A 57,671-nucleotide genomic window follows, 5' to 3' on the forward strand; every position below is an offset into this window, starting at 1 on the left:
CCCTGGTGAACATCTTGCCTACTCCGCCACCTGATGTCTGCATCTGCATATTCGGAGACATCCATACCATTGCACCTTTTTCGCAGTTTATAGATTCCCCTGCCTCCAAAATGATTTCTACCACAGGCATCATGCCGCCTTTGATCTCGTATCTCATATAATCTGACCTCCCTGTATTCTTCATATTTAAATATGAGTTTCATTTTTTTAATGATACAAATGTATTATATAGTAAATACTATTCATATAACAATGTTTATTTATAAATCATGAATAAAATCCTGTTTTTATTAGGAATCTCACTTTTTCTCACTTTTATAACGAGTTTTTTCATATATTAATTGCTTTTTTTGAAACACAATGGTATATTTATTCAGATAAAATATGAAAGGAAGATGTAAAAATGAAACTCAAAAAATTATTAGCAATTTCAATGTCAGCAGTTCTGGCTATGACAGCTCTTACTGCATGTGGAAGCAAGGATGATTCTTCGGAGGCAGCTTCAGAGAGTGCTTCATCATCAAAGAAGACTGCAAAGGTCATAGAGATTGACCTTACAGACGAGCAGTATGCTTTCGGTGTTGATAAGGATCAGCCTGAGCTCTTAACACAGGTCAATGATTTCATCAAGTCAATGAACGAGGATGGATCATTTGAGGAGATCTGCAATCACTATTTCGGTGACGGCGAGCCAGTTGCCGTTGAGTCGGCAACACTCGATGCAAACAAGGATCAGCTTGTAGTTGCAACAAATGCTGCATTCGAGCCATTTGAGTATACAAAGGGTGAGAACTACTATGGTGTCGATATGGAGATAGCTAAGGCTCTCGCAGACAAGCTTGGCAAGGAGCTCGTTATCCAGAACATGGATTTCGATGCTGTTTGTCTCTCAGTTGGTCAGCACAAGTGTGATATCGCTATGGCAGGTCTTACTATAAAGCCAGACCGTGAGGAGTATGTAAGCTTCTCAGATTCATACTACAAGGCTTCTCAGAAGCTTATCGTTACATCAGACAATACAGAGTTTGATGATTGCAAGACAGCTGATGATGTCAACAAGATCCTTCAGGCTAAAGGCTCAGACATGAAGATTGGTTTCCAGACAGGTACTACCGGACAGTTCTACTGCGAGGGTGACGCAGACTGGGGATTCACAAAACTTGCTATGACTTCAACCGGCTACAAGAGCGGTTCACTTGCAGTTCAGGATCTTTTAAATGGTAACCTCAACTATGTTATCATCGATGCCGCTCCAGCAGCCAGCATCACTGCTGCTCTTAACGCAATGCAGTAAATTTTAATTCGGATTTAGTAATTTTAGTATTAACGCCAATTATGTTTGAAAGGATATTTCATGGGAGACATTTCTACAAAAATACAAAAGTTCATAGAAATATTCATCGACAACAACGGGTATGTTAAGGTAGTCGAGGGTCTGAAGAATACTGTGATAATAGCCATTGCCGGTCTTATCATCGGTATAATAATCGGTACCCTCATTGCTACCGTCAGGGTAATTCCAAAGTACAAGCGTCTGCCTAGAGTTCTGGATGCGATCTGCAGTGTATATGTAGGTTTCTTCCGTGGAACACCTATGGTTGTACAGCTTCTTCTCTTCTACTATGTTCTTCTTCCTATAGTGGGAGGACACATGACAGGGGTTCAGGTGGCTATGCTTGTATTTGGACTCAACAGCGGTGCCTACATCTCAGAGATCATGCGTGGTGGTATACTCTCCGTTGATCCAGGTCAGATGGAAGGTGGACGTGCCATGGGACTCAGTTTTTCGACTACCATGCTCAAAATCGTTATACCTCAGGCAGTCAAGAATATTCTGCCAACCCTTGGAAATGAATTTATTTCTTTAATAAAGGAGACTTCAGTTGTAAGTTTTGTCGGAGCAACTGATCTCTACGTTGCATTCAACTACATCGGAAGTAACAGCTACGAATTCATGGTCCCTTATCTGGTCATGGCACTTATCTACATCGTGATGGTGCTTCTCATCAGCCTGGGAATCAAATTAATGGAAAGGAGCCTGAGAAAGAGTGATAGACGTCATTAATCTTGAAAAAAGCTTCGGTGATAACAAAGTCTTAAACGGCATCAATATCACCATAGACAAAGGCGATATAATGGTTGTTATCGGTCCTTCAGGTTCTGGTAAAAGTACATTTCTTCGCTGTTTGAACTGTATGGAAGATCCCACCGGCGGCCAGATTATATTCAATGGTGTTGATATAGCAGACCCTAAGGTTGATATCAACATACACCGCCGTCATATGGGTATGGTTTTCCAGCATTTCAATCTGTATAACAACAAGACTGTTATACAGAATATCATGCTTGCTCCTGTCTATGTCAGATGTCAGGATCTGAAAAAGGCAAAGCGGCATAATCTTCTGCTTCCTGTCACCAATCTCTTCCGCAAGGAAAAGCAGACAAAGCAGGAAATAACAACAACAAAATCAGAGATCATTGCCGAGGCACATGCAAAAGCGGAGGAACTCCTGAAGAGGATCGGTCTGGAGGACAAGGCGGATGTATATCCATCTACTCTCTCAGGCGGTCAGAAACAGCGTGTTGCCATCGTCCGTGCGCTTGCCATGAATCCTGATGTCATTCTGTTTGATGAGCCAACCTCCGCTCTTGACCCTGAGATGGTCGGTGAGGTTCTTGATCTCATGAAGGCTCTTGCAGATGAAGGCATGACAATGATTATTGTTACCCATGAGATGGGATTTGCCAGGGAGGTTGCCAATAAGGTCGTATTTATTGACGACGGACAGATTCTTGAATCCGGTACACCGGAGGAATTCTTCGGCAACCCTAAGAATCCTAGACTTAAGGATTTTCTTTCAAAGGTGTTATAAGACATTTTATCTGTGTTTTTTAAGACAGATTGTAATATCGCAGTTTATCCGGCATGTATGGCATTTCATACTTGCCGGTTTTTTTAGACCGTTATCTGCTGTTCCCTGTTTCTTTTTAATATAATTCTCTTTAATTTAATTCTTGATCCATTTCATATTTAAGTTCATTTTTTCAATTTATTTCCTTATTAGCTATGTACTTTTGGGCTCTTATACTTTATAATAACAATAATTTGGGCATTTTTATAAAAGAAAATAAACGATGTCCGGCAATGTTTAAAATCACATTAAAATACTTCTTTATTTTGTGTGATTTCATGTAGTTTTCAGTGCTCTCGCTCTGAACAAGAATCATTTTACAATAAGGAGAAAGATATGCCAAAAAGAGAAGACATTAACAAAGTTCTGATAATAGGATCTGGTCCAATCATCATCGGTCAGGCATGTGAGTTCGACTACTCAGGTACTCAGGCGTGCAAGGCCCTTAAGAAGCTTGGTTACGAGATCGTATTGGTCAATTCCAACCCTGCTACCATCATGACAGATCCTGAGACAGCTGATGTCACATACATTGAGCCGCTCAATGTCAAGAGACTTGAGCAGATAATTGCAAAAGAGAGACCTGACGCTCTTCTTCCAAATCTCGGAGGACAGTCAGGACTTAACCTTTGTGCTGAACTTGCAAAAGAAGGCATCTTAGACAAATACAATGTCAAGGTCATCGGTGTTCAGGTAGATGCCATTGAGCGCGGTGAGGACAGAATCGAATTCAAGAAATCCATGAACGCAATCGGAATAGAAATGGCAAGAAGCGAGGTTGCCTACTCTGTAGATGAGGCTCTCGCCATCGCAGATCAGCTCGGATACCCTGTTGTTCTTCGTCCTGCATACACCATGGGCGGTGCCGGCGGCGGACTCGTATACAACAAGGAGGAGCTCAAGACTGTCTGTGCAAGAGGTCTCCAGGCCAGCCTTGTAGGTCAGGTTCTCGTTGAGGAGTCAATCCTCGGATGGGAGGAGCTTGAGCTTGAAGTTGTACGTGACTGCGAAGGCAATATGATCACTGTATGTTTCATCGAGAACATCGATCCTCTCGGCGTACACACAGGTGATTCATTCTGCTCCGCTCCTATGCTTACAATCTCTGAGGACGTTCAGAAGAGACTTCAGGAGCAGGCATACAAGATCGTTGACTCTGTTGAGGTCATCGGTGGAACAAATGTACAGTTCGCACATGACCCTGTATCTGACAGAATCATCGTAATCGAGATCAACCCTAGAACATCCCGTTCTTCTGCTCTGGCATCAAAGGCTACAGGATTCCCTATTGCCCTTGTGTCAGCCATGCTGGCAACAGGACTTACCCTCAAGGATATCGAGTGCGGTAAGTACGGCACACTGGATAAATACGTTCCGGACGGTGACTATGTGGTTATCAAGTTCGCACGTTGGGCATTCGAGAAGTTCAAGGGTGTTGAGGACAAGCTCGGAACCCAGATGCGTGCCGTAGGTGAGGTTATGAGTATCGGTAAGACCTACAAGGAGGCATTCCAGAAGGCTATCCGAAGCCTTGAGACAGGAAGATACGGTCTCGGCTACGCCAAGGACTACAATACAAAGAGCAAGGATGAACTATTGCGCATGCTTGCACATCCATCAAGCGACAGACATTTCATCATGTACGAGGCGCTCAGAAAGGGTGCTACAGTAGATGAGATTTTCGATATAACAAAGGTTAAGCACTACTTCGCCCAGCAGATGAAGGAACTCGTTGAGGAAGAGGAAGCACTCGCAGCACACAAGGGCACTCTCCCATCTGACGAGGCACTCACCACTGCAAAGAAAGACGGTTTCTCAGACAGATACCTCAGCCAGATTCTTGAGATTCCTGAGGAGGACATCAGAAATAAGAGAATCGAGCTCGGAGTTACTGAGGCATGGGAAGGCGTACACGTAAGTGGAACAAAGGACAGCGCTTACTACTACTCCACATACAATGCACCTGACAGCAATCCGATAAATGAGGACAAGCCAAAGGTTATGATCCTCGGCGGAGGTCCTAACAGAATCGGTCAGGGTATCGAGTTTGACTACTGCTGCGTACATGCATCACTGGCACTTAAGAAGCTCGGATTTGAGACTATCATAGTAAACTGTAATCCAGAAACTGTTTCAACTGACTATGATACATCAGATAAGCTCTACTTTGAGCCACTTACACTTGAGGATGTTCTCAGCATTTACAACAAGGAAAAGCCAGTGGGCGTCATCGCACAGTTCGGCGGTCAGACACCTCTTAACCTTGCTTCTGACCTTGAGAAGAACGGCGTAAAGATCCTCGGTACATCTCCTGCTGTCATCGATCTTGCAGAGGACAGAGATCTCTTCCGTGAGATGATGGATAAGCTTGATATCCCTATGCCAGAATCTGGTATGGCTACTACTGTTGACGAGGCACTTGAGATTGCTCACAAGATTGGCTATCCAGTCATGGTCCGTCCATCATACGTTCTCGGTGGACGTGGTATGGAGGTCGTATACGATGACGAGAGCCTTGACGGATATATGAGAGCTGCCGTTGGTGTCACACCTGACAGACCTATACTTATAGACAGATTCCTGAATCACGCCCTTGAGTGTGAGGCTGATGCCATAAGCGACGGAACTCACGCATTTGTTCCTGCCGTTATGGAGCACATCGAGCTTGCCGGAATTCACTCAGGTGATTCAGCCTGCATCATTCCTTCAGTACACATCACTGCTGAGAATGTTGCTACTATCAAGGAATATACAAAGAAGATCGCTGAGGAAATGCATGTCGTAGGTCTTATGAACATGCAGTACGCTATTGAGAAAGGCAAGGTATATGTTCTCGAGGCAAATCCTAGAGCATCCCGTACAGTACCTCTCGTATCAAAGGTATGTAACGTGCGCATGGTTCCTATCGCTACTGATATCATCACATCAGAGCTCACAGGAAGACCATCTCCTGTTCCAGCTCTCAAGGAGCAGCACATACCATATTACGGAGTTAAGGAGGCTGTATTCCCATTCAACATGTTCCCAGAGGTTGACCCGATCTTAGGACCTGAGATGAGATCTACAGGTGAGGTTCTCGGACTTTCAACCTACTACGGAGAGGCATTCTACAAGGCTCAGGAGGCTACACAGACTCTCCTTCCTACAAGCGGAACTGTCCTGATCTCTGTAAACAGAAAGGACAAGGATGAGGTTATCGAGATCGCTCAGCTCTTCGAGAAAGCTGGTTTCAAGATCCTTGCTACAAGCGGAACATATGCCATAATTACGGCTGCCGGAGTTAAAGCTGAGAAAGTCAAAAAGCTCCAGGAGGGCAGGCCAAACATCAATGACCTTATAACAAATGGCTCTATAGACCTGATAATCAATTCTCCGAGCGGTAAGGAAAGTGCCCACGACGATAGTTACCTCAGAAAGGCTGCCATCAAGGCAAAGATTCCTTATGTGACTACAATTGCAGGCGCAAGAGCAACCGCAAAGGGTATCCTGTACGTTCAGGCACATGGCGACAGCGATGTGAAGTCACTGCAGGAGCTTCACAGTGAGATAAAGGACGCTGAGTAATATCGGGCGCGGGCGGCTTTGCCGCTCAGGTAGCCCTGCTGATTGATGGCAGAAGCTGCTTCTTGGCGGCATGGCTGTTTATTTAGCCTGCTGTTTGCCGGTTCGTGGATTAGCAAGCTTGCTCAGCATTCAAAAGTGCATAAATTTTTCGCTAGAATGATAAAAGCCGGGAAAAAGATACAATTTCTAATAATTTTGTATCTTTTTCCTGGTTTTCTTTTGATTTGCGAAAATATTATGCACTTTTTATTGATTGTCTTTCTCGTCAAACTGCACTTCTCGATTAGTTTTAAACTATAAATCTGCTACACTCCACGAACTGAGTGTCTTCAATATAATCGCAAGTGTATCTTCCCTCGCCTTCTGACATTCCTGCGGGAATTTCTTCTCTCTAGGCAGTGCGCCATTGTTCACCGGGAAATATCCCAGATTGTGACTGCCTGTCTCCGAATTTATATGCCTGTAACCGTGCGTAAAGTTCTCACGCTTAAGTCTCTCCATAAGCAGCTCCGAGTCATGCTTTGACGGCACAGATTCATCGTGGGTCGATGTGAGGAAAAGAATGTCACCGCATATCTTTTCAACCGGGATCTCATTCTCTATCGTTCCATTTTTCTCCCACTCTTCAAAGAAGTACAGCACGCGCATATGATGTTCCTTTATGCATCTTTTCAGGAAATTGGAAAACATATGTGCATTTGACACATACGGAAAGTCTTTTCCACGATAGGAAACCATCGCCTTGCAAGGATCAAGATCAGCCTTGCCGCTGCCCTGCATGATATGTCCAAATGTTGATGCTGCTATAACCAGACTTATATCCGGCACGACCGAAGCAGCAAGCAGCGCCATTCCCGCGCCCTTAGAATTGCCATATATCCCGAACCTTCTGTATTTCCCGGATCCATACTCCTTCATGTGGTCGACAGCAGTCTGGAACATCTCCAATGGAATCGCCCTCATGGTATCTGGAAGTCCCGGTGCACCATAATATGTCATGGCAAGAACAGAGTATCCCTTCTTTGCAAATAGCCCGGCATATTTCTCAGGAAGTTCCAGTCCTTTTAGTCCCTGGATGACGATAAGCAGTCTGTCATCCTCACTTTCTGTGTCATACAAAATCCCCTCAAATCCATCCTTCAGATATGTATATTTTGATTTCTTCATAAAGCCCCTTCTCCTATTGGACTATAGTCCATTTTAACGTCCTTGTATCCGTGTGACATGGAAATTACAGCACTCATCCCCCTGTCCAAGAGTCTTGGTACGATGAAGCTGGCCTCCTTCATTCCTGTATCCATTCCTTAAGTGCGGCTGAGAGTCTTCTGTCTATATCCTTTCTCGTCGCCTCGCACTCATTTGGATAATCCTTTGCAGCCTTGAATATAAACTTCATGACGAATTTCAGTCCAACCGGAAGTGCCATACGAAGCATCGATTCCGGCAGCACAAAATGGGTTCCGTGCTCATACACAAGCGGCACATACTCACATGTATGCGGACGTTCCTTCAGTCGCTGATCCATTCTGCGGATGTATTTGCCCGCCTCCCAGAATGAGTCGTCATCTGCGCCAATAAGAAACAGCTTTCCCTTTATATTCTCAACCTTGATCATTTCCTCTTCTGTGTGTTCCCTGACTTTTTCCGAATCAATAAACAGACAGGTACTGCGCTCAATGTCGCCGGAGCCCTTTGTCTCCTCCTCGATTTTCTGCCAGTACACAGGATGCTCATACACAAATGGCATGTAAGCAAGAGGCTCTCCTCTCCACGAAAGAGTCGATGCATCCGGTATCGGCCATTCCTTACATCCGTCTTTGTTGCCCTGTTCAAATCCCTGCCATACAAAGTCACTTGCCGTAAGTCCAAATGTCAATGTGATATCAGGAAAATACGACGCCGCAACCAGGGAATCCATGCCAGCCGTACTCATTCCCATGATTCCTATTTTCCGGTTTCCATGACTTTTCAGCCATGCAATAGCCGTCTCTATTCTCTCAAGCGGGTTATTTGCATGGCTGTAATTCTTCTTTCCGGGAGATATGCAGAGTGCGTTCACACCATTTTTGTGCAGCCACTTTGCTCCGCACTTCGCCATAAAATCATTCGGATCGTCTCCAAACAGTCCTATGAATGCACAGTCAGCCCCATTTGGATTCTCGTAATATGTTCCATAGAATCCGTCCTTCTCGATCTCAAAAAACTGTTTTTTCACAACTTTTCCCTCCATTTTCCTGTATGCTCCAGACCGCCCTCGCTGCCTGATAACACAATGACAACTTTATCTCTTCTGTCAGCAACCAGATATAAGACACAATCCGCCTTGTGCAGTGTTTCTTTTATAGTCTCAGAACCTTTCATTTGTTACATCCCCCTGATCCAATTCTCTTAATAGCCATAATGTTAGTCGCTACTAACTTTATTGTCAACTGTTATTGCTTTATAAATCAAAAAAACTCCCGCAAATAAAAAAGCACCCGCAAACACATCTTCTAAGACCTGATGATGTGTTTGCGGATGCCATTTGCATCGTATTATTCTTCTATATAAAAGACAGCCTTGCCACTTCCTGCGTTTTCTCTTGCTGATGCAAAAATCGAAGAATATGTATCATGCTTTCTGAAAAATTCACTACCAGCAGCACAACATAGCCATCATCATATACGGGATAGCCAAGATATTGACCGTCTATCGGTAGCACCTTTTGATATTATATTAGCATCAAGCCTCACTCATGCCAAACATATATCGATGGGAAGACACCTTATAGCAAACAATAATATTCAATACTTAATTGATATATCCAATTTCATTCATTTGTTTTGAAATTTTTTACCGCCATTGCAATCATTGCCACACTATATATCAATACAATTATCAACATAAATCGTGAAATCATAAAACCAACAGTGAATTGTATCGGAATACAAATCAGCGGTATTAGTATAATCGAAAATATGATTGAAAATATTGGATGTTTCCTCTTGATATTGAAATATAGAGCAAGTATTGCCATAGCAATGCCACTCAAGAACATAATTCCCAATACTATAAGTAAAAATGTTATTGTATTTCCCATAATAAACTCCTCCATTAAATATTACAATACAGAGTTTCCCTATCATCTATCGCAAAACTTACTTTCTAGAACCAGCTCCATATTGGTCATTTCTACTGTAAGCAAAAAAGCAGCCAGACAAAATTTAGCCTGACTGCTGATAGGTGCTTCCCCAATTATTACATATAAATATTTACTTCTATTGAACCCTACAGTTCCTTGTGGCGTGCAAAGTAATCCTTTGTCTCTGCCACAACCACACTGCTGAGTGCAAGCAGTGCTATGATATTCGGAATCGCCATAAGTCCGTTAAATATATCAGCGATAGTCCATACAGCCTTAACTGTCATGTATGGTCCGATAAATACGCAAAGTATGTATAACCAACGATAGATCTGAACTGAAACCTTGCTGCCATTTGTGAGGTACTCAAGACACCTCTCACCATAGTAATCCCAGCCAAGGATAGTTGTAAATGCAAAGAATACAAGGCAGATCATAAGGATGAATGCTGCAACCTGACCTGGCATAAAGAAAAGTCCCTTCTGGAATGCATCAGTTGTGACTGCGATTCCCTCAAGGCTGCCATCCTGCCAGCTTCCCATCATAACGATTGAAAGACCTGTCATTGTACATACGATGATAGTATCAATAAATGTACCTGTCATTGTTACAAGTCCCTGACGAACAGGCTCCTTTGTCTGAGCGGCTGCTGCTGCGATAGGTGCAGAACCAAGACCAGCCTCATTCGAGAAGATACCACGTGCAACACCCTTCTGCATGGCAATTGCAAGACTTGCTGTAACACCACCTGCAAATGACATAGGCTTAAATGCGCACTTGACTATTGTTGCAAATGCAGCTGGAACTTTATTTATATTAACTATGATAAGAACCAGACACACCACAATGTAGAGAACTGCCATGAATGGCACTATAACCTGAGAAACCTTTGATATTCTCTGGATTCCACCGATTACGACAAGTCCTACAAGGATTGCAAGTATAAATGCTGTGATGACGATGGCTATTGAGTAGTCATTTCCAAGGATTGATACTGTATTGGCCTTGTCAGGATCAAAGAAAGCCTGAACTGCAGAAGCAATACCATTTACCTGTGTAAATGTACCGATACCCATAAGACCTACGCATGCTCCGAAGAATGCAAATATCTTTGCAAGCCACCTCCACTTGTGACCCATACCGCTCTCAATGTAATAGAAAGGTCCTCCGAGAACGTGTCCATCCTCGTCAATCTTTCTGTACTTTACAGCAAGCAGTCCCTCTGAATACTTTGTTGCCATTCCAAAAAGCGCTGCGATCCACATCCAAAAAAGTGCTCCGGGACCACCGGCAAGGATACCTATAGCTGTTGCTACTCCTACGATATTACCTGTACCGATAGTTGCTGAAAGTGCTGTACATAACGCGCCAAAGCTCGTCACCTCTCCTGTACCGTCTTCCTCATTCTTAATCATGAATCTCAGTGCCTTTGGCAGATGAACTATCTGAAGGAACTTAAGTCTGATCGTCAGATAGATTCCGCAGACGATGATGAGTATTATGAGTGGCAAGCCCCAGACAATATCATCAACTTTGCCTAAAAAGTTTGTGAATGCGTCCATGTTTCTCCTCCTGTTTTTTTATTTATAATTCACAAGTGTAAATTATAGCATAAAAATTCTTAAATAAAAACGAAAAAACACGCATTTTCAAGATTTTTCTTGCTTTTTTGCGTGTTTTTTCGAATATTTATTTATTATATTGCGAAATCTCGTCAATTTATATTCTTTACCGTCTCTTTGCCAGATGTGTTTTGTCATTACTTCTTATAAGCATCCACACAAGTGAACTGACAAGAAGAAGTATTGGATAAAACAGATTTGGAATTATCTGGAATGCTGATATCTCATGTCCCAGCTCCGACACCGCTGATATTGCAACAAGCATCTGAGCACCGTAAGGAATGATTCCCTGGAATATGCATGAAAATGTATCAAGCAGTGACGCAGATCTCTTCGGTGATATACCATAATCCTCTGCCATCTCCTTTGCTATCGGATTTGCCATGACTATCGCGACCGTATTGTTAGCTGTGGCTATGTCCATGGCTCCAACCAGAAGTCCGATTCCGAGCTGACCTCCCTTGTCACCTTTGAACACCTTCTTTATAGCCGAAAGCAGTGCCTCAAATCCGCCATACTCCCTGATGAGCGAACACATGGCAGCCACAAGTACAGCAACCATACTCGTCTCGAACATTCCAGCTGCACCGCTTCCCATATTCGTCAGGAGATCCACTGCTGCCGTCTGCCCTGTGGCAAGCATAATGATGGAACCTGACACGATTCCAACTATCAGGACTACAAACACATTAAATCCCACTATTCCTCCTATGAGTACCAGAACATAAGGAATGATCTGTATCATATTGTAATCATGGTTCACTACTCCGCCTATCTCAGTATTGAATGACTTAACCAAGATTACTATGAGCGTCACAATCGCCGCAGGAAATGCTATCCAGAAGTTTGCCCTGAACTTATCTTTCATGGCACACCCCTGACCATTACATGCTGCTATGGTCGTATCCGATATGAACGACAGGTTATCTCCGAACATCGCACCGCCCATGATGGACGCCACACAGAGCGGCAGATTAAATCCTGACGCATCGGCAACTGCAACTCCTATAGGCGTCAGAAGTGTTATTGTTCCAACAGACGTTCCCATAGCTGTTGAGACAAAGCATGCTACAACGAACAGAACTGCCACGGAAAATCTCGCCGGAATGATACTCAGCATAAAGTATGCCACACTCTCGGCACTGCTCCGCCCCACGACTCCCACAAATATTCCCGCCGTCAGGAATATGAGCAACATGGTTATTATATTTTTGTCTGTAAGTCCATTTGCCATGATCTGAAGCTTCTCATCAAAGCTTACCTTTCTGTTCTGCAGACATGCCACAAATATCGCCACCATGAAGGCGACCACTATCGGAATATTGTAAAATCCCATCGGAATCTTCAGCACGTACTCAAACAGTATTCCAAGTCCCAGATACAGGACAAGAAAGACGTATATAGGTATCAGTGCCGCACCATTTGACTTCTTCATAATTTTCCCTCTTCTTTCATTATTTTACCTAAATCTGATATCTTTTAATTGAAGCTTTCTGCTGCCATGGTATACAAGATACACCGCATGGACTCTCTCCGGGAAATCCACTCTGTTCTCGCACCATCTCCACTCTGTCTCTGAGATATCTTCAGATACAGGTATATCTATTCTTCCAATACTCTCACCGTCTTCTGTCACGCATATGTCAAAGTATCCTTCTACATTTTCTGCCAGGTCGTTTGCATCCTTGAGCTGCTCCTGATTCTCGCATCTCTCGTCTACCCTGACAGGTCCCTCGTACACCACCTTGTTGGCATCCGTCTCATATCTGACATTCACGCCAAATGTACTGCTGCCCTCAAGCGCAAAATACTTATACCCCATGAGTGTTCCATCCTCTATCTCCGCAATAAATCTATCCTCACCCTTGTTCGTCACATTTGGAAATTCTGTCGTATATATACTGTTGGAGCCGTGTGGCATATGTCCATTTGTCAGGTTGCATGCTATCACTGCCGGATACGTGCCATTTGCCACAAGCGGGCCATCGTTCAGACCGCAGCTCGTAACCTCCACCTGGTCTATGTGTCCATCCGCAGCTATATATATCTTCTCGGCACAGGCCTGTCTGCTGTAGTCCGACTTATGTGTGAGCCTGTGATAGAACACGTACCACTGACCATCTATGCACTCTATGCTTCCGTGCGTGGTCCCGGTCATATTCAGCTTGTTCTCGAAACTTCTTCCCTTATATCCCACATCGCCATTTGACACTATTGTTCCGCCAAATGTAAATCCGTGATCCGGATAATCGCTCACAGCATAGCACAGCTCATGGTTCTGCCATGACGAATAAACAAAGTAGTATTTGTCTCCCACCTTTCTCATGGATGAACCCTCGAAAAATGGATGCTTCTCAAATGATGTTCCCTTCACGGCATAAGGTATGATGTGCCTCGGTTCTTCCTTAACCGTCAGCATATCGTCCTCAAGCACCACCATGATCGGTCCCATGATGCTGTCCTTGTAGCCAAGTATCTCCTCCTTTGTTCTTCCAAACATAGATACCTCATCATCCAGCCTGCCATTTGTCAGGAAATCAGGCTCCTCCTCGTATCCGTACTGGGTTCCGTAGAATATCCTAATGGTTCCGTCATCATTCATGGCTGCCGGATCAAAGCAAATGTACTTCTTCATAACAGTACCGTCCTTGTACTGCACATGACCAAGATATTCGTATTTGCCCGCCGGTGTATCACACACAGCTACACTGATCGGACCTGTATATCCGCCGTAACCGTAGTCACCGCCCATACAGTAATACAGATAATATCTGCCGTCATTTCCCCTCACGACATCTGGCGCGTACATATACTTCAGCTCCGGGTATGCCGGATCCTGGCTCGCCCTGTATGTAATACCCTCGCATCGCCAGCTTGTCAGATCTTTTACCGGCGCGGAGTACACCACATAATCCTGCATACAGAACGTGTAACCGCCCTCCTTATCGTGAGATCCATAATGATAAACCCTGTCGCCCCATACATGCGGCTCGCCGTCAGGTATGTACTCATTCAACGGCAAAAAAGGGTTGTAAACCTGCCTGTTCATATATCTTCTCCTTCTTGTATCAATTTTTTCTGTTTCACTAAAACAATAAATACCCAACATGATCCGCGTCATCTACAGACATGTTGGGTTTTCATATTTACAAGTATATTTAATAAAACTTTTTTAGTCAACAAGCACTTATAAAAAAGGCTGCATCTGCTCGCAGAGTTTCTTCTCAAGCTCTATGAGTCTCTTCGTCTTATCCTTCGCCCTGTCATCTGCTGCATTGTATTCGTTCAGATATTTGTTCAGCGACTTCACACCCATATTGCAGCCATCCGTCATAAGCTCCGCTATGGTATTGTCCGACTCATCCACTATGAGTTTCACATTTGTCTTGATCCAGGACATGCCCTTTGCTATTGGATTTGGATCCTTGCCATCGTCATGGTACTCATCCAGCAGCTTCCGTATCTCCTGTTTTATTGCGTTGTGCTCCTCCTTACATTCTATAAGTATCTTCTTCATCTTCGCCGCGTGCACATATCCGAGCACCTCATCAATAGACGAAACACCCATCTTGATCCCGGCATCACATTCCCTGAGCAGCTTTATTGTGTCTGGTGATATCATCTCATATACCTCCTTAGCCTGTATATGAGTATGTTACCCGGTGTTTGAAAATTATATACTCTGCTAAACAATCCTTTTTGGAGAGTTTCTTCATATCTTGCAGATCAAAAAAATTATTCCTATCCAGACTAACATTGAACAAACCTCCACAACACAATTGACACCCCACCCCATAATCTTTATACTGTTATTACAAATGTAGTATTAAAGGAGTATAATCTATGAAACACATTCCCCAGATTTCCGAAGCTGAATATGAAGTTATGAAGGTTATATGGAAATATGCCCCTATAAGCACAAATGACATTACTGACAAACTGTTGCAGACCACTTCATGGAATCCCAGGACTATCCAGACTCTCATCAAAAGACTTTCTGATAAGTCTGCCATCTCCTATGAGAAAAAGGGCCGCATGTTCGTCTACTCCCCTGTCATCAGTCAGGAGGAATATCGAAAACATGAAAGCTCATCTTTTCTAAAGAAGTTTTTCAATGGACACATATCCGACATGGTTTCTGCGTTTGTGGATAGTGATGAGCTTAGTGCTGATGATATAAAGGAACTTCAAGACATATTAAATGGAAAAGGCACCGGGAGGGAATAAGGCTTGACTCAATTTTTCACACATTTTTTTATAAGCAATATATCCATAAGTTTATCTCTGCTGCTACTTATATTTGTTCGATTCATATTCAGAAAACAGCTAACATGTAACGGCAGATACAACACCATATATATTGTGCTGGTTCTTCTCGTATTTCCATTTATCCCTGTAAATAATTCATTTATATTCCAAGCCATAGGTTTCATACGATCATTATTTCACAGGGGTACTTCTGCCGCAAATACAGTTACTCCTGTGCCTATCAATACCAGCCCTTCATCAAATGGGAACTGGATGAACGACTTTGCTATATCTGTAAACAGTACATCTACAATATATCCAAAGCTCCTTTTTATTATCTGGCTTGCCGGAGTTTGCATATTTTCCATCCGTTTAATAGTGTCAGGCATATCACTATACAAGCTGAAAAAATCTGCTGTTCCAGTCACCGACGATACTGTCATATTGAATATATATTCGGAATGCCTTGAGCTCTGCAATGTGCGCAGATACAAACCGAAATTATATTCCTCCTCTGCTTTATCTGGAGCGGTCATTGTAGGTGTATTCCGCCCTGTTATATATATTCCACGGCAAATCAACGACTGCATATCCGATTACACAATAACCGACCTGAGACATATTTTGTTACATGAACTACAACATTTTAAACGCAGAGACAATGCCGTGAATATGTTTATCTGTATATTCTACATACTGTATTGGTTCAATCCTGTTGTTATATACACATTACATACAGCAAGACATGACAGAGAAAAAGCATGTGACAATAATGTATTGCAGAGCCTCGGTCAAAACTATGCCGCGAAGTATGGGCAGACCATCCTCCGTGCGGCTGCAAGCAGATTCAGTAGTTCATCATCGCTATCATTCAAGAGCAAAAGCAGGAAAAAATTACTTAAAACAAGACTTCAGCTTATTGTTGATTTCAAACCTGTCACCAAGAGAGAAAAACGAAAATGTATATATGCATTTTCCATTATCATATTGATGATGACTGTATGTGCGCCATTATCTGTATATGCTCTGGATGATACACAATACAAGGATTTTGCCCCAGTGAATCTGGAATCCTTGGATCTATCCAGCTACTTTTGGGGCTACAACGGCTGTTTTGTGCTGTACGACAAAGGAAATGATAAATGGTTTATCTATAACCAGGACAGAGCCCTATGCCGCACTTCACCGGATTCTACATATAAAATATATGACGCAGTGATGGCTCTTGAACATGGCATCATAACTTCCGACAACTCATTTATGCGCTGGGATGGGAGCACTTACCCTTTTGATGCCTGGAACACAGATCAGACACTTCGATCTGCCATGACCGGATCTGTAAACTGGTATTTTGACAATCTGGATGCAGCTATGGACCACACAGATGTGAAAAATTTTCTCAGTCTTATTGAATATGGAAATCAGAATATCAATTCAGTTCAGAACTGTTACTGGCTGGAATCCTCTCTGACTATATCCCCGGTAGAGCAGGTAGAACTGCTATGTCACCTGAAAAATAATGATTGGAAGCTGTCTAAGACAAATGTGGATACAGTCATAGAGTCCATGTTTATTGCAAACTCAGATGGAAAAAGTCTGTATGGCAAGACAGGTACCGGCAGAGTTAATGATGTAAATATAAACGGCTGGTTCGTCGGATTCATTACATCTAATGATAATGATTACTTTTTCGCCACGAATATATCACTTTCAGAAAATGACAATCAGTTTTTATCAGCGGACGGACTTTCCGCATCGAAGATCTCTCTGTCAATACTGCGTGATCTCGGAATATATGCATATGGATATCAGTCAGAATAAACTGGTATGTCACATTCCATCTTCTCTATATGATTTGACATATATTTGAAAGTACCATCATCTTCCGGTTTTACTGTAAGTGTATTTCTAAATGCAATGTCAGATCCCTTGTCAGCCCACACCGCATCAACAATAAGCGAAACCGTTCCATCATCGTTGTAGGAATAGTCCACAACCTCTCCAAATGGTGGATACTGTTTTCCAAGGATGACATGATATCTGTACGAATCTTTTTCTGAATTGTAATCACAATTATCCCTCAACTCCGTCACAGTGACAGGGAACATTGACAACATAACAGACTCATATTTGTCTGCATCTATCCATCCACCATCAGGTTTTAGATTTTCACCAGTGTACAGTCTGTATATATCATCAAACATACATGGCACAAGTATATCTGATGCATTTGACTCATCCCAATCGATAACAAGCATATTGTAATTCACATAACTAAGCCCATACACATATTTTCTTGTCAGTTCCCTGCATTCATCCGTCAACGGACTGACTCTGAAATACTCCTTCAGCCCACCATGAGCTATTATATTTGAGTATGTATATATAAAGTAGCCTTTTTTTGTGAGTTTCATATCTCTTAAATCCCGTATGCCAGTCGCTATAAACTTCCAGTCATGATTCTCGAATTTTGCTGTGTTGAAAATCATCTGTATCCGGCTGTCATCATACACAAATGTCATCTCCGTCACGCTTGCATCCCTGTTTACCCTATATACGCAAATGTAATCACGCCCTCCACCATCTGTATAATTTCTATAAAAAGACTGAAATAACTGATAATTATACATATTGGTATCATCAGCAAAACATATCAGTCCACTGCTTCCTAAGATATCTACTGCACCATATATTAAATCACTATTATCCGAAATATCTTCATCCTCATACAACTTTCTTATGGCATCTGACTGCAATATTCCTATTATATCTACTTTAACATTCTCCATTTCGTCATCGGATAACAGACTATCATCAATAACATTTCCATTCTGATTTATTGTGATGGTCTTATCTCCGTAGTGCTCCTGCCACTCTTTATCAGAAAGCCTGTCTCTGTACCAATATATCCCCTCTTTGCCCATCGTCAGAACAACATTTGACACATACTCAAATCCATCATTTTCTTTCTCCTTTATCGTAACTTTATGTGTAAATAATCTTCCACTCTCATCCTTCTCCGAAACAGCATTTACTATGAGGGTTATTGTTCCGTCAGCATTATACTCAGCATCCACTACCTCTGGAAATGGAACCAATGGTGTCACACTGTGATCAAACATCCCCCTCGTTCTGTACTGATACATTTGTCTGGACACATCATACACATTGACATGCTGAAGTACGTCTGTAGACACAGGCAAATACTCCTGAAACACCTTCTCGTATAACTTCCCTTCTATCATATATGTAACCCCCTCGTCCGAATAGGGACTGGACATACCATATTTCATTTTGTAAAGTGCTTCATAGATATCATAATAATTTATTTTGTTCATATCTGATTCATCCCAGTTTGTGGTAAATAAATTATTCGAATCATATCCAATCGTCTTGATATACTTTCTGTTAAGTACCCTTAACTTCTCATCCAGAGGCTCAACTCGTAATGCCGTATACGCAGAATCTCCGTCATATCCTCCCATCCTGTACCTCTCAAAAAATAGATATCCGTCTGTGTATTTCCATGTATAGGCCTTATAGTTTTCTTCATTTTTCTCAACAAAACAGTTATTCTCCCACACATAGAATCGCCTGGTTATCATAACATTGTTACCGCCTGATTTAAAATCAAACCTTACAAAGGACTTATCATACATGACCTGCAGTATTGTACATCCTGCATCTCTGTTTTCAGCCACCTCTGATAAAAACATCTCCGCATTCTCTGCATTTGCCATATTGATCTGATTCTCCACATCCACAGCTATGTACCCCTTACTTCCCATCGATTCTATTACGGTCCTAGTCTGATTCAGTTTTTCTTCCTCGGTCTTGCGTTTCATATCCTGACAGGATGAATATATATCATCCAAATCTGCAATAAACTGATTTTCATCAGATATACTAAAATCAATAACTGTCCGCTCTGCGTCCGTCACTGCTTTTTTATTGGAACAACTGCATAACAATATGGCTATGCCAACCAAAAGCAGCATACAATATAACTTCTTGCATATATTACATATGTAGTATTTCGAGATAAAAAAATATAAGCTCATCATATTAAAACTCCTTTATAATAAATATTACGTTTGTAATATTTATTATAAAGGAGTTTATTGCTGTGTCAATACTAATTACTTATAACTTTGCCCTAAAATAAGTAACTCCCGGCAGCACAATCGGTCATGCCGTTGTGGTTATCTGCTATCCTGCGCCTGAACTGATTTATGACATAAGGATTCTCAACGACAAGATCGCCAAGCACCATAAGTCCTCCTGTGATCGCACCGCATGTCAAACCGCATTTCATTGCAAAATCAATACATTTTGCTGCAAAGAATATATGGATAAAGATAACATCACAAGAAATGCACTCGCCAGAGCTATTAACAATATGCTTTGTTTTAAAATGCAATCCCGGTGATATAATAAGATACAAAAATTGACATAATCAAAGCCTTCCCCATAAAATATAGAGAACAAAAGCCCTGCACTATATTCTGCAAGGTTTCTGTTCTCTATGTTTTTTTACTATATTCTCACTCTTAAAAATCAACCAGCATTTCTGCAATTTCCTCATCATCAAGATCAGGATTTTCTTCAATTAAATCCATGACTTTGATAACGAATGATTCTGAAACACCAAGGAAATCACTTGTAGCCGCAACTTTGTCTCTGGTTATCTTTCGAATCAGAAACACCTGTTTTTTCATTTCGCCAAGTTCTACATTTTCCCTGTCTCTCATCTGTAATGTCATGTATTATCTCCTCCATTTTTCGCTGTTTTTTTACCTTCTGAGCCTAAATAAAGAATGGGCATCTCTCCCCAATGCACTGCGCATTCATATCACTATACTCACATTGCCTATGCTCATACTGTAACGCCATACCATAATGGCTGTTCACATACTCTATTCCATTCTTGAATGCTATCATCGCATCCCGTTTGCAGCATCTCGGACCATTTATAGTTCCCAGATCCCCTATGGCTGCTGATGTATACTGCATGTGAGCTCCCCATGTGCCATCAGCGGATAGTGGTCCAGTGCCGTCAATTATGGCAAGTGCCGCACCTATGGATGTTATAGCACCGCAAATTCCCCATAAGCCACACATAGCCCCCGGCATGCGCAGTCCCTCGGACATGAGTTTATCCAGAGCAACATCAATGTCTATGTTTCCACCTGCATTTTTATATGCCACCAGCAGACTTGCACCGTCAAGTATATGGTGCTCCGGGCCATGCATACTCACATAGTCTTTGGCAGCAATATTTCTAAATATAGTGACAGGATTTGTTCCCTGTTCCCGTTTTATATCCCTTATGATGTATTCAGCTTTTTCTCTTATTGTCATCATATATTTCACCTCAACTGAAAGTTCTCCATTAAAATATCTTATCTTTATTCCAATGGCGCGTCTCCTCCAATTTGTTTCTTCAACTTCAATATATTGTTTTCGATTTCTTTTATCACTTTCTTAAATGCCTCATCATCACAGCCAGTCGGATCTTCCAGTCCCCAGTTGTCATCAAATGGTCTTCCGATAAACGGACATCCGACATTACATCCCATAGAGATCACAATATCCGGTTCAGGTATATCGCTGATCAGCTTGCTATACTGTCTGTTTTCTTCCATATCTATCCCATATAATTCCTTCATGATCCGAACTCCATCCTGATTGATCTGTGGCTTCGTCTCCGTTCCCGCCGAATAGCTTTCAAATACATCATATGCCAGATATTTCCCGAGAGCCTCGGCAATCTGACTCCTACAGGAATTGTGAACACAGATAAATGCAACCCTCTTTTTTCTCATAAAAGCTTCCTCCAACTCTACGTTCAACCTTCATTACTTTCTACCAGTTCATCTATCAGCTCTATGGCCTCCCTGATCATGCCGTCGCAGTGCACTTTCTTGATTCCGCCCTTTTGGGCATTTGCCTTTAACAGATCGGCACAATCGGTCATGCCGTTGTGGTTATCTGCTATCCTGCGCCTGAACTGATTTATCACGTATGGATTCTCAACGCCCAGAGCGCCAAGTACCATAAGTCCTCCTGTGATCGCACCGCATGTCAAGCCACACTTCATACCTCCACCGAAATTAGCACTGAGCTTTGCCGCCATATCTCCTGTTATTCCGAGCTCATCCGCGTAAGCCCGCAGAATGGTCTGCGCACAGTTATTGACCATCGGTGTCTCGTTTCTTATCTCCATAGCTTTTTCTACATGTTTGTTCATTATGACTTCCTCCAATCCATATACAAATAATCATTTGTTAACCATCAAATTTCCTTTTTATGTATCCCTTTGAGGAATTTCCCCATTACAACTCTATATAAAAAATGGCGGGGAGTCTCCCCGCCTAATTAGGTTGGACCTGGGTCTTACGACCAGCCCAAACAATGTGACATGTCACATTTATATCGTATGTTTATGATAACATAATTATGTTATTCATTCAATAAAAAGTGCAATTATTTTCAATAATAGTTATATCCTCACTCACTGATAATCTTCCTGCTGCACAGATACGTTATAAGGAAATATCCGCCATATATGATTACCACGATGGCAGCCGTGATTCCGATAGCACCTACAATATCATACGCTCCCATAGTATCAAGAATCTTCGTGCTGACCATCATTCCAAATACCGAATGGACTATGGCGAGAGCAAGTGGGAATACGAAGAATAGTCCCATCTGTGAGAAAAGGGCCTTGTTGATCATGTGCTGATCCACGCCAAGCTTTCTGAGCATCTTGTATCTCTCTATGTTGTCTGTACTCTCTGAGAGCTCTTTGAGTGCGAGGATGGCTGCACCGGATATGAGGAATATGAGTCCGATATACATACCTATAAATGATGCGATAGCTCCAACTCCCACGCTGGCTGCCTTAATACTATCTTTAGTGTTTACTGTGATAAGTCCGCAGGTCACATCCTTATTCGATACCTTATTTATAATCGTATCGCTATCCTGTATGGCATCTATGTCCTGATCGGCATACTTTCCGATGAAATACTCTTTCGCGAACTGTGCACCTTCAATGGCTGAATCCGGCACGATAAACACACCTGTGTTGAGGGGCTGAGTGGCAAGCTCTATATCACCATCTATACAATACGAGATAACCGGTTTAAGCTTGTTGCCATATACCTCTATCTCTTTTCCCTCCTGAAGTCTCTCGTCACGGATCTTAACGAATATTCTATAATTTGCCAGGATTGCATACTCGTCATCGGCAAGCTGGATCTCCGCTTTGTCATAAATCTTTGCCACCTTGTTGTAGTCAGACTGTGATATGATCTCCTCCGTTCCCTCAAATCTAGACAAAGCGTTTACATCTATTCCAAGAGAATCAATCAGAGCCTCATCTCCCAGATAGTTTCTGATTGTAAGTGTAGGACATGTATATGTGTGTACGTCAACGTAATCTGAGAAGTATGATCCAAGATCCACATTATTTTCACTATATACATCTTCTATGCTCTTTCCATCAGTCACCTCAAGTTTCTTCAAAAGATCATTTGTCTCGCTGTCATTACCCATCTCGTCCTCGTCATAATAGATTGAATCACTGCTCTGGGTTTTCGATATACTCACATCCGCTCTTGCGTACTTTGCAATGCCCTCATTTAAGGAATTCTTCACTGCAAGCGCTGATGAAAGCACACATATTGTCACAAAAAGCATCAGACAGATGACTGATATTGAAAGTACATTTGTATTTACACGGCTGCTCATCTGTCTGACGACAAATGAATTGAGTCCCTTATAGTACACATTCTTCATGGATGACACGATCCTGAAGAGCATTCCGGATACCGACCAGAAGAAGAGCACCGTTGCAACGCATCCGACCACGATCCACTTGTAGAGATCGTTCATGTACATGTCATTTATATCGGTAATCACCGCATGATAAGCATATCCAAGTGATACAACTGATATCAGGAACACGATAACTGATACCCACGGATTCTTGATCTTGACATTCTCAGATTTTCTTCCATTCTGGAAAAGGTCGATGAGCTTACATTTGCTGATGATAAATGTGTTGAAGATTATAACCACCACATATATGATTGCAAAATACAGACAGGTCTTGGCAAATGCGCTGCCAGAGAATACAAAGCTGTATGATGACATATCTGCATCGAACATGTTTGCAACAAGTACACTTGTGAGCTGTGAGATTCCTATTCCGGCAAGAAGTCCTACCACAAGTGATACAAGTCCGATGATAAGTGTTTCTATGAAAAGCATTGTGGACACCTTGCGTTTTCCCATTCCAAGGATGAGGTACAGACCAAATTCCTTATTACGTCTCTTCATCAGGAAACGGCTCGCATATATGATGAGAAAGCCAAGGACAAATGCTATGAATACACTGACTCCGGCGATCATCTTGCCCATGAGCTGTACAACCTCTCTTGTGTCTGCGGAGATCGTCAGCATGGCCGACTGTGTCTCTATGGCATTGAACACATAGAAGATTGCAACACCGAGTACCAGAGTGAAGAAATATATGGCATAGTCCTTTATACTCTTCTTCATATTTGATGCGGAAAGCTTAAAGAGCGTCATTCAGATCACCTCCAAGCAGTGTCACGACATCTATGATTTTATTGAAGAATTCTTTTCTGGTATCTCCTCCTCTTCTAAGCTCGTGGAACACCTTGCCATCCTTGATGAAAAGGATCCTGCCTGCATAGCTGGCTGTAAATGAATCGTGTGTTACCATGAGTATCGTTGTCATGAGATCCTCATTCAGATGCTTAAATCTCTCAAGCAACAGCTTTGCCGACTTGGAATCGAGTGCTCCTGTAGGCTCATCTGCAAGCACAAGCTTTGGGTCAGTGATGATGGCTCTTGCAGATGCGACTCTCTGCTTCTGACCGCCCGACATCTGGTACGGATACTTCTTCAGAACACTCTCGATCTCAAGCTCCTTTGCAACAGCTCTGACCTTCGCATCTATCTGCTTTGCAGGAACATTCTGTATGGAAAGTGCCAGTGCGACATTCTCATACGCTGTGAGTGTGTCAAGAAGATTGAAATCCTGAAATATAAATCCCAGTTCCTCTCTTCTGAACTCGTTAAGCTTATTGCCCTTGAGTGTTGTGATATCCTTGCCGCCCACATAGATGTGACCGCTGCTAACCTTATCTATAGTTGAAACGCAGTTAAGCAGTGTCGTCTTACCGCTTCCCGATGCACCCATGATAGCAACGAACTCTCCTGCCTCCACATCAAATGATATTCCATCTATGGCCTTTGTCATATTGGATTTGTTTCCATAATACTTCTCAATGTTGTCAATCTTTAATATTGTTTCCATTGAATTTCCCACTGGATTTTCCATAGAATTTTTCATTGAATTTTTCGTTGAATTTTTTGTTGGATTTTCCATTGAAATGCCTCCTCAAATGTTTGTTTATTACTGCTCTCACCATTGAACATATTTGCAGTTTACACATTTTGAAAGCAATTGTCCTTTTTTCATTATTACCTAACATTACAATTCTGTAACCTTGGGGACGCTCACCCGATCCGGTATCCCACTATCGAAAAACGCAATTTTTATATCATCCAATCTTGTATATATCATTATGTCCAAATACTATACTCACATCTGTGTATTCATCCACCTTTGACGTTATATTCAGCTTATGTCCCAGCTGCCTGCACAGATTGTCTATTATATAAAGACCCATACCTGTGGATTTCGCATGTTTCCGGCCATTTTCCCCGGTAAATGATTTCTTGCACACAAGTGGAATATCAGACTGTGGTATACCTATTCCATTGTCCTTTATGTGCAGAGCCTTGCCGTCACCCACTGCTTCAGCCCAGATCTCTATAGTCTTTTCCTGTCCCCGGTCTATATACTTGATGCTGTTGCTCACGATCTGATTTACCATAAACTCAAGCCACTTTGAATCCGTCACAACACATTCATCCACATCATGAACATTCAGCGATATATCACCATCAAGCAGCATATCCTTGTTCTTCAACGCCACTCTTCCGATGACACTCTTAAGATTTGTCTCAGCAAATCTGTAATCCGCCGCAGCATGCTCCGCCCTCACATAGTAGAGTACCTGATCCGCATACGCGTCGAGCCTTGCAACCTGTTCCTCGTATTTTCTCGGGATCACATCCCTGTTGTTGTGGCACATGAGCACCAGACTGGCTATCGGAAGCTTGATCTCGTGAACCCAAATCTCTATAAAGTCCTTGAAATCCTCCACGCTGTCCCTGTACTTTCTCACATTCTCAGTCATGGACTTGTTGATGTCGTACATAGCTGAATACACCAGCTTGCCCTCGTAGAAGTCAGGCTCGTCCAAAGTGTTAAGTATAAGATACTTCTGATCCAGTTCATCCAGATGTCCAATCAGACTATTGTAGAACTTATATTTTCTCAGATAATCGAAAGCGATAACCGAGACGACAAATATCACAGCCACGATAACGAACATAATCCTCATCTGTAACTGTGAGTGAAATGCCATCATGAGCAGATATGTGAATATCACAAATCCCGCATATCCCGCAATTATTCCAAGTTTATCCTTTATATACAAGCCAAATTTCATTTTACAAAATTACTCCAATCTTTTGTCGCTGTAAATGATATATAACCCCACTTACCCGTCATACAAGTCGGTATCCCTGCTTCTTCCTGGTCTCTATGGCATCATCATATCCAAGATCTGCCAGTTTTCCTCTGAGCCTGCTGATGTTCACCGTAAGTGCATTGTCATTTACAAATTCATCATTGTCCCAAAGGTCTGTCATAATCTCATCCCTGGACACTATCTTCTCACGGTTAGATAAAAGGAGCTGGAAAATGATCATCTCATTCTTGGTAAGCACAAGCTCCTGTCCATCTCTGCTGATTGTTCCCTTGCTGAAATTCACCTCGGCATCCCTGTATGATGCCGTGTTCTGGCTGCCCTCCATGCGCTTAAGCACCGCCGCTATCCTGAGCAGGAGTATCGTCGGATTGTACGGCTTGGTGATATAGTCATCCGCACCATAGCTCATGGATATGACCTCATCCATCTCGGAAGTCCTGCTTGTAACCATGATGATCGGCACATCAGATTCCTTTCGTATCTCCTTCACAAGGTTTCTGCCGTTTATCCCCGGAATATTGATGTCCATGAGCACCAGATTCGGCGCAGCCTTAAGTATATCGTCTTTTGTGTGTTCAAAGCTTGTGAGACTCAGTGCCTCATAGCCTTCCCCCTCAAGTATCTGCACAAGCTCCTGACAGATGCTCTCGTCATCTTCAACAACAAATATCTTTTTCATCTTTATTTCTCCATTTTCTATTTTCCGATTTTAAGTGGCATGTCCACCAGCATCCTCGCCCTGTTGTAGACATTTAACTTTGAACCACTGGAATCCACATCACAGCTCACTATCATGCCCTGCGGCAGCTTCTTCTGAAGTGAAGGATAAAGTCCTCTTCCGCAGGTGTGATTCGGCATGCAGCCAAATGGCTGGACAGCCAGAACCTTCCGGCAGTCGTGGAGAATATGTCCTGTTATCTCTGCGCCGATGAGCCAGCCGTCACCGGTCTTATACCCCCAGCTCACATATCCTTCCGCCTCACGTTTCATCGTGAAAAAATCCTCCATTGTATAGAAACCGTATTTTCTAAGCGCATCTATCATGGATTTCTGGATACTTCCAAAGAACTTAAGTCCTGCCTTATACAGCAGTGATTCAAATGTCATATCTTCTGTGAGGTGTGAATCCATATAATACATGGCATACCATGAAAGACCGTTAGTATGGCTCTCACATCCGTTCTCCTCAAGGAACTTTATCATATCCCAGTTTCCAAGATGACAATACTTTATATATAATTCTCCAACGATTCCCACACGCTGCTTTCTCTTGTCACTAAGCTTTATCTTTGCAAAGCTTTTAGCAATCCTCTCAAAATTTCTTTTCATATGTCCTATCGTTAAGTGTCTGCCCTGCTTTAGATCCTCAGATAGTGTCCTGACCCATTTCTCCCACAGTCGCTGTGCCTGCCCACATTTCACCTCATTTGGCCTGGTCTGGTTGAGCAGTAGCATGAGAATGTCCCCATAGAAAAGACCAAACAGTGCCCGCCATACCATATACGGATGCAGCTTCATCTGACAGTCCTTCTCAAGCCCCTTGACATTTAACGAAAGTATCTTTGTCTGGTTAAATCCGGCATTTATCACGGCCTGTCTTAGCACATGAAGATAATTTGCTCCTCTGCAGGCATCCCCCGCCGTCGGCATGAGCAGCCTGACCCTACCTACATCGTATTTTCCGGACTGTAATGCATCTATCATCTGTCCTGCATTTAACACTATCGGATAACACATGTCATTGTTCACATACTTTAACCCCACATCTGTGATACCATCCTCATTTTCCAGTATGACCGGATGATAATCCTTTGAATAAAACGCATACTTGATAAGCGGAAAATGCGCATCCAGCATGGCGGGTATCAGCAATATATACTTTTCGTTCCATGAATCTTCGTTGATCTTATACATATAATTTCCTCTGCTCAGTATTGAACTCCTCAATATAGAGCAGTATAACACAAAGATTCCCGAAACAATCTTATTAATTCTTGAACTATAAAAAGCACCAATGCTTTGTGGGCATTGGTGCCTATCTTCTCTGTATTCTTTTTACACTACCTCATTATCTTTTACCAGCTCCATGCTTATATTCTCTTTCAAATTCTCTCCAAGCCTGAATACTGGCAGGTAATCAATTGCCATTTGAACCTGAAACTCATTTAATTCAATTTCTACATTATGAATCCGTCCGCTTTGAGGAAGGCACACATGTATGACAGCATAATGTCTATATTCTTCTGAAGAATATATGCCATCTTCATACTTTTTTAAACGAACTACTTTCCTTGATATTCCCTCCACCAGCCGATAATCTATAGCATACACCTTCTTTTCTGTATATGCATGTATATGTGTCGTTCCAAACGCGAGTCCATTCTTTTTATAAACAACGAATCTGGCATTAACATATGACTTTTCTAATGCATCATAGTCAATATCTCTCTTTAACCATTTTCTGACTGGTGCACCAATATACAAGGAAAAATTAAAATAAAACAGTATACCAAATAATAATATTCCTGTAATTCCGAGGAAAAGTTTCTGCATCATCAAACAGACCGATCCAAACATAAGAAACGCCATAAAAAGCATCCAGATAACATACTCTCTTCTTCGAAATCTTGATAATAGATCTTTTTTCATATCTGGATACATAGCTTTCTCAAATGGATATTTGTTTTTATATGTAATATAGTTATGCTGCCACTCAGCAGTTTTGAAATAATTCCCACTGATTATATCTTCATTTTTATCTACAGAACTTCTATCTGCACTTTTTTCTTTGTGATAAGCATATATAAAATATGCTATCATTGCCGGACATGCCGTACATGCACATATTTTTCCAGGCATGTCTCCTCGTACAAAAAAGAAGAAAAGTCCTATCGCAACAATAACCAATATATATATCATCAATGTTAATGGTGTCATTTCCGGAACTTTACGCTGATTATCTTTCATATCTATTGATCTCCCCTAATTCCTCATACATCTTTATTCTGTTCCTTAAAGCAGTAATTCATCGCCCATTCGAAATGCTACTCAAATCTTCGTGGTACAAAAACTTATATTTGAAAGCTCTCTTGGATGTGCAAGTGTCAGGTACGTGTGATCTCCGTCTTATTATACATTATAAATCTATACGTCACAGCTTATATTGCATAAAGTTGCCATTATGAGTAAATCCATAAGCTGTATATAATTTCACTCCCATATTAGATGCCGTGATCTGAACCGTACCACAGCCATAATTCTTTGCCTCTTCGACAACTCTGTGCAGTAGTTCTTTTGCAATACCCTTACGCCTGTAAGCTGGATTTGTAAACATGCTGGACAGGAGTCCCATCTTCCCACTTGGGCATCCAAAGTATGGCGGCTTTTCTACAAATGACATTCCACTTGTACCTATGATTTTCCCTTCATCTTCAGCAATCCATGATACAAATGTTCCATCCTTCATGTGACGCATATAATAATCACGAAGTGCCGGTCTTAGATCAATATCCTCCTTGGCACCTTCTTCCCGTAACTGATTTATTCTCATTTCGATGAATATATCCAGATCTTTTTCTTTCAATTTTCTATATTTTATCCCCATCCCATATCTCCTTTATAATTTTAATATTTGTCTTTAACCCTTTTTGAAATACATGTTTTTCATTTATTCCTTTTCATCCATAAATGTAATCAGGAAATCAGATTTGCAGATATCTCTCATTACAAGAATTATATCAATGCTACTTCCCAAATCACAATACAAAATACGACTATCTTTCCTGTAATACTTTGCATACTTATCTATAGCGCCAGCAATTTTAGCATCAACCATCTTTTGAGTCATCCCCCAGTTACCTTTTTCATACAGTTCCTGCCAGCAGTTCCGATATAACCCATAACAACAATAATCCCATTCACACATACAGGAATTACAATGCTGCTTTAGCAGACTGTACAGTTTCTTTCTGGAAAAACGCTTGAACTGATAGTCTACATCGAACGTCTTGCTATATTGATCTTTTGCGTAATTTAAAATCTTATATCTTTCCTGTCGTTTCATCAGCTCACCAGCCCCCTAATATCACATTTATCTATAATGTCAGCAAATTCATGACCAGCTTGACCATTATATCTTTTTCTTCCGGATTTGACTCTGCGATCATGAGCGTGATTGCTACAAGCGCACCATCACTGATTCGTTTTTCCCCACCCTTATACAGATTTACAGCTCTGAGCACATCTGCCTCCTCGACATCCAACGTGCATGCCAGCATTTTTGTCTGGATATCAACGGTTTTCTGCAGAACCGCAAGACGCTTTTCATTGATTGCGTATCCCTGAATGATATACTGTTTCAGGGTTCTGTTAGCCCACCTTCTAAATGCAATACCACGTTTAGAGTTCACACGATATCCAACAGAAAGAATCATATCCAGATTATATATCTTTGGTTTTCTTCCTCCAGTACTTTTGTCGGAAAATCCGACAGAAGTTTCATCCAGCTCTCCAGAAGATAAAATATTAGAAATGTGCTCACTTATCGTGGCATATTTTACTTCAAATAACTCTTCCATCTGTTTCTGTGTCAACCAAACCGTCTACTGTTCAGGACTTATCTGAACTTCAACATTTACATCTCCATCTGAAAATAATACAATCTCATTCTCCATTCATAACCCTCTCATTTCAAAACCACACTCACTGTCACCCACATATTTTCACTATATACTATTTCTCATTATATCTTAACAAATCCATTTAAGCTATAACCTCATAATATAAAATGAACCCGCCAGCCCTGTAGTAGTTGCTGACGGATTCGTTCTTTTCTAATATTCTCATTTCCACATATCTTCAATCCCGGAAATGCAGGTGTTAGGTACATGCGAACCTATCAGGCATAGACAGACGCCCCATAGTTCTTTGTCTACCTCCTGCATTGTTAATTGCATTTGCCGAGCTATCAGTTCATATCAGGAACAGTAAGCCTGCAAACATAACAACTCCTATAACATTTGCTTTTGCCGGTAGCTTCGTTGGCATAATGACAATTGCCAGCGGCAGCAGATTGAATATGCACGCCCATGCCGGAAGTGATGTTGTTCCTGTCACAACTGCAATCAGAAAGCTGACAGCAAATACCAGCATTCCTGCATATCCCAGATACATAGTGTAGCATGTTGTCTTGAAGAAATCCCATACCGCACACAATGCCTCCTCTGTCAGATTTAATTTTACAAAAAACCATTCCACAAGACAGCAGAACAGATGATGCAGTGCCAGATTGATAAACATAACAAGAGTTGCAACAAACATTATCATATAATACGTTTCAGAAAACTGGCGCATCCAGTCACACAGAGCCAGATATCCGAAAATCTCAAGTGTCATGGCAACTACGCCGAGCGCCATGGCAAACGACAGATTTTTAAGCGGCATCCCCTTAAATGCAGTACTTGTTTTTTTATAATCCTTAAAACTGGCAAGATCCACTTTACCATTTGGTGCATATGTCAGTAAACAATCCGAGATTCCACAGAACACATGACCAACCAGTGCCATGATCATAAATATTTTCCATTGTAACATTGTTATTATCCCCCTTGTTATCTATTTTTTAATATCCCATAATTTTTCAATCAATCAATCATTCACTAGGATTTTCCTCTCTAAGATATGACTGCCCTGAATGTTAGTTTTTCCTAACCAGATTACCATATTTTTTTTCCAAAGTAAATAATTGCAGATAAATAACTGTTCATAAAAAAAACAGATGACTGAATTTTCAGCCACCTGTCAGATATTATCTACTTCTCAGATTAATATTGATTACCAAACATATGTTCGATTCACATTATCCTTTTTTCCTTTGGATAATGCTGTGCTAGCTTATTCACCTACTGTCAATTTTTCCGAAAATCTCATACAATATCAGATCTCTCATACGTTCCATCGTCTCTTCATAGACAGCCTGGTGAAGGATATCTCTTCCCTCCGCAGCAAGCACATATATCTTGATAAGATTTGCCACAAGTGGAATGTTCACATCTGGGCGGACGCCCTCCATAATCTGAAAAAAACGCTTTCCGATACCTGTCTCTTTATTAAGATCAGGTCTTGCCTGCTCCGGAAGCATCTCAAGTAGTCTCTGTTCATCCTCCGGTGTCAGACTTGGGAATACACTGTATCTGTCATCTATCATCATCTTCAGATACGTCCTCGCCTCAGCAGGTCCAGCCTTTTCTTTTCCATTAAGTGCAAGCTGCAAATATTCCGGAATCTTTCTCCGCCTGTATGCCATCACTTCATACACATACTGCTCCTTTGACTCAAAGAAATTGTAAAATGTACTTACACCGATTCCGGCAGCCTCAGTAATTTTGGCAACCGACATATGTGTCATCCCATATTCCTTCAGCAGATCAAATCCCGCATCCAGCATTTTTTCTCTGTACTCTGTCCGCTCTTCCTCTGTAAATACACGCTTTGCCATGTGGACCCCCTTAAGGTAAAATTCTACTCATTCCTATTATTTTCCTTCAAAGCCTCCACCATGTCAATCCTTGATATTTTTCTTTTCTGAAGAAACAGTGAAAGCTCATAAGTGATCCATGTAAGTACAAATCCAAGGACAATAGCTTTTACAGTCAGGACAGGAGCCAGGAGCATTCCATAATTTTCTATGGTGTCTGAATATCCAACCTTTACAAATGCATAAGCTGCCGGAATTCCTATCAGGAAACCTACGCATACAAGAATATGATTAACATTGAGCACTCTGTTTACTATCTCTTTTCTGCTAAATCCAAGAATCTTCATGACTGATATATTGGTCCCGGTCTCGGACACGATCATATTTATGACCAGATACAGAATAAATACTCCAAGCACTATTCCAAGTATCTCTATTCCTATAATGATAGCTTTCATCGGACCCATCAGGTTTTCCATTGTATCCGCAGATACTTTCATACTCGTCTCGCTGACCACCAGATTCTTGTCGAGCTCCAGCTTTTTATCACTTATGATACAGTTATAAGTTCCAGGATCAACACCTGCAAGTTTCGTTGCATTATCTCTGGATGTATACAGATAGCAATGGGTATTATCCGTCACCACGCCGCTTATCTTAACCCTGTGCTCCTTGAGATCGGCAATATTGTAAAATGTCAACTCATCCCCGGCATTTACCCCATAAGTTTCAGCAGCCGCACTTGTGAGATAACATTTGTCCAGATCCAGTTTCTCGCCTGTATCCGTCTTATCTGGAAAATACTTAGATCTTTCATCTATCCCCTGTGCAGACAGCTGAACAGTATTTCCCTCAATTTCATAATAATTCTGGAACAGAGCCTCGCCTTTATCCGGAGATCCATTTCCAAGAGTTTTTAATCTGTAAAGATATTCATATTTAACCGAGCTTGTGAGCCCGTCATGCATAAGAATGTCGAGACTGTCTCTCATGATAAATCCGGCAAGAATACAAAAGGCTGCCACACATACACCGATGATCGTAACTACACTTCTGCCCGGGTGCCCTATGACACTTCTCACTCTCATCTTAAGCTGCGTTTTTGCATGACTGTTTCTCATTATACGGATTGCCCTGCTGTCCCTGCCTGTATTTCTGAGAAGGTCAACCGCAGACTTCCTGAGCAGCTTTGCAGCCTGCAGGGCTATCGCCAGGCAATATGCAAAAGATGGCAGAATAAGCGCAGCCAGTATGGACGCTGTATCATACCGCACTGTATAATCAATCGTCTCAAAATCGTATGCTATATAGAAATATGTTATAGCCTTTGTGACCGGGATGGATGCTATCGTTCCAAGTACACTTCCCACAATTCCCGGAATCAGACCGAATCGCATATAATGTCCTATGATCTGCTTTCTGGAAAATCCGAGGGAAATGAATGTGCCAAGAAGATACTGTTCATTTCTGATATTTCTCCCTAGCACCATCACGATAAGTGCCAGTACTATTATGAACATAACTGGCGCATACATAGTAGCAATTTTTGATACCTCGTCACCCTCATTTACAGGCATTGATATTCTCGTATTCGTGGTTGCCGCCAGATAACTTGCTATGACATACTCGTCATTCAGCTTTTCCCTGACTTCCTTCTCATTATCCCTGTTGTATTTTATCGAATAATATCCAGTCTCATCAGCTGATATCTTCTCATAATCATCATGTGTCACAACCATGACCGCAAATTTTGATTTTTCAACGTACCCCGACTGCTTTTCAAGCATATATATGTAATCTGCCTTTGTCGCAAATGCTGATACCTTATATGAATAATCGCCAAGGCTTACCTCATCGCCAACTTTAATTCCATGGAGATCTGCAAAATTCTGGGTTATGAGAGCCTCACCATTTTCAGGCATGCTGCCGTCCCGGACATTGCACAGATTGAGTTTTTCCGGCATATCAAATACCCTAACCGTGAGTCCGTCCACGTCTCCGCCACTAAACTTCAGATCCTTATATCTGCTATATTCCATGACCACATCATAATCACTTTCAAGAGTCTTCATGTCGTCCTCAGATATAGGATTATAAGTGACAAATTCAGCATCCTCAGTCTTATACTTCTCCACAAAATCATTTATAACCTTCTTCATGTTGTGACCTGTCGATAACGGCGCAATAATAAGTATCGATATGAGCACAGTAAGAATGGTGCTTATTATATAGAAGGATATATTTTTCTTTACGCTGCGCACAGCTCTTTTGTTGATCGTCATATTACAGCTCCATCTCCTCTACACTTTGTTTATTTTCATTTCTTACATTTGCCACTGCCTTGCCGTCCTTGATCCTTATAACACGATCCGCCATGCTTGCAATATTCTCATTGTGCGTAATTATCACAATGGTGGTTCCGTATGTATCGTTCATAGCCTGAATTCTTCGCAGCACATCTCTTGATGACTTTGAATCCAGCGCACCCGTGAGCTCATCACACAGAAGAAGATCCGGTTTCTTCACCATCGCCCTTGCGATAGCCACCCTCTGCTGCTGTCCACCGGAAAGCTCCTTTGGAAAATGCTTTTCATATTTTACAAGTCCCAATTCCTCCATGAGTTCATCTACTGGTAATGGCTCTTTTACAAGCTCAGCCGTCATCTCGATATTCTCTCTGGCTGTAAGGTCAGGTGTGAGGTTATATGACTGGAATATAAATCCAAGTCTGTCTCTCCTGTAAAGCTCAAGTTCTTTGGCAGACATCTTTTCCAGATCCACCCCATCCACCATAAGTGCTCCTTCCGTGGCCTTATCAAGTCCACCAAGAATATTTAAAAGTGTACTCTTACCACTTCCACTCGGTCCCAGGATTACTACTATCTCTCCTTTTTCCATACTGAAATCCGTATGGTCCAGGGCATACACTGTCGCCTCACCCTTTCCATATTTCTTTACAAGATTCTTTCCTTCAATATACATTCTGCATCCTCCATACTCATACTTTATGCGAATATTTTTTTATATTTCATTCGCATATATGTTAGTCTATGCTAACCAGGATGTCAATAGTATTTGCGAATATTTTTAAACTTTAATTCGCATATAATTTTCACTACGTTAAAAATATCTGATTATGAGAATACCTCTCTTCAAAATTCTCAGGTTATCATGTCAATTTATCGTGTCAATCGCCAAGTCTTGTACAGCCACCGATTACAACTCGCACTTCGCAAAAAAAAACAGGCTTACGTCGAGTAAACCTGCTTTAACCTTGCCATATAATCTTTTTCTTCTATCTGGCGGAGCGCCTTGACACACGCAGTGCCCATGTCGCCATCATCTGCATATTTCAATTCAATTGCTATACCTATACGTGATTATAGTATAGCGGATTGACTTTCAAAAAACAACAGCATTGGCTGCAATAATAAGCAGTACCGAAAGCAGCACAAATCCAAATCCGAGTGCTCCGATGATTCTGACACCACACTTCTTGAGTGGCATGAGAACTATAAGTGAACCTATAGGATTAAGGAAGGCGCACCACTTTGGAACAGGTAGTGCCCCGGTAAGGATTGCTGCTATCACTATAACCGCAATGCCGAACCAGAGCATTACGCCTGCCAGGTACATTGGCGGATTAAAAATCGGATCTATGACTTTGATAACCTCATTGCTTTCATCGTCAGGCATTTTCCTGCAGAGTTTCTGGTACAGGAGCGGTTTCAGACAGAACACAACATGACACATAAGACCTGTATAACACCCAATCAATGTTACTACCTTGAGAATACATGCAAGTGATGTATTCTCTTTTGAGATCAAATCAGCAAGGAGCCACATAACTATATATCCTCCAGGCTGTCCCAGAAACGAAAGCCAGAACGACACCCTAAATCTCTTTGAGGTCGCATCTGCCCACCACGGACATACACCAGCAAGCTTAATATTTTCACCTTGTTTCGGCATGACAAGCGGTACATCCGCAAAAGCAGCCAAAAATCCGCTTATTATTCCAAAGATTCCCCACGCTACATAACTATTCATAATTTTCCTCCTTACCTAAACTCAAGCCATACACAATTTGCCTTAGGCAAATGGCTGTAGCTATATCTCACGTATTCATAGAAAACCTAACACGTCCATCTTTTTCTATGCCAGATTGTTTCAGTTTCCTAATTCTTGTTTGTCTTCACTAACCATATTATAACACCCAAACAAAAAAATCTATTCCAAATATCCGTTTTTATTCCATTTCTAAAACAAAACCTGTGTACACAAAAAACAAGTGCATTTTAGCCGATTCATAATCTGATTATGTTTCGGCAAAATGCACTTGTTTGTCAAAATTATTATATTTTATTCCAGAATACCCTTTGCAAGCTTCTGCTCCTCATCTGTAGGAGGATCGATTCCCTCAAGCTTATATGGTATTCCAAGTCTCTCCCACTCAGTGATTCCGAGCTTGTGATATGGAAGTACCTCAACTTTATCGACAGTCTTGAGAGTATCTATGAACTCCTTTGTCTTCTTCAGATCATCCTCATCAGTTGTGATGGTTGGTACCAGTACGTGTCTGATCCACATATGCTTACCCTGATCTGACAGATACTGTGCAAGATCAAGTATATTTCTGTTGGAGAATCCTGTGAGATCTCTATGCTTGTCATCATTGATCTGCTTGATATCGAGCAGGAACAGATCTGTGAGGTTCATCAGCTCATTGAACTTGGAGAAGAATGGCTCCTCCCTTGTAAATGGATTGCCGGCTGTATCTATTGTTGTATGAATACCCTCAGCCTTTGCAAGCTTGAAAAACTCGATGAGGAAATCCATCTGAAGCAGCGCCTCACCACCGCTCACTGTTATACCACCGCCGTTTTTCCAATATGGCTTATAGCGGAGTGCCTGCTTTAACAGATCCTCAGGGGTCCTCGCCTCGATCTTGACGCCCTTATCCTTCAGCAGCTTTGTATTCTCTTCTATCTTCTTCTCAAGTTCTTCTCTCTCAGCATCGCTTGTTTCATCTGAGTAAAGCTTACTATAGTCTGTCACAAGATTCCATGTCTCTGGGTTGTGACAATATTTACATCTCATCTTGCAGCCCTGTAAAAAAACTACAAATCTTATGCCTGGACCATCTACTGCTCCAAAGCTCTCTGTCGAATGGACATATCCTAAAACCTGTTTCTTTTCAGACATATTTCACCTCTAAGTTCTTCCTATTCAAATACAACTCTCAATTAATGAAAGTAATTACAAACAAAACTACATGTCTATTATCTCTTATAAAAATGATATAAATACATATTCTTAAAAAAAGTCCCGGAGAGGTTATCCCCGGGACCATGGTTTTACTGTTATATCTGACAAAGCATCTATAACTTCACTGAAAATCCAGCGTCAGCTAAGAATTAAAGTGAGTCATGGAATGTTCTGTTGATAACATCGAGCTGCTGCTCACGTGTAAGTGATATGAACTTAACAGCATATCCTGATACACGGATTGTGAAGTTAGCGTACTCTGGCTTATCTGGATTCTCCATAGCATCAAGGAGCTTATCCTTACCAAATACGTTTACGTTCAGATGATGAGCGCCCTGATCGAAGTATCCATCCATTGCGCTTACAAGCTTTGTAGCTCTCTCTTCCTCATCATGTCCAAGTGCTGATGGGTTCATTGTCTGTGTATTTGAGATACCATCCAGTGACCACTCATAAGGAATCTTTGCAACAGAGTTAAGTGATGCAAGAAGTCCTGATGTCTCAGCGCCGTAGCTTGGGTTAGCACCTGGTGCAAATGGTGTCCAAGCACGTCTTCCATCTGGAAGGTTACCTGTGTACTTACCATAAACTACGTTAGATGTGATTGTAAGGATAGATGTTGTAGGCTCTGAATTACGATATGTGTGTCTCTTCTTGATGTCTGTAAGGAACTCATGAAGAAGCCATACACCGATGTTATCAGCTCTGTCGTCATCGTTACCATACTTAGGGAACTCGCCTTCGATCTCGAAGTCCTCAGCAAGTCCTGTTTCTGCGTTACGGATAACCTTAACCTTAGCGTACTTGATTGCTGACAGTGAGTCGATTACGTGTGAGAATCCAGCGATACCTGTTGCAAATGTACGACGTACATCTGTATCGATAAGTGCCATCTCAGCTGACTCATAGTAGTACTTGTCATGCATGTACTGGATGAGGTTAAGAATATTTACATAAAGTCCTGCTAACCAGTCAAGCATCTTCTTGTACTTAGCAAGTACTTCATCATAGTCAAGGTACTCTGATGTGATAGGTGAGTACTCTGGACCTACCTGCATTGGCTTACCAGTCTTCTTGTCAAGGAACTTCTCATCCTTACCACCATTGATAGCGTAAAGAAGACACTTAGCAAGGTTTGCACGAGCTCCGAAGAACTGCATCTCCTTACCAGTCTGTGTAGCTGATACACAGCAGCAGATTGAGTAATCATCGCCCCAGATTGGCTTCATTACATCATCGTTCTCATACTGGATTGAGCTTGTTCTTACAGAGATCTTAGCAGCATACTTCTTGAATGTATCCTGAAGAGCTGATGAGTAAAGAACTGTAAGGTTTGGCTCTGGAGCTGGTCCCATGTTCTCAAGTGTATGAAGGAATCTGTAATCGTTCTTTGTAACCATTGAACGTCCGTCAACACCGATACCACCAACCTCAAGAGTAGCCCATACAGGATCTCCTGAGAACAGCTCGTTGTATGACTTAATTCTTGCGAACTTAACCATACGAAGCTTCATTGTGAAATGATCGATAAGCTCCTGAGCCTCAGCCTCTGTAAGCTTACCAGCCTTAATATCTCTCTCAATATAGATATCAAGGAATGTAGATACACGTCCAACTGACATAGCTGCACCGTTCTGAGTCTTGATAGCTGCAAGGTATCCGAAGTATAACCACTGAACAGCCTCTTTAGCGTTTGAAGCTGGCTTTGAAATATCATATCCGTATGACTGAGCCATAACCTTCATCTCTTTGAGACGCTTGATCTGCTCTGAAAGCTCTTCTCTCTGACGGATAACATCATCAAACATGTTGCCATCGCCACAGTTAGCCTTATCCTCTTCCTTCCAAGCGATAAGCTGATCAATACCGTAAAGAGCAACTCTTCTGTAGTCACCTACGATACGTCCACGACCATATGTGTCAGGAAGTCCTGTTACGATATGTGTATGACGAGCTGCCATCATCTCTGGTGTGTAAGCATCAAATACTGCCTGGTTGTGTGTCTTGTGATACTCAGTGAAGATCTTGTGGAAGTTCTCGTTTGGAGTATATCCATACATCTGAAGAGCTTCCTCAGCCATCTTGATACCACCATAAGGCATAAATGCTCTCTTAAGTGGCTCATCTGTCTGAAGACCTACAATCTGCTCAAGATCCTTTGTCTCTGGATCAATGTAGCCTGGGCCATAAGATGTGATGCTTGATACAACATCAGCATCCTCCTTTAAAACTCCACCGTTATCTCTCTCAGCCTTCTGAAGTGCCTGAAGCTTATCCCAAAGCTTGTTAGTAGCATCTGTTGGGGCTGCAAGGAAACTCTCGTCTCCATCGTACTGTGTGTAGTTGTTCTGGATGAAGTCTCTTACATTACACTCTTCCTTCCAGAGTCTACCTGTGAATGATTCCCATTCCTGGTTCTGTAACATGATAAAATTTCTCCTTTCAGTGTTTTAATATGTGAAAATGTGACACACTATTTACTTATTATACAGAATAATCTTCTATAATTCAATAATGCTTATCACATTCCTTGCTTTTCATTTGTAAGTATATTATACTTTACTCATAAATTCGGTTGTTATAACCACGTAATAAAGATTTAAACAACTTTTTTTGAAAAAATTTGAGAAAATATATGAATAATATATATTGTGTATGGACAAGGGATAATTTATTACACATATACAATATACTGTGTTTTGAAAAAATATACATTCTATAGCTGAAAGCCTTATCGCACCCCCGCATCATGACACCTTGTCACTATAATATACTACGCTGCAGACTGCTGCTCTGCATAGAAATAAATAATAAGATGGAGGTTATGTATGAAACTTAAAATTCCTCAATATCAATTGTCTGAAGTACTCAACATGATGGCATTTAAAGGAATCTCGGAAGCCGATATCAAAACCATGATGGATCTCGGGATCCTGCGCGAACACTATTACAGATACAACTCCACTATATTCAAAGCCGGCGAAATAACCGAGGAGCTTGGAATAGTCATCAAAGGCCGGGTGATTGTTGAGAATGTTGACTACTGGGGCTCCAAAAGTATCCTGAGTTCAGCACTTCCTGGAAAGGTGTTCGGTGAAACATACGCCCTGTCCGGACACAAACTCATGATCGACGCAAGAGCAACAGAGCCTACTATCGTATTCCTGCTCAACGCACAGGATATCATGTCCGGCAAATACAACAGTTATCCGTGGCATCTGCAAATGCTGAAGAATCTTCTTCTCCTATCATCGAGAAGAAGTCTCACACTCTCTCTTCATATCTTCTATATAAAGCCAAAGAAGATACGTGAGCGTGTCAGCTATTATCTCTCAGGACTTGCCAGCTCTCTTGGAACAACTGAGTTCGATATCCCATTTAACAGGGAACAGTTTGCCGACTACCTGAATGTCGACAGAACCGCACTGTCAAAGGAGCTGTCCAACATGCAGAGTGAAGGACTTATAGAGTTCAAAAAGAATCATTTCAAACTGTTGGAGCTTGACCACGAGGAATTGACGTAATAAAATATCATATGAACCATAAGAAAAAAGGATGCTGCACTCTCTAGTGTGTAACATCCTTTTTCGTTTTTATATAATTTTGTTTTTATCCAAACACAACGTATCGTATGTCACGAATTAAGTATCTCCATAAATTCCTCGCCAGTAATCGTCTCCTTCTGATACAGATAATTGGAAAGCTCATCAAGCTTCGCTCTGTTCTCGAGGATAATGGTTGCCGCCTTCTCATGCTGCTTTCTTATAAGCTCCACAACCTTCTTGTCTATGAGTGTCTGCGTCTCTGCCGAGCACGAAAGTGATGAATCACCGCCAAGGTATTTGTTGGTCTCTACCTCCATGGCTACCATATCAAACTCTTTGCTCATTCCGTATTTGGTTATCATAGCTCTTGCAAGCTTTGTTGCCTGTTCTATGTCGTTGGATGCTCCGGTTGTGACAGATCCAAATACTATCTCCTCCGCAGCTCTTCCGCCTGTGAGTGTCGCTATCTTATTCTCAATCTCTTCCTTGGTCATAAGGTAATGGTTGCCCTCATCGACCTGCATGGTGTAACCAAGTGCTCCTGAAGTTCTCGGAACTATGGTTATCTTCTGGACAGGCGCTGAATCAGTCTGCTTGGCAGCTACAAGCGCATGTCCGATCTCATGGTATGACACAACAAGCTTCTCCTTGTCTGTAAGTATCGCATTCTTTCTCTGATAACCTGCTATTACGACCTCTATGCTCTCTTCCATATCGGCCTGTGTCACGAAACCTCTGCCGGCTCTGACAGCCCTGAGCGCTGCCTCATTTACTATATTTGCAAGCTCGGCGCCGGATGCTCCGGATGCCATTCTGGCTATCTTATTGAAGTCTACATTGTCTCCTATCTTGACCTTCTTGGCGTGAACCTTAAGTATATCCTCACGTCCCTTGAGATCAGGAAGTTCTACAGGTACTCGTCTGTCAAATCTTCCCGGTCTGAGCAGTGCAGGATCAAGTGAATCCGGTCTGTTGGTTGCTGCAAGGATGATGACACCATTGTTGCCTTCGAATCCATCCATCTCGGTGAGGAGCTGGTTAAGTGTCTGCTCTCGCTCATCATTGCCGCCTATCTGTCCATCTCTCTTCTTACCTATGGCATCTATCTCATCGATAAACACTATACATGGAGCCTTTTCCTTTGCCTGCTGGAACAAATCCCTTACCTTTGAAGCACCCATACCTACGAACATCTCAACGAACTCTGAACCGGACATTGAGAAGAAAGGTACATTCGCCTCTCCGGCTACAGCCTTGGCAAGCATGGTCTTACCTGTTCCCGGAGGACCCACAAGAAGAATACCCTTCGGCATGGAAGCGCCGATCTCCTTGTACTTTCCAGGATTGTGAAGATACTCAACTATCTCAGCCAGATTCTCCTTTGCCTCATCCTCTCCGGCGACATCTGTAAACTTTATTCCCTCTGTGGAATTAACATATATCTTCGCATTACTCTTGCCCATTCCGAACATCATGGAATTCTTGCCGCCCCCGGCATGCTTCATCATCTGATTGGCAAGCATTCTTCCAAATAATGTAAATATAAGTATCGGTATGATCCAACTGAGTATAAATCTGAGTATCGGCGATGTCTGCTTGATCTCCTGACCTGAGAACTTGGCACCCGACTTGTAAAGTCTCTCGGTTAAGTTCTCATCACTCACCATAGCTGTCTTGTACACCTTCTTGTCATCCTTGCCTGTGAAATAGATGACATTTGACTGGGTCTCAATATCTACCTCGTCGATCTTCTTGTCCTCTGTCATGGATATGAATGTACCGTAATCCACATCCTCTATACTTCTCTCAGTAAACCAGGGAACAACTATAATATTAAGAAGCATGATTACTGCGAGCACGATCAGATAATAAAATATCAGCGGCTTTTTTGGCTGTTTTATTTCCTTCATATAAAAATCCTCCTTGTGATATTTTTTAGGATATATATGTCTGACACAATACAAAAACGCCATTATCATATATATTATTCTAACCTTATATCACAAGGAGGATTTATTCAATTAATTATTTCTAAAATTTGTATAATTCTTTTAATAATCTTTCACTATTTTCTCATTGACACTAATCCTGTAATCAAGACTCTTGTCATTTCCTGCTCATCCTCTTATATCTACACCGCCGCCCTCATGGCATGATGGTATGCACCATAGGCACAAATTTCATTTACAATGAACTTAATACGCTGTTAAACACCCTGTAATTGAAATCATCATTTGGTCTGCAGTACACAGCAAACTCGATATTCTCAAATGCGTGTATATAATCACTTAGAACATTTGCAGCAGCCGATGCCACCGCATGAGGATCGTTGCGGAATGCACCACAGCCAAATGCCCCGAGTATCACTGTGTCCGCATGGTTCATAACGGCGCTGTCAAGTATCCTTCTGAGTCTTTTCTCATGAATAATCTGAAGGTCATAATTGCTTACTCCCGCTGCGCTTGCACCATTCTCGCAGTTATATATATTTCCTGGAATTTCCCGTAGATTCGGCGCAGCACATGTGATCACATCCACTTTATACCAATCCTTTCGCTCCATGAGTTCCGGCAGATCTGTATCCGTCTTAAACACCACTATACCAGGTGTATATATAATGTCATCATTGTGTATAGGATCTTTTGCCGCTCTGTGAGGAGTATAGAACATTCCCCACATATCAGGAGTGTTCAAACAGAAATACAGATTAGAACATCTGCAGAGACATTCCTCCTGTGCACTCGCTCCATATACAACTCCGCCACCCGGATTTACCGCCGATGCAAAGTTATGCACAGCAACATGCTGTCCCTTATAATATGCTGCTGCCTCATATGTTCTCTTTCTGGATACCACAATCCTGGTCTGTTTCTTATAAATATTAAGATTAAGTCCCGGAATCTTCTCACTTTCTGCAATAAATCGCTGCCCTGACACCGATTTCTTTGTAGCATCTGACAATGCAGCATCCGTCTTGCACATATACTCTGTATTCTGAAATATAATTTTGTTCATCTCTTTGCGATCCATCTGTAATCCTCCTTAATTCTCACTGTCATACATGAAATTATGATAATATGCCCACGCTAAATGTTCTCGTTTTTCAATTTCATTCATTTTCTCTAGTCATAATTTTAAACCACAGGGAACCAATTTACCATATCCCTGTGGTTTAATCTTAAATTAATATTCACCTGTTATTCTATCTCAACTACGCCTGTATCCAGGAAGAATTTGCCAGTGCTCACACTATATTCATACACTGAATCTTCTTTATCCACGAATGAACTGTGCATCTTACCAGTCACATCCGCATAGGACACGATCACATACTGCCAGTCACAGTCAAACTTTATTGTATCTGGTATATCCCCAACATCATAGGTTTTGGCGTCCAGCTCTTTGTTATCCTCAGACATAGCTGTAAATGTATACTTTTCTCCTGCTCGTTCAAACTTCCATTCCACATGTATGACCATTTCGTTTTCATCACTTGACGAACTTTCACTACCCGAGAACGAAGTCGTCTTATACGACTCTTTTACATCCATTGCACCTGATCCGTTCTCTGCAGTCTGATCCGTGGCCGCACACCCCATTGAGCTGCCACTCGTTATATAATATGTTCCATCTGTTTTCTCATATACCTTATTGAGAATTATTTCCACATCACCATCTGAGTCTGCATAGCTATCCTTATTGTCCAGATCATAGTACACGCATCCGTTCACTGTCCGGCTTCTGGTGACACTTCCATCTGCATTCTCATTATACCCAACATTGCTGATACCAACACTTATACCATCAGATACCAGAGTCTCGTACATATCTTCCCCCTCGCCTGATCTGGCATAGATCATATAACATCCGTCAACATCAATGTCTTCATCTGTTATCTTAAGTGTACCTGCATCAATATCGATTTCGCACGGAACATCGGTAACTGTCCCAAGCCTTTCTGTTGTTACAAACACTCCAACCAGTAAATCTCTCTCATCAGTTTCAATCATTTCCTTATCCGCAAGCGAGCAGCCTGAGAGCATACATATTCCAAGCATTCCAATAATACCCACAGCAGCCAGATTGCTCTTTCGTATCACTCTATGTGTCTCACCTGATTTCCTGTCTGTTTTCTTACCCCTGCTAACTTTCATCACAGCTCCCGCCTCCTTAGTCTTCTTCTATAAGTTCACCATCAAATGTCAATATGTCTCCAACATCGCAGTGCAGGTAATAGCATATCTTGTTGATCGTGGTAAACCGCACACCCTTTGCTTTCCCGCTTCTGAGAACCGACAGATTTGCCTCTGTTATCCCCACTAGTTTGCAAAGTTCCTTCGATGTCATATTATTCTCTTTTAAAACCCTGTCCAGAGTTACTTTGATCGCCATACCTGCACGTCACCTCAAATTCTATATATATGAATCATTTTCTTCTTTTATCGCTTTTGTCTTAGCAAGGTTTCTGACACCCATATACACAACGACGAGTATTATCAGCTCATATAATGGAAGTGATATCTTGAAATCTGCATTTGAAAGAGTCATCATGATAAAAAGCTGAAGCACATTCTTCGAGAGTTCAAGAATCACCATGACTGATATCGCACTCTTGCTCGTCTTTGAAAGTCTCTCTGCCATATGGATTGTTTCATCCGAATACTCATTTTCTATTATGCTGTTGCAAAGCCTGTATCCCCTGATCAGAACCCATATGACAAGAGCAGCATTTACAAGCTGGAAAATAAACAGGATCACTGCCCATCCGGCATCACCAGGCATAGCACCGGCATTTGTCCGATTTGTTCTGACAAGCCCCGGCAGTGACACACAGACAATCACAAAAGCTGTGAATACCACTATCACACATATTATCTTCTTGATGATTTCTACTATCTGAGTGCTATCCGCCTTGTCTATACTCTCCACGATCCTGAGCACAGCATAACATGCCAGCACCGACCATATCACTGAGCTTATTGCAAGATTCAGCATATCTGAAGTTACCAGAGCATTTCCATCTATGACATACCCTGGATTTATCATCATATATATTCCTATGAAAAGCACTGCTGAAAGTCCCAGCAACAGGTAGTCAGCATCAATTTTTCTATTTCTTATACAGAGCACGATGAATCCAGCAAGTGGCACACAGCCTATCAGACAGAACATACATATTGCAAGGACATTCTGTGCTCCGCCCGCAAGAGACATCTCCCTGAGCCACTTTGCTATGTATGCAAATGCATTTAAAACACCATTAACCATAAAAGCCTCCAATCGCCAAGTAAATTATTGTTTTTCGATAATTATCTTACTTGTATAGTACCATATGATTATCGTTTGTCAATAATTATTATCGTTTTTCGATAATTAATTTCAGTTGATACAAAATGTGTCTCCGTATATTCGACTTCATCGCCAGCATGACCGATGACTATTTCATAGATCTGTATGAATACCTTTTCCCAAATGGGACATACAAGGTCGACTATGTCGGATACTTTGACAACATCTGATCATAATTGTCAAAACAAATACCTCCCGGGCAGATTGTTATATTTCCATCATCCGCCTGGGAGGTATTATCATACATTTTTGTAATTAAAAATAACTATTCACTATCGACTACTTGCCGGTCTGATCTGGCATTTTCTCTGCAAGTTTCTTACATTCAGCCTCAAATTCACCTTCCACTTCTCGCCATGGTCTTTCGGCCACAGCAGGGACTGAACTAAGGTTGTCCGTATTCCTGTACTCCTCGCCTTTCATCAGATTCTTAAGTTCGAAATTCATCATCTCATCATCTATCTGTTTCCACATAGCATTTTCTTCTTCGCTCAGATCAGCAAGTCCAAATCGCTCAAGTATAACGTTCATGATCGAACTCTCTATCTCAAGATAATTGGACAAATGCGCTTTTACCGGTCTGATTATGTCTGATATATACGCCTCGCTGGCATCGTGCAACAGACAGGCAAGCTGTAACCGCTCTGACCATCCCCTTGCCTTCGCCTCATTCATACAGTTGATGGAGTGCTGTGCCACAGAAAAGAAATAGGACACATGCCCTCCACCGCGGCACGTGAGGCTTAACGCATGCGCTATATCCTGTATTGATATGTCTGAAGCTGTCATATTCATCGGATCTATTTTGTTCCCCGTATACGTGTCCATCGTTGCCATATCACAGTCTCCTTATCCTTATTTATCAGCATTTTAAGATAGTATATCCTTGTCGTATCATATTCCACTTTTAATTCATTCAATGTCAAGCAATTCAGAAATAATATCATTGAATTGTCTGCTCTGATCTATGTTGCACACGTGACCGCAATGCTCTATTATTATCAGCTCCGCATCTGTCAGATCAGCTTCCTCCACGATTCCATTTATAAAACACAGATCACCACGCCCGGAAATATATACATTCTCCTCGTGTAATCTGCTCACGAACTCGTCACAAAGTGAAAAGTGCTCAATAAAAATATTCATATACGCCTTAAATTCCAGACTGTTTAATGCCTTGGCACATTTGCAGAATACCTTCCTGCTTGTCTTGCTGACCTTCCATGGCATAAAGAGTTTTGCCATTATTCTGTAGACGACAGGAAATGGAAGTTTGTCACCTATCTTAGCAAAGACATTGACAGCACGCCTGAGTGGTTTTCCAACCGTGCCAAGCGCACCCACAAGTATTGCTTTATCTATGTAACTTCCGCATCTCATCTCCATATATTTGATAAATATAGTTCCAAGTGATACGCCCATAAAAACAGCTCGCTGTATCCCCCTCGCATCAAGCACCTGCGTTATCTCACCCACGACAACATCCAGCGTACTTCCCATCTTGGACAATTTCAGTTCACTGTCTCCATGACTTGGCAGAGTTATCGCCAGAACATTAAACTTCTTTTGAAGCAAGGGAATTTGATTCTTCCATACCCTGTTGTTCCCTCCAAATCCATGAAGCAGAACTATATATCTATCGGTATCGCATGAGCTTTCAAAAACTTCATAATGTAACATATCCTTACTTCCCCTTGATCATTTGTATTTTGTATTACAGCTTTATTATCAATCTGGTATGACCTCTATATACACCTGATCATACTTATCCCTTAGCTCCTGTTTTATCTCGTCCCTCACCTTATGAATGATACTTATATGTATCACATCCGTCTGATTTCCTATATATACCTCAACCCACAGCTTCCGCCCGGTCTGGATGACATCCAGAAAAGTGACCTCATATGGGTAATCCTTCATATGCTGATCCACTATGGCTCGTATCTGACTAAGCGTCTCTTCCTCCGGAGCAAAAAGAATAAGATTCTTGATACTCTGAAATATCTCGCACACCGGCTCTTTTATGAGAAGAAGTGCCATAACCACCGCTACAGCCGGATCAATATAAGGGGTCATAAAACGCAGACTTGTATGCAAAAGAGCAGTCTGTACCGCAAATGCTATAGCAACTCCCATACTGCTTATTACGTCAAGCTTCCACATATACAGCTCCGCTTTGATAGTTGTAGACTCATATTTCTTACTGTAATGGCCAAGTATCACATACATAACCGCACAGCATACACATACAAGAAATTCAAATACCGCTATGCTCCCCGCATCTACCTCATGTCCACCATGAAACAACAGCTTTATATTCTCAACCATGAGATTACATGTGAGTGCAAGCAAAACACTGTACTTCACAAGAAGAAAAAGCGATTCCACCTGGGCATAGCCATATGGATGTTTCTCTGTCACCGGTTTATACAGAAGCGGAACAAGCACCATAAATGGTCCTATCATGACCAGATCTGCGGAGTCGAACAGGCAGTCCGTCCAAAGCGAATGTGAATGGGTATACCATGCCATCACGCCCTCCGCAAGTATGAAGAAGACACTTCCCATAAAAGACAGACGAAGTATTCTCTTCTCTATGGCAAGCTTGTCCTTTCTCGACCTACGTTCCTTCTTCTTAGCTTCTCTTTTACTAATTTCTACATCTCTTTCATTCATTATATATTCTTCCTATGTTTAATTTCCATAGACCACAATATCATCAGAACTTAATATAATCAAGTATCGGCTATTGATTTCTCCTTTTTGATATGCATATTTTCTTACAAAAAAGTCCCTGTAACCACCTCATGGCAATTACAGGGACTCATATTGTCTTTATTAAGCTAATTACTTACAAGTTCTGTTCGTCCGAATCCTACTTGTTAGCGATTGCAGCCTGAGCAGCAGCAAGTCTAGCAATAGGTACTCTGAATGGTGAACATGATACATAATCAAGACCAATCTTGTGGCAGAACTCAACTGATGAAGGATCTCCACCGTGCTCACCACAGATACCGATGTGAAGCTTTGGATTAACTGGCTTACCAAGCTTAACTGCCATATCCATGAGCTTACCAACACCTGTCTGATCAAGCTTAGCAAATGGATCGTTCTCGAAGATCTTAGCATCATAGTAAGCATTTAAGAACTTACCAGCATCATCTCTTGAGAATCCGAATGTCATCTGTGTAAGGTCGTTTGTACCGAAGCAGAAGAAGTCAGCTTCCTTAGCGATCTCATCAGCTGTAAGAGCTGCTCTTGGGATCTCGATCATTGTACCAACCTCATACTTAAGATCTACGCCAGCAGCAGCGATCTCAGCGTCAGCTGTCTCAACAACTACCTTCTTAACGTACTTAAGCTCCTTAACCTCACATACAAGTGGGATCATGATCTCTGGCTCAACTGTCCAATCTGGATGCTCCTTCTGAACCTCGATTGCTGCACGGATAACAGCCTTTGTCTGCATCTTAGCGATCTCTGGATATGTTACAGCAAGACGGCATCCTCTGTGACCCATCATAGGGTTGAACTCATGGAGTGAGTTGCAAAGTGCCTTAATCTCCTCAACGCTCTTGTTCTTAGCAGCAGCAAGCTTCTCAATGTCAGCCTCCTCTGTTGGAACGAACTCATGAAGAGGTGGATCCAGGAATCTGATAGTAACTGGGTTACCCTCAAGTGCCTCATAAAGAGCCTTGAAGTCTCCCTGCTGATATGGAAGGATCTTATTAAGAGCTTCCTCTCTCTCTTCTACTGTATCAGAGCAGATCATCTCACGGAATGCTGCGATTCTCTCTGGATCAAAGAACATATGCTCTGTACGGCAAAGACCGATACCCTCTGCACCAAGCTCACGTGCCTTCTTAGCATCTGCTGGTGTATCTGCATTTGTTCTAACCTTAAGTGTTCTATACTTATCAGCCCATGCCATAACACGGCCGAATGTTCCTGCGATCTGAGCATCAACTGTCTTGATAACTCCATCGTAAATGTTACCTGTTGTACCATCGATTGAGATGTAATCTCCCTCATGGAATTCCTTGCCAGCGAGTGTGAACTTCTTGTTCTCCTCGTCCATAACGATATCGCCACAACCTGATACACAGCATGTACCCATACCACGGGCAACAACTGCAGCGTGTGATGTCATACCACCACGAACTGTAAGAATACCCTGTGCTGACTTCATACCTGTGATATCCTCTGGTGATGTCTCAAGACGTACAAGAACTACCTTCTCGCCTCTAGCTGCCCATGCCTCAGCATCGTCAGCTGTGAATACAACCTTACCACAAGCAGCACCTGGTGAAGCGCCAAGTCCCTTGCCCATTGGTGTAGCTGCCTTAAGAGCTGCTGCATCAAACTGTGGGTGAAGAAGTGTATCAAGGTTACGAGGATCGATCATTGCAACTGCCTCTTCCTCTGTCTTATGTCCCTCATCAACAAGGTCACAAGCGATCTGAAGAGCTGCCTGAGCTGTTCTCTTACCATTTCTACACTGAAGCATGTAAAGCTTCTTGTTCTCAACTGTGAACTCCATATCCTGCATATCATGGTAGTGATTCTCAAGAGTCTCACAAACCTTGATGAACTCTGCGTAAGCATCTGGGAACTCCTGCTCCATCTGAGCGATTGGCATTGGTGTACGAACACCAGCAACAACGTCCTCGCCCTGTGCGTTGATAAGGAACTCACCCATAAGCTTCTTCTCACCTGTTGCAGGGTCACGAGTAAATGCAACACCTGTACCAGACTCATTGTTCAGGTTACCGAATACCATAGGCATTACGTTAACTGCTGTACCCCATGAATAAGGGATATCGTTGTCTCTTCTGTATACGTTCGCACGTGGGTTATCCCATGAACGGAATACAGCCTCGATAGCTAACTTTAACTGCTCAACTGGGTCTGAAGGGAAATCTGTTCCTAACTGGTTCTTGTACTCTGCCTTGAACTGCTCAGCAAGTGTCTTGAGATCCTGTGCTGTAAGCTCTACATCGAACTTAACACCCTTCTCTTCCTTCATCTTGTCGATGAGCTGCTCGAAGTACTTCTTACCAACTTCCATAACAACGTCTGAGAACATCTGGATGAAACGTCTGTATGAATCGTATACGAAACGCTCGAATGCTGGATCTGGGTTGTGTGCTATCATAGCAGCAACAACGTCATCGTTAAGACCAAGGTTAAGGATTGTATCCATCATACCTGGCATAGATGCTCTTGCACCTGAACGAACTGATACAAGTAATGGATTCTCAAGATCTCCGAACTTCTTGCCGTTGATCTCCTCCATCTTCTTAACGCCATCCATAGCCTGAGCCATGATCTCGTCATTGATCTTACGGCCATCCTCATAGTACTGAGTACAAGCCTCTGTTGTAATTGTGAAACCCTGTGGAACTGGAAGACCAATTGCTGTCATCTCTGCAAGGTTTGCACCCTTACCACCGAGAAGATTACGCATGGTCATGTCGCCTTCGCTAAACATATAAACCCACTTGTTTGCCATTTGTTTGTTACCTCCTACGTAAACTTTATATTTCATGGTGTGAAGTCCCCGTGAAGTCTCCACACGCGCTAGACTGATTATAACATATATGTCAACATTAGCAAACTCTTTTTTCTATATTTTGTGTATAAACCAGTCCATTTTTACATATAGTTGAATTATATGTATATTCCATTATATTACGCTTAATTACAGCAACATTTGTGTGCCGACCTGAAACAGACTGGCAACTGATCTTCGCTGACCAGTATTCAAAAATTTCCAAATTGGCAAACTGCCCGCACAGCCCTATTCATCCCGTAAAAAACATAGGCTGCGGAAATCTCCGCAGCCTATGCTTTACTTTATATCATGTCGCCTGCAGGCTCCATGTGGATATTCACATTATACCAGTCCTGCACAAGTGCGGCTGTCACAATGCACATTTTATTACAACTTACTCGCCGTCAATAGCTTCCTTAAGAATATCAAGACCAGCAATAAGATCCTCATCTGAGATGATAAGTGGTGGCATGATCTTGATGACCGCGTTGTCACGGCCAGCTCTCTCTATTACAAGACCCTTCTTGAAAGCTCTTGCTGTGATGGCACCTGCTGTTGCATCGTCCTTAACCTCTACGCCCCAGAGGAGTCCGATACCACGTGTTGCAATTACATTTGGATCGCCGTCTATATTCTTCTCAAGATACTCTCTAACTATCTCGCCCTTACGTCTTGTCTCTGCCTCGATGTTGTTGTCAAGCATGAACTCAAGTCCTGCCTTTGCAGCTACCATTGAGAGCTGGATTCCACGGAATGTACCTGAATGCTCACCCGGCTTCCAGAGATCATACTCCGGCTTGAACATTGCAAGTCCCATAGGGAATGGGTATCCGCCGATTGACTTTGAAAGTGAGAACATATCAGGCTTGATTCCTGCTCTCTCAAATGAGAAGAATGTACCTGTTCTTGCACAGCCTACCTGTACGTCATCAACAACCATAAGGATATCGTTCTTATCACAGAACTCACGGAGTGCCTTGAGGTACTCTACTGAGAATACATTTACACCACCATCTGCCTGTACTGTCTCGATAAAGATTGCTGCAGGCTTCTCAACACCTGAGTGATCGTCATCAAGAAGTGTCTGCATAAACTTGATCGTATCAAGCTCTGGGAACATGTATGGGGCTGGAATGTGATATACGTTGTCAAGTCCAACACCTGCTCCTGCACGGCTTGCAGCATCACTTGTAAGTGATATTGAACCGAGTGTCATACCATGGAAGCATCCCATGTACGCCCAGATCATCTCTCTCTTCTTGACCTTACGTGCAAGCTTTAAGAGTGACTCAACTGCATTTGTTCCTGTAGGACCTGCGAACATGATCTTGTAATCAAGTCCTCTAGGCTCAAGGACCTTTTTCTCGAAGAACTCGATGAATTCAGCCTTTGGTGCTGTCATCATGTCAAGAGAATGCATGATTCCATCGCTCTGGATGTAATCGATAACCTTCTCCTTTATATAATCATTGTTATGACCATAGTTCAGCGCGCCTGCTCCTGCGAAGAAGTCTATATACTCCTTACCATTCTCGTCATACATCTTGGCTCCCTTGGCCTTTGTAAATATCTCTGGGAAACTTCTACTGTACGATCTTACATTTGCCTCGTATTCTGAAAATAACTCTTTACTATGCATCTTAATGCCTCCTGTAATTCAGTGTCCCGTATTATCTCCGGTCACACCATCAATTAATATTCAAATTTCTTCTCAAAGTAAGCCTTCAGATCTTCAATCTTGACTCTCTCCTGCTCCATGGTATCTCTGTCACGAACTGTGACTGCTCCATCCTCAACAGAATCGAAATCATATGTTACACAGAACGGTGTTCCTATCTCATCCTGTCTTCTATATCTCTTACCTATGTTGCCTCTGTCATCGAACTCACAGTTATAGTACTTTGAAAGCTCTGCATAAATCTTCTCTGCACCCTCGTTGAGCTTCTTGGAAAGTGGAAGCACACCGATCTTAACCGGTGCAAGCTGTGGGTGGAAATGAAGGACTGTACGGATGTCTGGCTTCTCCTCTGTTCCGATGTTCTCCTCGTCATATGCAGCACACAGGAATGCCAGTGTAACACGGTCAGCACCAAGTGATGGCTCGATTACATATGGAATGTACTTCTCCTTTGTCTCGTCATCGAAGTACTCCATGGACTCTCCTGATGTATTCTGGTGCTGTGTCAGATCGTAATCTGTTCTGTCAGCGATTCCCCAGAGCTCACCCCATCCAAATGGGAATAAATACTCGATATCTGTTGTTCCCTTGGAGTAGAAACAAAGCTCCTCAGGTGAATGGTCACGGGCTCTCATCTCATCATCCTTGATTCCGAGATCCTTGAGCCAGTTGATACAGAAGCTTCTCCAGTACTCAAACCACTCCATATCTGTACCCGGCTTGCAGAAGAACTCAAGCTCCATCTGCTCGAACTCTCTTGTTCTGAATGTGAAGTTACCAGGTGTTATCTCATTTCTGAATGACTTTCCTATCTGGCCAATTCCAAATGGAACCTTCTTTCTTGAAGTTCTCTGTACATTCTTGAAGTTGACAAATATACCCTGTGCAGTCTCCGGTCTCAGGTATACAGTGTTCTTGGCATCCTCAGTTACACCCTGGAATGTCTTGAACATAAGGTTGAACTGTCTGATGCCTGTGAAGTTGTGCTTACCACATGTTGGACAGCAGATATTGTTCTTCTCAACGTACTCTTCCATCTGCTCGTTGCTCCATCCGTCTACTGCGCCCTCTGGAACAACTCCGTTTTCAGCCATAAAGTCCTCTATAAGTTTATCTGCACGGAATCTCTCATGACACTCTTTGCAATCCATAAGAGGATCAGCAAATCCTCCAAGGTGGCCTGAAGCAACCCATGTCTGTGGGTTCATAAGGATAGCACAGTCAACTCCTACATTGTAAGGGTTCTCCTGGATGAATTTCTTCCACCATGCTTTCTTTACGTTGTTCTTGAGTTCAACTCCGAGATTACCATAGTCCCATGTATTTGCGAGACCACCGTAAATCTCTGAACCTGGATAAACAAATCCTCTGCTCTTTGCCAATGCAACGATCTTGTCTAATGTCTTTTCCATCGTAATCCTCCAAATCATATTCGAATTTGCATTTTTTTCGCTCTATCCGCCTTATTTTATACTCATTCAAATATTTTTGCAAGGTTCACGGCATATTTTGTAATATTATTTATAGAAAGCTACTATAATTTGTGCCGTCAGACATCCCCTGATGACTTTCTTCTTATTGCTTACTCGTTATGACTCTTGTATAATAGCATCAGATTGGTTCTTTCTAAAGTTCCAATTTTAAGTATTTTTATAGAACCAATTTGCACCAGAAAGGAACACCAGAATGATTTCAATAGACAAAACTTCTAACAAGTCTCTATATGAACAATTATATGAACAAATGAAATCCGAGATACTTAATGAGCACTATGCTGCAGGTGAAAAGCTCCCTGCAACAAGGCAGCTCGCCGCCGAACATAAGCTGAGCCGCAACACAGTAGTATCTGCTTACAACCAGCTTGAACTTGAAGGATATATACGCTCCGTGACAGGCTCCGGCTACTACGTTGAGAACATCACTGCATTTACCCCGGACAGAAAAACAAGACAAAGCCACAATATACAACATTCTTGCAGGCAGGCTGGAAAGACATTTGACTACACATTAAGCTACGGCAATCTGGACTATAACTGCTATCACTCCAGGGCCTGGCGCAAATGCCTTATGAACGCCTGGGACATGATATCCATGGCCGATACCGCCTCCTACCAGATGTCGCAGGGAAGCTACACCCTCCGCAGTCTTATCACCGAATATCTGTACATGTCCAGGGGTGTCAACTGCACTCCTGAGCAGATCATCCTCACAAGCGGACACCAGAGATCCATAGACATAATCACCCATATATTCAGTCCGTCAGACTATTCATTTGCCATAGAGGACCCTGGCTACAACGGAACATGGGAGATCGTCAGCCAGAGTCCTTTCAGGATCATTCCAATACAGCTTGAGGACGACGGTGTGTCCATAGAACACATCCAGCGTCTCAGGGACACTCTGCTGTATGTAACGCCATCCCACCAGTTTCCGATGGGAAGCATACTACCGATAAGTAAGAGACTGGAGCTCATAGAGTGGGCGGCTCAATCTGGAAGTTATATCATCGAGGATGATTACGACAGCGAACTCAGATACCAGAGCAGACCGATCCCATCCCTGCAGTCCATCGATAACAGTGATCACACTATATATCTCGGTACATTTTCCAAATCCATGTCACCAGATCTTCGAATATCATATATGGTGCTTCCTGCAGATCTGATGAAGGCATATGAATCCAGATATTCACACACCAACTGCACTGTTCCAACCGTTCTGCAGCTTGCACTTATTGAATTTATACAGAGTGGTAATTATCAGCGCCACATAGGCGCCATGAAGAATCACTATAAAAAGAAGCATGATTATATATTGAATTATGTGAAACAGAATCTTGAAGATGATGTGATCATGTATGGTGCCGGAGCCGGTCTCCACTTTGTGGCAGAGGTTAAGAACTCAAAGCTTACCCAGACAGAGCTCATATCAGCTTTTGAGCAGAAAGGCATACGAATCTTCTCCACAGAACCATTCTGGATAAGAAAGAATCTCTGTCCTGAGAACCAGCTCCTGTTTGGTTTCAGTGCTATACCGTACGAAAAGCTTCCCGGTGCTATGGATACATTTTCCAAAATAATACACACTCTTTAATATTGACATCTTCAGGCCGGCTATTAACAAAAAGAAGAGAATCTTACTTGTTGTGATGTGATTCTCTTCTTTTCCTATAATTACATTATGTCACGGCAATGAGTCTATGATCTCCACCGATTTGAACTTCCTGTCCACATACATATCCATGAACTGCTTCGACACTAGCTGTATCTCCACCAGTACAGGATCTGACACATTGAAGTTGTACATCTTGCCAAGCGATGCACCATTTATGTATTGTATCGTGTATACTGCGTCATCCGATAGATGAAGCGGATGTTTTGCCCGGCCTTTGCATCCATCGCAGAGCAGTCCACCCGATGCTGCATCGAATACATTTGACACCTCAGCCTTGCCACATACCGGACAGTGGAAGCTCTGTATTCCCTGTCCGAACACATCCATAAGCTTTATCTCGTACACGCACCTGATGAGCTTTGCCGGCATCTGCCCCTTCTCCAGAGCCTTAAGACTCACATACAGAAGATTGAGGTAATCTGCTGCCCTGTCACCCTCATGGGTCATGAATCTCATGACCTCACAGAAGTACGATGCATAGCAATACGCGTCTATGTCCA

The 57,671-nt window shown here is 42.1% G+C and carries 52 protein-coding genes (2 of these 52 only partly in view); 9 read left to right on the forward strand and 43 right to left on the reverse strand.

Going from position 1 to position 57,671, the window contains the following annotated elements:
- Positions 1–157, reverse strand: the start of a protein-coding gene (locus DXB91_RS00740; protein WP_118016578.1) for a TIGR00266 family protein. The gene continues 521 nt to the left of window position 1, outside the view; the window shows 157 of its 678 coding nt (coding positions 1–157); its start codon is at positions 155–157; its stop codon lies off the left edge, out of view.
- A gap of 246 nt (positions 158–403) precedes the next feature.
- Here DXB91_RS00740 and DXB91_RS00745 point away from each other — a divergent pair, with 246 nt between their 5' ends.
- From DXB91_RS00745 to carB, 4 genes are all read left to right on the forward strand, one after another.
- The gene (locus DXB91_RS00745) at positions 404–1,294 is read left to right on the forward strand and encodes a transporter substrate-binding domain-containing protein (protein ID WP_118016579.1); all 891 of its coding nucleotides are present in this window, start codon (positions 404–406) and stop codon (positions 1,292–1,294) included.
- Positions 1,295–1,354: 60 nt separating this feature from the next.
- Positions 1,355–2,065 carry an amino acid ABC transporter permease gene (locus tag DXB91_RS00750; protein ID WP_004853031.1) on the forward strand — a complete coding sequence of 237 codons (711 nt, stop codon included), beginning with the start codon at positions 1,355–1,357 and terminating at the stop codon, positions 2,063–2,065.
- Positions 2,049–2,873 carry an amino acid ABC transporter ATP-binding protein gene (locus DXB91_RS00755; RefSeq protein WP_004853032.1) on the forward strand — a complete coding sequence of 275 codons (825 nt, stop codon included), beginning with the start codon at positions 2,049–2,051 and terminating at the stop codon, positions 2,871–2,873. Before DXB91_RS00750 ends, DXB91_RS00755 begins: the two co-directional genes overlap by 17 nt.
- A gap of 375 nt (positions 2,874–3,248) precedes the next feature.
- Positions 3,249–6,476, forward strand: coding sequence for a carbamoyl-phosphate synthase large subunit (carB, locus tag DXB91_RS00760; RefSeq protein WP_117548864.1), 3,228 nt, complete (start codon positions 3,249–3,251; stop codon positions 6,474–6,476).
- Between the two features lie 294 nt (positions 6,477–6,770).
- On the opposite strand, the gene DXB91_RS00770 is transcribed toward carB, so the two are convergent.
- The 8 genes from DXB91_RS00770 to DXB91_RS00800 all read right to left on the reverse strand — a co-directional run bounded on the left by DXB91_RS00770 (position 6,771) and on the right by DXB91_RS00800 (position 14,841).
- A complete protein-coding gene (locus DXB91_RS00770) occupies positions 6,771–7,643 on the reverse strand; it encodes an acyl-CoA thioester hydrolase/BAAT C-terminal domain-containing protein (RefSeq protein WP_118016581.1) in 873 nt (290 codons plus the stop codon).
- A gap of 118 nt (positions 7,644–7,761) precedes the next feature.
- Positions 7,762–8,691, reverse strand: coding sequence for an acyl-CoA thioester hydrolase/BAAT C-terminal domain-containing protein (locus tag DXB91_RS00775; protein ID WP_330416267.1), 930 nt, complete (start codon positions 8,689–8,691; stop codon positions 7,762–7,764).
- Complete coding sequence (locus DXB91_RS14235; RefSeq protein WP_165854769.1) at positions 8,688–8,837, reverse strand: hypothetical protein; 150 nt, start codon at positions 8,835–8,837, stop codon at positions 8,688–8,690. Before DXB91_RS14235 ends, DXB91_RS00775 begins: the two co-directional genes overlap by 4 nt.
- Before the next feature lie 448 nt (positions 8,838–9,285).
- Positions 9,286–9,555, reverse strand: a complete 270-nt coding sequence (locus DXB91_RS00780) for a hypothetical protein (protein ID WP_117548860.1) — start codon at positions 9,553–9,555, stop codon at positions 9,286–9,288.
- Positions 9,556–9,743: 188 nt separating this feature from the next.
- Positions 9,744–11,159 carry an alanine/glycine:cation symporter family protein gene (locus tag DXB91_RS00785; RefSeq protein WP_117548859.1) on the reverse strand — a complete coding sequence of 472 codons (1,416 nt, stop codon included), beginning with the start codon at positions 11,157–11,159 and terminating at the stop codon, positions 9,744–9,746.
- 166 nt (positions 11,160–11,325) lie between these two features.
- Positions 11,326–12,654: a Na+/H+ antiporter NhaC family protein gene (locus tag DXB91_RS00790; RefSeq protein WP_118016583.1), complete on the reverse strand. Its 1,329-nt coding sequence runs from the start codon at positions 12,652–12,654 to the stop codon at positions 11,326–11,328.
- 24 nt (positions 12,655–12,678) lie between these two features.
- Positions 12,679–14,268, reverse strand: a complete 1,590-nt coding sequence (locus tag DXB91_RS00795) for a family 43 glycosylhydrolase (RefSeq protein WP_118016584.1) — start codon at positions 14,266–14,268, stop codon at positions 12,679–12,681.
- A 138-nt stretch (positions 14,269–14,406) separates the two neighbouring features.
- Positions 14,407–14,841, reverse strand: coding sequence for a hypothetical protein (locus DXB91_RS00800; protein ID WP_118016585.1), 435 nt, complete (start codon positions 14,839–14,841; stop codon positions 14,407–14,409).
- Positions 14,842–15,062: 221 nt separating this feature from the next.
- On the opposite strand from DXB91_RS00800, the gene DXB91_RS00805 reads away from it, so the two are divergent.
- Both DXB91_RS00805 and DXB91_RS00810 read left to right on the forward strand, forming a co-directional pair.
- A complete protein-coding gene (locus tag DXB91_RS00805; protein WP_118016586.1) occupies positions 15,063–15,446 on the forward strand; it encodes a BlaI/MecI/CopY family transcriptional regulator in 384 nt (127 codons plus the stop codon).
- Positions 15,447–15,449: 3 nt separating this feature from the next.
- Positions 15,450–17,288: a BlaR1 family beta-lactam sensor/signal transducer gene (locus tag DXB91_RS00810; protein ID WP_118016587.1), complete on the forward strand. Its 1,839-nt coding sequence runs from the start codon at positions 15,450–15,452 to the stop codon at positions 17,286–17,288.
- Here DXB91_RS00810 and DXB91_RS00815 read toward each other — a convergent pair.
- Positions 17,276–19,465: a DUF6070 family protein gene (locus DXB91_RS00815; protein WP_147343962.1), complete on the reverse strand. Its 2,190-nt coding sequence runs from the start codon at positions 19,463–19,465 to the stop codon at positions 17,276–17,278. The genes DXB91_RS00810 and DXB91_RS00815 overlap by 13 nt on opposite strands.
- Before the next feature lie 285 nt (positions 19,466–19,750).
- Between DXB91_RS00815 and DXB91_RS14810 the strand changes: the two genes are divergently transcribed.
- Complete coding sequence (locus DXB91_RS14810) at positions 19,751–19,918, forward strand: helix-turn-helix domain-containing protein (RefSeq protein WP_118016589.1); 168 nt, start codon at positions 19,751–19,753, stop codon at positions 19,916–19,918.
- Between the two features lie 99 nt (positions 19,919–20,017).
- Here DXB91_RS14810 and DXB91_RS00825 read toward each other — a convergent pair whose 3' ends face one another.
- The 21 genes from DXB91_RS00825 to pflB all read right to left on the reverse strand — a co-directional run bounded on the left by DXB91_RS00825 (position 20,018) and on the right by pflB (position 40,297).
- Positions 20,018–20,230, reverse strand: a complete 213-nt coding sequence (locus DXB91_RS00825; protein ID WP_118016590.1) for a hypothetical protein — start codon at positions 20,228–20,230, stop codon at positions 20,018–20,020.
- Between the two features lie 43 nt (positions 20,231–20,273).
- Complete coding sequence (locus DXB91_RS00830) at positions 20,274–20,831, reverse strand: DUF5714 domain-containing protein (protein WP_243003487.1); 558 nt, start codon at positions 20,829–20,831, stop codon at positions 20,274–20,276.
- 44 nt (positions 20,832–20,875) lie between these two features.
- Positions 20,876–21,292 carry an arsenate reductase ArsC gene (locus DXB91_RS00835; RefSeq protein WP_118016592.1) on the reverse strand — a complete coding sequence of 139 codons (417 nt, stop codon included), beginning with the start codon at positions 21,290–21,292 and terminating at the stop codon, positions 20,876–20,878.
- 23 nt (positions 21,293–21,315) lie between these two features.
- Positions 21,316–21,717: a C-GCAxxG-C-C family protein gene (locus tag DXB91_RS00840; RefSeq protein ID WP_118016593.1), complete on the reverse strand. Its 402-nt coding sequence runs from the start codon at positions 21,715–21,717 to the stop codon at positions 21,316–21,318.
- Between the two features lie 260 nt (positions 21,718–21,977).
- Entirely contained in the window at positions 21,978–24,068 is a 2,091-nt protein-coding gene (locus DXB91_RS00845; RefSeq protein WP_118016594.1) for an ABC transporter permease, read from the reverse strand.
- Positions 24,055–24,822, reverse strand: coding sequence for an ABC transporter ATP-binding protein (locus DXB91_RS00850; RefSeq protein ID WP_055280061.1), 768 nt, complete (start codon positions 24,820–24,822; stop codon positions 24,055–24,057). The genes DXB91_RS00845 and DXB91_RS00850 overlap by 14 nt, the downstream gene beginning before the upstream one ends.
- On the reverse strand, positions 24,800–25,000 hold the full coding sequence (locus DXB91_RS14015; protein ID WP_147343963.1) for a hypothetical protein: 201 nt from the start codon (positions 24,998–25,000) through the stop codon (positions 24,800–24,802). Before DXB91_RS14015 ends, DXB91_RS00850 begins: the two co-directional genes overlap by 23 nt.
- A 69-nt stretch (positions 25,001–25,069) precedes the next feature.
- Positions 25,070–26,086, reverse strand: coding sequence for a sensor histidine kinase (locus DXB91_RS00855; RefSeq protein ID WP_118016595.1), 1,017 nt, complete (start codon positions 26,084–26,086; stop codon positions 25,070–25,072).
- A 58-nt stretch (positions 26,087–26,144) separates the two neighbouring features.
- A complete protein-coding gene (locus DXB91_RS00860) occupies positions 26,145–26,807 on the reverse strand; it encodes a response regulator transcription factor (RefSeq protein ID WP_118016596.1) in 663 nt (220 codons plus the stop codon).
- 17 nt (positions 26,808–26,824) lie between these two features.
- Positions 26,825–28,042 carry a 2-hydroxyacyl-CoA dehydratase gene (locus tag DXB91_RS00865; RefSeq protein ID WP_118016597.1) on the reverse strand — a complete coding sequence of 406 codons (1,218 nt, stop codon included), beginning with the start codon at positions 28,040–28,042 and terminating at the stop codon, positions 26,825–26,827.
- A 141-nt stretch (positions 28,043–28,183) separates the two neighbouring features.
- Positions 28,184–29,095: a hypothetical protein gene (locus DXB91_RS00870; RefSeq protein ID WP_118016598.1), complete on the reverse strand. Its 912-nt coding sequence runs from the start codon at positions 29,093–29,095 to the stop codon at positions 28,184–28,186.
- Positions 29,096–29,279: 184 nt separating this feature from the next.
- Complete coding sequence (locus DXB91_RS00875; RefSeq protein WP_118016599.1) at positions 29,280–29,732, reverse strand: GNAT family N-acetyltransferase; 453 nt, start codon at positions 29,730–29,732, stop codon at positions 29,280–29,282.
- Between the two features lie 63 nt (positions 29,733–29,795).
- A complete protein-coding gene (locus DXB91_RS00880) occupies positions 29,796–30,191 on the reverse strand; it encodes a hypothetical protein (RefSeq protein WP_118016600.1) in 396 nt (131 codons plus the stop codon).
- Between the two features lie 31 nt (positions 30,192–30,222).
- Entirely contained in the window at positions 30,223–30,705 is a 483-nt protein-coding gene (rhuM, locus tag DXB91_RS00885) for a RhuM family protein (RefSeq protein ID WP_243003488.1), read from the reverse strand.
- 394 nt (positions 30,706–31,099) lie between these two features.
- The gene (locus tag DXB91_RS00890; RefSeq protein ID WP_147343964.1) at positions 31,100–31,720 is read right to left on the reverse strand and encodes a DUF6796 family protein; all 621 of its coding nucleotides are present in this window, start codon (positions 31,718–31,720) and stop codon (positions 31,100–31,102) included.
- 304 nt (positions 31,721–32,024) lie between these two features.
- Positions 32,025–32,624, reverse strand: coding sequence for a TetR/AcrR family transcriptional regulator (locus tag DXB91_RS00895; RefSeq protein ID WP_118016602.1), 600 nt, complete (start codon positions 32,622–32,624; stop codon positions 32,025–32,027).
- 23 nt (positions 32,625–32,647) lie between these two features.
- Positions 32,648–34,885, reverse strand: coding sequence for an ABC transporter permease (locus tag DXB91_RS00900; protein ID WP_118016603.1), 2,238 nt, complete (start codon positions 34,883–34,885; stop codon positions 32,648–32,650).
- Between the two features lies 1 nt (position 34,886).
- Positions 34,887–35,585, reverse strand: a complete 699-nt coding sequence (locus DXB91_RS00905) for an ABC transporter ATP-binding protein (protein WP_118016604.1) — start codon at positions 35,583–35,585, stop codon at positions 34,887–34,889.
- A 420-nt stretch (positions 35,586–36,005) separates the two neighbouring features.
- The gene (locus DXB91_RS00910) at positions 36,006–36,653 is read right to left on the reverse strand and encodes a DUF6796 family protein (protein ID WP_118016605.1); all 648 of its coding nucleotides are present in this window, start codon (positions 36,651–36,653) and stop codon (positions 36,006–36,008) included.
- Between the two features lie 312 nt (positions 36,654–36,965).
- Positions 36,966–37,808: a radical SAM protein gene (locus DXB91_RS00915; RefSeq protein ID WP_118016606.1), complete on the reverse strand. Its 843-nt coding sequence runs from the start codon at positions 37,806–37,808 to the stop codon at positions 36,966–36,968.
- Positions 37,809–38,020: 212 nt separating this feature from the next.
- Positions 38,021–40,297 carry a formate C-acetyltransferase gene (gene pflB, locus DXB91_RS00920; RefSeq protein WP_117548842.1) on the reverse strand — a complete coding sequence of 759 codons (2,277 nt, stop codon included), beginning with the start codon at positions 40,295–40,297 and terminating at the stop codon, positions 38,021–38,023.
- A gap of 402 nt (positions 40,298–40,699) precedes the next feature.
- On the opposite strand from pflB, the gene DXB91_RS00925 reads away from it, so the two are divergent.
- Positions 40,700–41,395, forward strand: coding sequence for a Crp/Fnr family transcriptional regulator (locus tag DXB91_RS00925; protein ID WP_055222757.1), 696 nt, complete (start codon positions 40,700–40,702; stop codon positions 41,393–41,395).
- A gap of 110 nt (positions 41,396–41,505) precedes the next feature.
- Here DXB91_RS00925 and ftsH read toward each other — a convergent pair whose 3' ends face one another.
- From ftsH to DXB91_RS00980, 11 genes are all read right to left on the reverse strand, one after another.
- A complete protein-coding gene (gene ftsH, locus DXB91_RS00930; protein WP_118016607.1) occupies positions 41,506–43,326 on the reverse strand; it encodes an ATP-dependent zinc metalloprotease FtsH in 1,821 nt (606 codons plus the stop codon).
- Positions 43,327–43,600: 274 nt separating this feature from the next.
- On the reverse strand, positions 43,601–44,446 hold the full coding sequence (locus DXB91_RS00935; protein ID WP_118016608.1) for a TIGR02452 family protein: 846 nt from the start codon (positions 44,444–44,446) through the stop codon (positions 43,601–43,603).
- A 167-nt stretch (positions 44,447–44,613) separates the two neighbouring features.
- The gene (locus tag DXB91_RS00940; RefSeq protein WP_118016609.1) at positions 44,614–45,570 is read right to left on the reverse strand and encodes a hypothetical protein; all 957 of its coding nucleotides are present in this window, start codon (positions 45,568–45,570) and stop codon (positions 44,614–44,616) included.
- Positions 45,571–45,586: 16 nt separating this feature from the next.
- Positions 45,587–45,808, reverse strand: a complete 222-nt coding sequence (locus tag DXB91_RS00945) for a helix-turn-helix domain-containing protein (protein WP_055222763.1) — start codon at positions 45,806–45,808, stop codon at positions 45,587–45,589.
- A 21-nt stretch (positions 45,809–45,829) separates the two neighbouring features.
- Positions 45,830–46,684 carry a hypothetical protein gene (locus DXB91_RS00950; RefSeq protein ID WP_118016610.1) on the reverse strand — a complete coding sequence of 285 codons (855 nt, stop codon included), beginning with the start codon at positions 46,682–46,684 and terminating at the stop codon, positions 45,830–45,832.
- A gap of 360 nt (positions 46,685–47,044) precedes the next feature.
- On the reverse strand, positions 47,045–47,602 hold the full coding sequence (locus DXB91_RS00955; protein ID WP_118016611.1) for an HD domain-containing protein: 558 nt from the start codon (positions 47,600–47,602) through the stop codon (positions 47,045–47,047).
- A gap of 75 nt (positions 47,603–47,677) precedes the next feature.
- Entirely contained in the window at positions 47,678–48,445 is a 768-nt protein-coding gene (locus DXB91_RS00960; RefSeq protein WP_118016612.1) for an alpha/beta fold hydrolase, read from the reverse strand.
- A gap of 48 nt (positions 48,446–48,493) precedes the next feature.
- Positions 48,494–49,441, reverse strand: coding sequence for a cation diffusion facilitator family transporter (locus DXB91_RS00965; RefSeq protein ID WP_118016613.1), 948 nt, complete (start codon positions 49,439–49,441; stop codon positions 48,494–48,496).
- Positions 49,442–49,640: 199 nt separating this feature from the next.
- Positions 49,641–52,277 carry a pyruvate, phosphate dikinase gene (ppdK, locus tag DXB91_RS00970; RefSeq protein ID WP_044998404.1) on the reverse strand — a complete coding sequence of 879 codons (2,637 nt, stop codon included), beginning with the start codon at positions 52,275–52,277 and terminating at the stop codon, positions 49,641–49,643.
- Positions 52,278–52,713: 436 nt separating this feature from the next.
- A complete protein-coding gene (locus tag DXB91_RS00975; RefSeq protein ID WP_117548834.1) occupies positions 52,714–53,958 on the reverse strand; it encodes an aspartate aminotransferase family protein in 1,245 nt (414 codons plus the stop codon).
- A gap of 53 nt (positions 53,959–54,011) precedes the next feature.
- Positions 54,012–55,409: a glycine--tRNA ligase gene (locus tag DXB91_RS00980; RefSeq protein ID WP_118016614.1), complete on the reverse strand. Its 1,398-nt coding sequence runs from the start codon at positions 55,407–55,409 to the stop codon at positions 54,012–54,014.
- Between the two features lie 274 nt (positions 55,410–55,683).
- Between DXB91_RS00980 and pdxR the strand changes: the two genes are divergently transcribed.
- Entirely contained in the window at positions 55,684–57,090 is a 1,407-nt protein-coding gene (gene pdxR, locus DXB91_RS00985; RefSeq protein WP_118016615.1) for a MocR-like pyridoxine biosynthesis transcription factor PdxR, read from the forward strand.
- A gap of 90 nt (positions 57,091–57,180) precedes the next feature.
- Here the strand turns inward: pdxR and recO are convergent, their stop codons facing one another.
- Positions 57,181–57,671, reverse strand: partial view of a DNA repair protein RecO gene (gene recO, locus DXB91_RS00990; protein WP_118016616.1) — the 3' portion only. 253 nt of this gene lie beyond the right edge of the window; only the last 491 of its 744 coding nucleotides appear in the window; its start codon lies beyond the right edge, outside the window; its stop codon occupies positions 57,181–57,183.

It is taken from the genome of Coprococcus sp. OM06-34AC, from assembly GCF_003462545.1.
GTDB classification, from domain to species: domain Bacteria; phylum Bacillota; class Clostridia; order Lachnospirales; family Lachnospiraceae; genus Coprococcus; species Coprococcus aceti.

Coding starts and splice junctions, on each gene's coding strand:
- DXB91_RS00850 (WP_055280061.1), bottom strand. CDS start 24,822: ATGGAAACAATATTAAAGATTGACAACATTGAGAAGTATTATGGAAAC.
- DXB91_RS00875 (WP_118016599.1), bottom strand. CDS start 29,732: ATGGGGATAAAATATAGAAAATTGAAAGAAAAAGATCTGGATATATTC.
- DXB91_RS00860 (WP_118016596.1), bottom strand. CDS start 26,807: ATGAAAAAGATATTTGTTGTTGAAGATGACGAGAGCATCTGTCAGGAG.
- DXB91_RS00835 (WP_118016592.1), bottom strand. CDS start 21,292: ATGAGAAAAAAGAGGGTTGCATTTATCTGTGTTCACAATTCCTGTAGG.
- DXB91_RS00890 (WP_147343964.1), bottom strand. CDS start 31,720: ATGTTACAATGGAAAATATTTATGATCATGGCACTGGTTGGTCATGTG.
- DXB91_RS00805 (WP_118016586.1), top strand. CDS start 15,063: ATGAAACACATTCCCCAGATTTCCGAAGCTGAATATGAAGTTATGAAG.
- DXB91_RS00975 (WP_117548834.1), bottom strand. CDS start 53,958: ATGCATAGTAAAGAGTTATTTTCAGAATACGAGGCAAATGTAAGATCG.
- DXB91_RS00895 (WP_118016602.1), bottom strand. CDS start 32,624: ATGGCAAAGCGTGTATTTACAGAGGAAGAGCGGACAGAGTACAGAGAA.
- DXB91_RS14015 (WP_147343963.1), bottom strand. CDS start 25,000: ATGTTAGGTAATAATGAAAAAAGGACAATTGCTTTCAAAATGTGTAAA.
- DXB91_RS00935 (WP_118016608.1), bottom strand. CDS start 44,446: ATGGATCGCAAAGAGATGAACAAAATTATATTTCAGAATACAGAGTAT.
- DXB91_RS00855 (WP_118016595.1), bottom strand. CDS start 26,086: ATGAAATTTGGCTTGTATATAAAGGATAAACTTGGAATAATTGCGGGA.
- DXB91_RS00795 (WP_118016584.1), bottom strand. CDS start 14,268: ATGAACAGGCAGGTTTACAACCCTTTTTTGCCGTTGAATGAGTACATA.
- DXB91_RS00825 (WP_118016590.1), bottom strand. CDS start 20,230: ATGACATTACAGATGAGAGACAGGGAAAATGTAGAACTTGGCGAAATG.
- carB (WP_117548864.1), top strand. CDS start 3,249: ATGCCAAAAAGAGAAGACATTAACAAAGTTCTGATAATAGGATCTGGT.
- DXB91_RS00900 (WP_118016603.1), bottom strand. CDS start 34,885: ATGACGATCAACAAAAGAGCTGTGCGCAGCGTAAAGAAAAATATATCC.
- DXB91_RS00965 (WP_118016613.1), bottom strand. CDS start 49,441: ATGAATGAAAGAGATGTAGAAATTAGTAAAAGAGAAGCTAAGAAGAAG.
- rhuM (WP_243003488.1), bottom strand. CDS start 30,705: ATGGAAGAGTTATTTGAAGTAAAATATGCCACGATAAGTGAGCACATT.
- DXB91_RS00770 (WP_118016581.1), bottom strand. CDS start 7,643: ATGAAGAAATCAAAATATACATATCTGAAGGATGGATTTGAGGGGATT.
- DXB91_RS00780 (WP_117548860.1), bottom strand. CDS start 9,555: ATGGGAAATACAATAACATTTTTACTTATAGTATTGGGAATTATGTTC.
- DXB91_RS00925 (WP_055222757.1), top strand. CDS start 40,700: ATGAAACTTAAAATTCCTCAATATCAATTGTCTGAAGTACTCAACATG.
- DXB91_RS00905 (WP_118016604.1), bottom strand. CDS start 35,585: ATGTATATTGAAGGAAAGAATCTTGTAAAGAAATATGGAAAGGGTGAG.
- DXB91_RS00910 (WP_118016605.1), bottom strand. CDS start 36,653: ATGAATAGTTATGTAGCGTGGGGAATCTTTGGAATAATAAGCGGATTT.
- DXB91_RS00945 (WP_055222763.1), bottom strand. CDS start 45,808: ATGGCGATCAAAGTAACTCTGGACAGGGTTTTAAAAGAGAATAATATG.
- DXB91_RS00880 (WP_118016600.1), bottom strand. CDS start 30,191: ATGAAACGACAGGAAAGATATAAGATTTTAAATTACGCAAAAGATCAA.
- DXB91_RS00845 (WP_118016594.1), bottom strand. CDS start 24,068: ATGACGCTCTTTAAGCTTTCCGCATCAAATATGAAGAAGAGTATAAAG.
- pdxR (WP_118016615.1), top strand. CDS start 55,684: ATGATTTCAATAGACAAAACTTCTAACAAGTCTCTATATGAACAATTA.
- DXB91_RS00980 (WP_118016614.1), bottom strand. CDS start 55,409: ATGGAAAAGACATTAGACAAGATCGTTGCATTGGCAAAGAGCAGAGGA.
- DXB91_RS00815 (WP_147343962.1), bottom strand. CDS start 19,465: ATGCTGCTTTTGGTTGGCATAGCCATATTGTTATGCAGTTGTTCCAAT.
- pflB (WP_117548842.1), bottom strand. CDS start 40,297: ATGTTACAGAACCAGGAATGGGAATCATTCACAGGTAGACTCTGGAAG.
- ppdK (WP_044998404.1), bottom strand. CDS start 52,277: ATGGCAAACAAGTGGGTTTATATGTTTAGCGAAGGCGACATGACCATG.
- ftsH (WP_118016607.1), bottom strand. CDS start 43,326: ATGAAGGAAATAAAACAGCCAAAAAAGCCGCTGATATTTTATTATCTG.
- DXB91_RS00830 (WP_243003487.1), bottom strand. CDS start 20,831: ATGATGACAATAAGAGAAAAAGCTGAATACATCATAAGGGATATAAAA.
- DXB91_RS00785 (WP_117548859.1), bottom strand. CDS start 11,159: ATGGACGCATTCACAAACTTTTTAGGCAAAGTTGATGATATTGTCTGG.
- DXB91_RS00955 (WP_118016611.1), bottom strand. CDS start 47,602: ATGGCAACGATGGACACGTATACGGGGAACAAAATAGATCCGATGAAT.
- DXB91_RS00915 (WP_118016606.1), bottom strand. CDS start 37,808: ATGTCTGAAAAGAAACAGGTTTTAGGATATGTCCATTCGACAGAGAGC.
- DXB91_RS00870 (WP_118016598.1), bottom strand. CDS start 29,095: ATGAAAGATAATCAGCGTAAAGTTCCGGAAATGACACCATTAACATTG.
- DXB91_RS00950 (WP_118016610.1), bottom strand. CDS start 46,684: ATGGTTAATGGTGTTTTAAATGCATTTGCATACATAGCAAAGTGGCTC.
- DXB91_RS00750 (WP_004853031.1), top strand. CDS start 1,355: ATGGGAGACATTTCTACAAAAATACAAAAGTTCATAGAAATATTCATC.
- DXB91_RS00960 (WP_118016612.1), bottom strand. CDS start 48,445: ATGTTACATTATGAAGTTTTTGAAAGCTCATGCGATACCGATAGATAT.
- DXB91_RS00800 (WP_118016585.1), bottom strand. CDS start 14,841: ATGATATCACCAGACACAATAAAGCTGCTCAGGGAATGTGATGCCGGG.
- DXB91_RS00940 (WP_118016609.1), bottom strand. CDS start 45,570: ATGAAAGTTAGCAGGGGTAAGAAAACAGACAGGAAATCAGGTGAGACA.
- DXB91_RS00865 (WP_118016597.1), bottom strand. CDS start 28,042: ATGTATAAGATCAACGAAGATTCATGGAACGAAAAGTATATATTGCTG.
- DXB91_RS14235 (WP_165854769.1), bottom strand. CDS start 8,837: ATGAAAGGTTCTGAGACTATAAAAGAAACACTGCACAAGGCGGATTGT.
- DXB91_RS00745 (WP_118016579.1), top strand. CDS start 404: ATGAAACTCAAAAAATTATTAGCAATTTCAATGTCAGCAGTTCTGGCT.
- DXB91_RS00840 (WP_118016593.1), bottom strand. CDS start 21,717: ATGAACAAACATGTAGAAAAAGCTATGGAGATAAGAAACGAGACACCG.
- DXB91_RS00790 (WP_118016583.1), bottom strand. CDS start 12,654: ATGAAGAAGTCAAATGGTGCGGCACTGATACCTATATACGTCTTTCTT.